The organism is Bacillus sp. 5w2 (genome assembly GCF_054353775.1).
In genome coordinates this window covers 1-56,382 of the sequence record NZ_JBTIWT010000029.1, presented here as the reverse complement: position 1 = coordinate 56,382, position 56,382 = coordinate 1, and the positions used below count along the sequence as shown (strand labels likewise).

Sequence of the window (56,382 nt, the reverse complement as noted above, 5' to 3'; positions counted from 1 at the left end):
TTATAACACTAAAAATAAATCCTACACCCATCAACCAGAAAGAAACTGCTAGAATTTCCTTTCCGTCGAAATTTTGAAAAAATTTAGCGTACTTGTCCCACTCCAAAACAAAGCCAATAATGACCGTACTAATCCCACCAAGAAACAACGTCGTAAAAAATAGTCGTACCCACTTGCGGCTATTCACAACACATCCCCCATTATCCTTATATTTCTAATTAAATTGTATCAATGACAATTTCAAAAAGCTAGCCATGTTCATGTATAAATTCCTTAAAGATATTTATATTAAAAAGAGAGAACTGTGCTGAAAGGAGTTCCAACTTATGAAACGGATGCTGCTCGTTTTGACTTCTTCTTTTCTATTTCTTGTACTTGTAGCATGTGCACAAGGAAAAGAAGCAAAGTCCGAACTTGATTATGATCAAACGAAGAAAATGATTGTTGATATTTTAAAAACCGACCAAGGTAAGAAGGCCATTCAAGATGTATTAACTGATGAAAAAATGAAACAAGCACTCATACTAGATGAAACAGTAGTAAAGAAAACGATTGAAGATGCAATGGTATCCGACAAAGGGCAACAATTCTGGGAAAAGCTCTTTAAAGACCCTGAGTTCTCATCGAAATTCGCTAAAAGTATGGGGAAAGAACAAACAACCTTAATGAAAACATTACTGAAAGACCCTGAATACCAATCCGGTGTTATAGAAATTATGAAAAACCCTGAAGTAGAAAAAATGATGTTACAAACAATGAAGAGCAAAGAATACCGTCAATATTTACAACAAGTACTCACAGAAACTGCTGAAAGCCCACTCTTCCAAGCTAAGATGATTGATATTATTAGTAAAGGTGTACAAAAAGCGGAAAAAAGTGGATCTGATAAAAAAGAAGCAGGCGGTGAAGGTGGTTCCCAAGACGGTAAAAAGGAACAGCAATAAAAATAATAACGATAATAATGAGTGGACAATATATATGTATCGTCCACTCATTATTATTTTATTTTTGTGCAACAGCTGTTTTATCAATTACTGTCTCAGCTATCGTGCGATAAATAAGCCCCGTTGTATGTGTATCTTCATATACTGAGGGCGCAAAGTCTTCTTTATTCCAATCAGGTTGTTGAAGCGGGATTCGGCCAAGTACTTCTGTTTGAAGTTCTGTAGCTAATTTATCTCCTCCACCTCTTCCAAACACATATTCTTTTTCACCAGTTGTTTTACTTTCAAAATACGCCATATTTTCAACAACACCAAGAATACTATGTTCTGTACGTAGAGCCATGGCTCCAGCACGTGCTGCTACAAATGCCGCCGTTGGATGCGGCGTCGTTACAATAATCTCTTTACAAGCCGGCAACATCGAATGTAAGTCTAGCGCAACATCACCTGTACCCGGTGGTAAATCTAAAACTAAATAGTCTAAATCGCCCCACTCTACTTCTGTAAAGAAGTGATTTAACATTTTCCCAAGCATAGGCCCTCTCCAAATAACCGGTGCATTATCTTCTACAAAGAACCCCATTGAGATTACCTTTACACCTAGACGCTCCACTGGAATAATTTTATCGCCTCTTACAACAGGACGTTTTTCTATCCCCATCATATCCGGTACGCTAAAACCATAAATATCGGCATCAATAATACCAACCTTTTTTCCTAGACGAGCTAGAGCAATAGCAAGGTTAACAGAAACTGTTGATTTTCCGACTCCACCTTTTCCACTCGCCACTGCTAAAAATGTCGTTTTTGAATTTGGTGACAATAAAGATTCATTTTGCTCTTCTTCCTGTTCTGGTGCAAACTGAGCTAATTCTTCTTCTGTAAATTCCGCAAAGCGAAGCCCTACTGTTGCTGCTCCTAGTTCTTTTACTAACTTTACAATTCCAGATTGCAATTGCATTTGTTCCGCTGTACCGGTTTTTACGATTGCAATTTTAACACTTACATGTTCCTTCTCAGGCTTAACTGTTACCTCTTTAATTGCACCTGTTTCTTTTAACGTTTTATGTAAAAACGGATCTACAATCCCTTCTAACGCTTCCACTACTTGCTCTTTCGTTACCATAGTTAGCCCAGCCCCCTGTATGAAAAATAACGTAATGTTAATTAAATTTTTCTCTCTTTATTTTCGAAATAAATGCGTTTACATTTCCAGTATAACATATTTTCGGAAAACTTCGTTAACGAGAGAAACTCAAAAAATCCTCCTTATTCTGGAGGATTTCCTTTTTCCGTGAAATAACGTAATATACCACGATATACTGCAGCCGCTACCTTTTGCTGATATTTCTCCGAATTTAACATATACCTTTCATTTACATTCGATAAAAAGCCAGCTTCAATCAGAGCACCTGGTGTTTTCGCATACTTTAATAAATACACATGAGAAATTGTTTTAGCGGAACGATTCGTATTCTCTAAACTTGTTCTCAATTCAGCTTGTATAAATTTCGCAGCACGTTCATTTTCAACCGAAGATCGGTAGTAGAACGTTTGTGCGCCTTTCGATCCACTACTAGTTAAAGCATTTAAATGAATACTCGCAAAAAAGTCTACATCAGGTTTATTAATAATCTCTACACGCTTTTTTAAATCCTCTGCTTTACGTCTACTATATGATTTTGTATCTTTCTGAGCTAAATCATAATCTCCCTCACGTGTTAAAATAACTAGTGCACCTTGTTCTTGTAAATAATCTTGTACCTTCTTTGTAATCTCCAGCGTAATATCTTTTTCTATAATATCTTTTCCACCAACAGCCCCTCCGTCTGGCCCACCATGCCCAGCATCTAATACAATCACTTTCCCTGATAAGGGTAAATTCCAAGCTCGCCACGATTTTGTAATTTGAAATTCTTGTTTGACTAAAAAAAACAAAACAACCGCAGCGAGTGCAAAAGAGATAATTCGGATTCTCTTCATACCTTTCCTCCTCCAGCTAGTCCCTCTAATTACTTATATGGGACAAGAGGAAAGTTTATGCTTGTCTTAATGAAGCTTTAATCGATATCTTCTTTCACCTTTTTCATATCCCTCCTGCCACCATAAGCCGATAAACTGCTGGCAAGATTCAAAAAGTAATTCCTCATCTTGTAACTTAATTTCCCGCATAGTCATGCTCGTTAAAAATTGAAATAGTGTTTCCGTTAATTGTTGCTCTTCTTCTAAGGCTCTATATTTCACATCAAAGAACGATTCGCCATAATAACCAAATTTACTATATCTCGCTCCTAATAAATACGATTCTATCCCTAATTCAATACAGTAATCTTCATACTGACGATGAAGTTCCTGCATCTGAAAGGCATCCCGAATATTTGAGCGCAATGTTTTTAATGATAATTCTCGCAGCATCTTCCGTTCATATTTCAACTGCTTTTCTTTTTGTTTTTCTTGTAAGCTGACAATGACATTCATAGTACTTATAAACCTCCCTAATACGTATTAGTCTAAACTTCTAAAGAAGAAGCATACGCGAGAGAATAGCACTAAAATATTCCAAACTACAAAAATTACAAAAGAGGAATGAAACATAAAAAAACCCCAACCAAAATGGTTGGGGTTTGTAGTTCGCAAAAATTAACGTTTTGAGAACTGAGGTGCACGACGTGCGCCTTTAAGACCGTATTTTTTACGCTCTTTCATACGTGCGTCACGAGTTAATAGACCTGCACGTTTTAGTGTTAGACGGTATTCTGGATCAGCTTTTAATAAAGCGCGAGAAATACCGTGACGAATAGCACCAGCTTGACCAGTGTATCCACCACCATTTACGTTTACAAGTACATCGTAGTTACCTAAAGTTTCTGTTGCAACTAGAGGTTGTTTCACTACTTCACGTAATGCAGCAAATGGGATATAGTTTTCAAAATCACGACCGTTAATGATAACGCGTCCTTCGCCTGGAACTAGGCGTACGCGCGCTACTGAACTCTTACGACGTCCAGTGCCATAGTATTGAACCTGTGCCAAAGTAAGCCCTCCTTTAATTAATTATCCGCGAAGTTCGTAAACTTCTGGTTTTTGTGCTTGGTGTGGATGCTCTGCTCCAGCATACACGTTTAATTTCTTAGATACTTGACGTCCTAAACGTCCTTTTGGAAGCATCCCTTTAATTGCAAGCTCTAACATTTGTACAGGGTAGTTTGTACGCATTTCTAGAGCTGTTCTTTGCTTAAGTCCACCTGGGTGGTTAGTGTGACGGTAGTAAATTTTATCGTTTAATTTATTACCTGTTAAATGAATTTTCTCAGCGTTAATAATAATTACATGATCACCCGTGTCAACGTGTGGTGTAAATGTAGGTTTGTTTTTACCACGTAAAATGGATGCTACTTCAGTAGATAGGCGACCTAAAGTTTGACCTTCAGCATCAACCACATACCATTTACGCTCAACTTCGTTAGCTTTTGCCATAAAAGTCGTACGCATGTGTTTCCCTCCTCGTTATCTTTTCCATAGAAAAAATCTATTGTTTATCTTAAACACGATTTCCTTCCGGGGCTAATCGTGGTTTTAGAAACAATACCATATGTTATGATATACTTTTGAGTTTCTAATGTCAAGCAAATGTTACACCAGGATTAGTTGTTATAGTTTACCTGCCATAAGTAAAGTCCATGACCTGGAGCCATCTTTCCAGCAAACTGACGATTTTGTTTCGCTAAAATCTCTGGAATGCTATCAGGATCAAGCTTTCCTTGCCCTACGCTAAGTAACGTACCAACAATAATTCTGACCATATTATATAAAAATCCATTACCTACAAAACGAAAAATTAATTCATCGTCTTGCTCAATTAACTCAATTTCATAAATTGTTCGCACTTTATCTTTTTTGTCAGTTTTTGCCGAACAAAAAGAAGTGAAATCATGCGTTCCAATAAAATAAGGAATCGCTTTTTTTATAGAGCTTATTTCGAGCGGATATGGATATTGATATACGTAATTTCTACGGAATACATCCGCAGTCTTCGATAATAATACACGATAACGATATTCTTTTCTCTCAACACCGTAACGTGCATGAAATTCTTCTGTTTTTTTCTCCACCTGTCCGATAACAATATCATCTGGCAACATTGTATTTAAAGCATTACCCCATTGCCACTCTTCAAGAGACAAAGGTGTATCAAAGTGTATTACTTGTCCTTTTGCATGAACGGTGGAATCCGTTCTGCCCGATGCCTGAACACGAACAAGTTCTCCTTTATGCAATTTCTGCAATGCTTTCTCTATCTCTTGTTGAACAGTACGATGCTGCGGCTGAATTTGATAACCACAAAAATGCATGCCATCATATGCAACCGTACATTTTATTCTTTCCATCTTTCCATTCTCCATTACAATCGCACCCATGCCAAAATACAAGCTAAACAAAGTAAGCTTATAATCGTTACTGTATCACTTGTTTTCCAGCGTAGTTGCCTAAATTTAGTACGTCCTTCACCACTTTTATATCCACGTGCTTCCATCGCAATCGCTAAATCCTCTGCACGCTTAAATGCACTGATAAATAGCGGAACGAGTAGCGAGATAATAGCTTTCATCCTATCTTTTATCGGTCCCCCAGCGAAATCAATACCGCGTGATGCTTGTGCTTTCATAATTTTACTCGTTTCATCCATTAATGTTGGGATAAATCGAAGAGAAATTGACATCATTAGTGCGATTTCATGCACAGGGACTTTTATACGCTTCAATGGCTTTAATAACGTCTCCAAACCATCTGTAATTTCAATAGGTGTCGTCGTTAACGTTAATAATGTCGTCATTAAAATAATAACGAAGAATCGTATAGAAATGTATATCCCTTGCTCTAATCCTTTTTCATGTATCGAAAACCAACCAAGCTGGAATAGTACATCCCCCTCTTTATTTGTAAAAATATGCAGGAAAAATGTAAAAAGAAAAATCCATAAAATTGGTTTTAAGCCCGAAAGTACATAACGAATCGGCACTTTTGCAAAAAATAAAGCAATGAGTGCATATAAAAATAAAAATCCATATGAAATCGCATTATTTGCCAAGAAAACAACAAATACATATAAAAAGACAATCAGCAGCTTCGTACGTGGATCAAGTTGATGAATAAGAGAATTCCCTGGAATATACCTTCCAATAATCAACTGCTGCATGATTCATGACCACCTTTTCGTAACACCTGCAAAACTTCATGAGTAAGATCCTCTAAAGATAAGGTAGCCTTTGGGATTGAAATGCCAAACTTCTCTTCAATTGCACGTTTATACTTTAAAGACATAGGAAGATCCACACCAATTTTCTCTAGTTCATCAGCATGTGAAAATACTTCCTCTGCACTTCCTTGCAAAAAGACCGTTCCTTTATGCATGACTACAATCTGCTCCGCATACTTAGCAGCATCCTCCATATTATGCGTTACTAGAATAACTGTAAGACTTTTCTCCTTATGTAGCTTATAAAACATCTCCATAAGTTCATTCTGCCCTTTTGGATCTAATCCTGCTGTAGGTTCATCTAATACAAGCACTTCTGGTTCCATCGCCAATACGCCCGCTATCGCAACACGCCTCATTTGCCCACCACTTAACTCAAATGGTGAACGTGTTAACAGTTCTGGTTCTAACCCCACAAGTTCAATTGCCTCTCTTGCCTTTTGCTTCGCTTCTTCTACAGATATCCCAAAATTAGTAGGGCCGAAACAAATATCTTTCTCCACAGTCTCTTCAAACAACTGATGTTCTGGGAATTGAAAGACAACCCCTACCTTTTTACGTAGTGGCTTTAGCTTTTTTTCTTTCTTTCCTGCCGAAATGAAATGTTCACCAATTTGAACTGTGCCATTTGTCGGCTGCAATAAACCATTTAAATGTTGAATCATCGTCGACTTACCTGAACCAGTATGACCGATAATGGCATAATAGCCCCCACTTGGAAACGACACGTCTACATCATAAAGTGCGCGTCTTTCAAATGGAGTTTTATATTGATAACGATGTTCTACTTTTTGGAATGTAATCTCCAAAGTTCGTTCACCAAGCTTTCCATTGTAAGATGCGTATTTTGCAAGAGAATTTCATTTCTTTTTAATAATTCTGCTATTTTCACAGAAAATGGTACATCTAATCCAATTTCTTGGAGCATATGAGAGGACTTGAAAATTTGCTCTGGAATCCCTTCCTCTAATATCTCTCCCTTATTTAAAATAATGACACGGTCTGATTGTGCCGCTTCTTCTAAATCGTGCGTAATTGATAACACGGTAATACCTTTTTGATTAACAAGTTGTCTAACCGTTTCTACTACTTCACGTCTCCCTTGAGGATCTAACATTGACGTTGCTTCATCTAATATCAAAATAGATGGCTGAAGTGCTAAAACGCCTGCTATTGCCACTCGCTGCTTTTGCCCACCAGATAACGAATGAGGTTCATCATTAAGAAAATCTTCCATACGGACAAGTTTGAGGGCCTGATCTAATCTTTCTATCATTTGCTCTCTTGGCATTCCGATATTCTCTAAGCCAAAAACAACATCGTCTTGCACTGTCGTTCCAACAAATTGATTGTCTGGATTTTGAAATACCATCCCAATTTGTTTTCGAACATCCCATACCGTTTCCTCTGATAAAACCATTGTATCATTTACTGTAATAGTCCCTGCTTCTGGCAAAAACAAACCATTCAATAATTTTGCAAGTGTAGACTTCCCTGAACCGTTTTGTCCAATAACAGATACCCATTCTCCCTCATACAAGGAAAATGAAACATCTTTTAATGCATAATTGGCTGCCCCAGGATATTGAAATGATATATTTTCTGTCCGAAGTTTCTCTTTTTTCAATACAAGGCACCCTTTCCTTTGCCAAGTTAGCCTATTTTTATATTTAAAAAAAAGGGCCATGACCAGTTTCTTGAAAAGAACTGTCCTGCCCTTTTAATTATCATTATACTAACTCGATAATTACCATTGGTGCTGCGTCTCCGCGACGTGGACCAATTTTTGCAATACGAGTGTATCCGCCTTGGCGCTCAGCATAGCGTGGAGCTACATCAGCGAATAATTTTTGAAGTGCATCTTGACCAGTCTCAGCGTTAGCTACTTCATTGCGAATGAAAGCTGCTGCTTGACGACGAGCATGAAGATCTCCGCGTTTACCTAAAGTGATCATTTTTTCCACTACAGAACGAAGTTCTTTTGCACGAGTTTCTGTCGTTTGGATGCGCTCGTTGATAATTAAATCAGTAGCTAAATCACGTAACATAGCTTTACGTTGCGCACTTGTACGGCCTAATTTTCTGTATGCCATTCGTAGTTCCCTCCTTTGTTGATGGGTTTAAATCCTCAGTCGTCTTTACGTAAACCTAAACCTAATTCCTCAAGTTTATGTTTAACTTCTTCTAAGGATTTACGTCCTAAGTTACGAACTTTCATCATATCTTCTTCTGTTTTGTTCGCAAGCTCTTGTACAGTATTAATTCCTGCACGTTTTAGGCAATTATAAGAACGAACAGAAAGATCTAGTTCTTCGATAGTCATCTCAAGAACTTTCTCTTTTTGATCTTCTTCCTTCTCGACCATAATCTCAGCATTTTGTGCTTCATCAGTTAAACCAACAAAGATATTTAAATGCTCAGTTAAGATTTTGGCACCTAAAGAGATAGCTTCTTTTGGCCCGATGCTTCCATCCGTCCATACATCAAGCGTAAGCTTATCATAATTAGCCACTTGTCCGACACGTGTCTTTTCCACTTGGTAAGTTACACGTGATACTGGAGTATAAATAGAATCAATAGGAATTACTCCTATTGGTTGATCTTCGCTTTTATTTGCATCAGCTGGCGTATACCCACGGCCACGCTTTGCAGTTAAACGCATGCGGAAATGCGCATTTTTTGCTAACGTTGCAATGTGTAAATCTGGATTTAAGATTTCTACATCACTATCGTGAGTAATATCAGCAGCTGTGACAATACCTTCGCCCTGTACATCAATTTCCAACGTCTTCTCTTCTTCAGAGTAGATTTTAAGAGCTAACTTTTTCAAGTTTAAGATGATCGTCGTAACGTCTTCTACTACGCCCTCAACTGTTGAAAATTCATGTAATACGCCATCGATTTGGATGGCAGTAACAGCGGCACCAGGGAGTGAGGATAAAAGAATACGACGTAAGGAGTTACCCAAAGTAGTACCATATCCACGCTCAAGCGGTTCAATTACGAATTTACCATATTTAGCATCTTCGTTAAGTTCAACCGTTTCGATTTTCGGCTTTTCGATTTCAATCATTAACTAAACCCTCCTTCAAAACGTCGAAACCCCGGTTAAACAAAGGGATACCCCCTGTCTAACCGAAAGTCCCCCTTAGGCAGTTCCCGATTGTGCACAACAAGCGATGTTTCTGTACGAAATTTCTCGATAATGCATCATATCCATTATAGACAAAAGGGAAAATTCTATACAGAAAAATTACACACGACGACGTTTTGGTGGACGACATCCATTATGAGGAACTGGAGTAACATCTCTAATTGCTGTTACTTCTAGACCTGCAGCTTGAAGAGCACGAATTGCAGCTTCACGACCAGCACCAGGACCTTTAACAGTAACCTCTAAAGTTTTTAAACCGTGCTCCATTGCAACTTTAGCAGCAGCTTCAGCAGCCATTTGCGCAGCGAATGGAGTAGACTTACGAGATCCACGGAAACCAAGTGCACCAGCACTAGACCAAGAAAGTGCGTTACCATGAGTATCTGTAAGTGTTACGATTGTGTTGTTGAAAGTAGAACGAATATGAGCTATACCAGCTTCAATATTCTTTTTCACACGTTTTTTACGAGTGTTTGTTTTACGTGCCATTGTTAGTTCAACCTCCTTTACTTATTATTTCTTTTTATTTGCTACTGTACGACGTGGACCTTTACGTGTACGAGCATTGTTTTTAGAGTTTTGACCACGAACTGGTAAACCACGACGGTGACGAAGACCACGGTAAGAACCGATCTCCATTAGACGTTTAATGTTAAGAGATACTTCACGACGAAGGTCTCCCTCAACTTTAATACGATCGATGATATCACGGATACGTCCTAGTTCGTCTTCCGTTAAATCACGAACTCGTGTTTCTGAAGAAATACCAGCTTCAGTAAGAATTTTTTCAGCAGTTGTGCGACCAATGCCGAATACGTAAGTTAAAGAAATAACAACGCGTTTGTCTCGAGGAATATCTACACCTGCGATACGTGCCATTCTGAATGCACCTCCTTCTGATTAACCTTGTTTTTGTTTATGTTTAGGGTTTTCACAAATAACCATTACTTTTCCACGTCTACGAATAACTTTACATTTTTCGCAGATTGGTTTAACTGACGGTCTTACTTTCATGTCTCGAACCTCCTTAAAGATTACGGAGTGCTATATTATTTAAAACGGTACGTAATACGACCACGATTTAAATCGTACGGAGATAATTCTACCGTAACTTTGTCTCCTGGTAAAATACGAATGAAGTTCATACGGATTTTACCAGAAACGTGAGCCAATACGACATGCCCATTCTCTAATTCTACTTTGAACATAGCATTTGGCAACGTTTCAAGAACGGTACCTTCGACTTCAATTACATCATCTTTAGCCATTCAATAGTTCTCCCTTCTTCAAATCAGTAACATTTTACACTGCTCTGAAATCCCGGAGAGCCAGCTACTTATAAAGTGGTAAGGATTTCGTATCCTGCTTCTGTAAGAGCAATCGTGTGCTCAAAGTGGGCACACCATTTACCATCTACCGTTACCACTGTCCAGTCATCAGATAGTGTTTTTACATATCGTCTTCCTTGATTCACCATCGGCTCAACACAGATGACCATTCCCGGCTTTAATCTAGGGCCTCTATTTGGTGGACCATAGTGCGGGATTTGAGGGTCCTCATGTAAGTCTTGCCCGATTCCGTGACCAACATACTCCCTAACGATCGAGAACCCATTCTCTTCAGCATGGGTTTGAACCGCATGTGAGATATTTGATAATCTTTCGCCTGGTTTTACTTGTTCTAGACCAAGATACAACGATTTTTCTGTGACATCAAGTAGCTTTTGAACAGATTCAGAAATGTTTCCAACTGGATACGTCCATGCAGAATCTCCATGGTACCCATTGTATTTCGCACCAATATCGATACTGATGATATCGCCCTCTTCGAGCTTGCGCTTCCCTGGAATTCCGTGTACAAGCTCTTCATTTACAGAAGCACATATGCTCCCCGGAAATCCGTTGTATCCTTTAAAAGATGGCGTAGCACCATATTTTCGAATCGTCTTTTCCGCTATTTGATCGAGCTCTTTCGTTGTAATTCCTGGAGTAATATGCTGTTTCAACTCTTGATGAGTTAAAGCAACGATCCTGCCAGCTTCTCGCATGATTTCTATCTCGCGAGGAGTTTTGCAGATGATCATTACGCTAAGCCTCCGATGAGAACATCGATATCAGCAAATACTTTATTGATATCTTGCTCACCATTAATGCTTTGTAAGTAACCAAGCTCCTCGTAGAAATCAAGCAAAGGTTTTGTTTGCTTAATATTTACATCTAAACGATTTGCCACAGTTTCTTCATTGTCATCAGAGCGTTGATATAATTCGCCACCACATTTATCGCACACATCAGCTTTTGCTGGTGGATTGAATTCTAAGTGGTAAGTCGCACCGCACTCTTTACAAATGCGACGGCCTGTAAGGCGTTTTAATAACAACCCTGAATCCACATTAATGTTTAAAACATAGTCGATTTTTTTACCAAGATCTTTCATAATCTCTTCAAGAGCTGATGCTTGTGCAACAGTTCGTGGGAAACCGTCTAGTAAGAAACCTCTTACGCAGTCTTCTTGACTTAAACGTTCACGAACGATTCCGATTGTAACTTCATCTGGAACAAGCGCACCTTTATCAATAAAAGATTTTGCTTGTAGACCCATTTCAGTTTCAGCCTTCATAGCTGCACGGAACATATCTCCTGTTGAAATGTGAGGGATGTTATACTTGGCAACAATCTGTTCGGCTTGTGTACCTTTACCAGCACCAGGAAGCCCCATTAAAATTAAGTTCATCCTTGTTCCCCCTCAGAGTACATGAGCATGTAGGGAAGACAAACCTTCCCACTTACTCACTGCTTGATAAACCCTTTGTAATGGCGTTTTACCAGTTGGCTTTCTAGCTGCTTCATTGTTTCTAAAGCAACGCCGACAACGATTAACATACTCGTTCCACCAATCTGTGCAGATGGAGGAAGATTTCCCAGTTTCGTAAAGATAACTGGTAAGATTGCAATCGCTGCTAGGAAAATTGATCCTACAAAGGTTAAACGATACAAGATTTTTGTTAGATATTGTTCCGTATTCTTACCCGGACGAATACCTGGAACATATCCACCTTGTTTGTTTAGATTCTCTGACATTTGCTCTGGATTAACCTGAACAAACGCATAGAAATATGTGAAGGCTACAATGAGCGCAACATATATGATCATTCCCACTGGGTGAGAATAGTTAAAGTTTGCAATGATCCACTGCGATACATCATGCTTCGGGAAGAACTGTGCAATAGTTGGAGGCGTAATTAAGAATGAAACAGCAAAAATGACTGGAATAACACCCGCACTATTTACCTTAAGCGGTAAATGTGTGTTTTGTGCTCCAGCATGATTCCCATTCCCTCCTGTTACACGCTTCGCATATTGAATTGGGATCTTTCTAACAGCCTGTTGAATGAAAATAACACCAACAATAACCGCTAGCACAGCTAGTAAGATCAACGCAACTTTAACGATACTCATGAACAATTGATCTCCGATATTTTGAAACTGTTGTTGATACACTTGAGATATAACACTTGGGATCGCTGCGGCAATACCGCCAAAGATAAGGATGGAAATACCATTACCTACACCTTTAGCTGTAATCTGTTCACCTAACCACATTAAAAATGCAGTACCAGCAGTCAGTACCGTAGCAATGTATAAATAAGTGCTCCAACCAGGATTCAAAATTAATTGTCCACCTACCATACCGTTAAAACCGATTGACATACCAAACCCCTGAATAAACGCAAGAACAATTGTAAAGTAACGCGTGAATTGCGTTAGTTTACGACGGCCCATTTCACCTTGCTTCGACCATTCCGAAAATTTAGGAACAACATCCATCTGCAATAATTGCACGATGATGGATGCTGTAATATACGGCATGATTCCCATCGCGAAGATGGAGAAGTTTTTCAAGGCGCCACCGCCAAATGTATTTAGGATACCTAAGGCATTTAATTGATCTTGTGCTTTCAGTACGTCTCCATTTGTAAATGGCACTGGGATAAACGTGCCAATCCTGAATACGATTAACATCGCTAAAGTGAATAATATTTTACGTCTTATCTCAGCAACGCGCATAAAGTTGGAGATTGTACGAAACATTAGATCACCTCAACTGATCCGCCAGCTGCTTCAATTGCTTCTTTAGCACTTGAAGAGAACTTGTGCGCTTTAACAGTTAATTTTTTCTCTACTGCTCCGCTTGCAAGAATTTTAACACCGTCGTTTAACTTGCTGATAACGCCAGTTTCCAGCAATAATTCAGGTGTTACTTCTGTACCATCTTCAAAACGATTTAACGTTGATAAGTTTACAATAGTAAACTCTTTACGGTTAATGTTTGTGAAGCCGCGTTTTGGTAAACGACGGAATAATGGAGTTTGACCACCTTCGAAGCCAAGACGAACACCGCCACCAGAACGTGCGTTTTGTCCTTTATGACCTTTACCAGCAGTTTTACCGTTACCAGAACCGATACCACGACCGACACGGTTACGTACTTTACGAGAACCTTCTGCAGGTTTTAATTCATGAAGTTTCATTCCCAGGCACCTCCTTATATTAATGAGTTATCCTTAAGCTTCTTTTACAGTTATAAGGTGAGAAACTTTGTTGATCATACCAAGAATAGCAGGAGTTTCTTCCTTAACTACAGTTGAATTCAACTTTTTAAGACCTAAAGCTTCTACCGTCGCACGTTGATCTTGTGGACGACCAATTACACTACGAGTGAGGGTAATTTCTAACTTTTTCGCCATTTGTTTTCCCTCCTTAACCTAGTAGCTCTTCTACAGATTTACCGCGTAATTTTGCAACATCTTCAGCGCGCTTAAGTTCGCTTAATCCGTTCACAGTAGCGCGAATCATGTTGATTGGTGTGTTAGAACCAAGAGATTTCGAAAGAATATCTTGTACACCAGCTAATTCAAGTACCGCACGAACAGGTCCACCTGCAATAACACCAGTACCTTCAGCAGCAGGTTTTAAGAATACTTCACCAGCTCCAAAATGACCGTTGATTGTGTGTGGAATTGTTGTACCAACTAATGGTACAGCGATTAAGTTTTTCTTAGCGTCTTCGATAGCTTTGCGGATTGCGTCTGGTACCTCTTGTGCTTTACCAGTACCGAATCCAACATGACCGTTTTTATCGCCAACTACAACTAGTGCAGCAAAGCGGAAACGACGACCACCCTTAACAACTTTCGCGACACGATTTATCGTAACTACACGTTCTTCAAGTTCTAATTTACTTGGGTCAATGCGATGCATCAATTTTCCCTCCTTTGACCATTAAAATTGTAATCCAGCCTCACGAGCAGCTTCAGCTAGAGCTTTAACACGGCCATGGTATAAGTAACCACCGCGATCAAATACTACTTCTTTAACGCCTTTCTCTACAGCACGCTTAGCAACTGATTCTCCTACTTTCGTAGCAGCTTCAGTATTGCTAGTACCGTTAAGAGCAAGGTCTTTATCAAGAGTAGATGCACTTACTAACGTTACACCATTCACATCATCAATAACTTGAGCGTAAATATGTTGATTAGAACGGAACACGTTTAAACGTGGACGTTCTGCAGTACCAGTAAGTTTAGCACGTACACGTGCATGTCTTTTCTTACGAGTCGCATTTTTATCAGCTTTAGTGATCATTCTTGTCACTCCTTTCTCTCACCTAACGGGTTTACTTAGCAGTTTTACCTTCTTTACGACGAACAACTTCGCCTTCGTAACGAATACCTTTACCTTTATATGGCTCAGGAGCACGTACAGCACGGATGTTAGCAGCAAATTCGCCAACACGTTGCTTGTCGATACCTTTGATTACGATTTTAGTTGGTACAGGTACTTCAACTTCAAGACCTGCTTCCGGAGTCATTTCTACTGGATGAGAATAACCTACGCTTAATACAAGTTTATCTCCTTGTTTTTGAGCACGGTAACCAACACCGACTAATTCAAGTCCGCGTGCGAAACCTGTAGTTACACCTTCAACCATGTTTCCGATTAAAGCACGAGTTGTACCGTGTAATGCACGGTGTTCCTTCTGTTCAGATGGACGCTCAACTGTTAGTGTATTTTCTTCAATTTTGATAGACATATCAGCATTGAATTTACGAGTTAATTCACCTTTTGGGCCTTTTACTGTTACAGTATTGTCTTCTGCAATTGTAATAGTAACACCTGCAGGGATTTCAAGAATCTTTTTACCAATACGAGACATGTGGTCACACCTCCGTTCGTTTTAAATATATATTACCAAACGTATGCTACTACTTCTCCACCAGTTTGTAATTGACGAGCGTCTTTGTCTGTCATTACTCCCTTAGATGTAGAAACAAGAGCGATACCTAATCCGTTAAGTACACGTGGTACTTCATCAGCTTTAGCGTAAACGCGTAAGCCAGGTTTACTGATACGTTTTAATCCAGTGATTACACGTTCATTGTTTGCACCATATTTCAGGAAAATACGAAGGATACCTTGTTTGTTATCCTCGATGTATTCTACATCACGAATGAAACCTTCACGTTTTAAAAGTTCAGCGATCTCTTTTTTGATTTTAGAAGCAGGAACCTCTAATTTCTCATGACGTACCATGTTCGCATTACGGATGCGAGTAAGCATGTCTGCAATTGGATCTGTCATCACCATGTGTTTTACCTCCTTCCCATTTGTGGGTTTTACCAACTAGCTTTTTTAACACCAGGAATTTGACCTTTATATGCAAGTTCACGGAAACAAATACGGCAAAGCTTAAATTTGCGGTATACAGAATGCGGACGACCGCAGCGTTCGCAACGTGTATACTCTTGTACTTTAAACTTAGGAGTACGCTTTTGTTTCGCTATCATAGATTTTTTAGCCACGTTTTCGCCTCCTCTACTTAGCGTTGGTTTCCATTATTTTTGGAATGGCATACCGAATTGTGTTAAAAGTTCACGAGCTTCTTCATCAGTTTTCGCTGTAGTAACGATTACGATGTCCATACCGCGGACTTTGCTTACTTTATCATAATCGATCTCAGGGAAGATAAGTTGCTCTTTAACACCTAATGTGTAGTTCCCACGACCATCAAATGATTTCTTAGAAACACCACGGAAATCACGTACACGTGGTAAAGAAACCGATACTAATTTGTCGAAAAACTCATACATCTGCTCGCCGCGTAAAGTTACTTTCGCACCGATTGGCATACCTTCACGAAGACGGAAACCAGCGATTGATTTTTTAGCACGAGTTACAACAGGTTTTTGACCTGCGATTTGTGTTAATTCTTCTACTGCATTGTCTAAAGCTTTTGAGTTAGATACCGCGTCACCAACACCAGTGTTGATTACGATCTTTTCGATTTTCGGTACTTCCATCACAGATTTATAGTTAAACTTGCTCACTAGAGCAGGAGTAATTTCCTTTTGGAACTTCTCTTTAAGGCGATTCAATGAAGTGACCTCCTTTCTTAAGAAAATTATTTATCTAATAATTCACCAGATTTTTTTGCAATACGAACTTTTTTACCATCTTCTACTTTGAAGCCTACGCGAGTAGGTTCACCTGTTTTCGGATCTAAAACCATAACGTTAGAAACGTGAATAGGTGCTTCTTTAGTAATAATTCCACCTTGTGGATTTAATTGAGATGGCTTAGAGTGTTTTTTAACGATGTTAACACCCTCAACGATAACACGGTTTTGCTTTGGGAAAGCCACAAGGATAACGCCTTGTTTTCCTTTGTCTTTTCCAGTGATTACCTGTACTTTATCACCTTTTTTTACATGCATCTTAATTCTGCACCTCCTTAGCAAGGCAATACCTTAAATTATAGAACTTCTGGAGCTAAAGAAACGATCTTCATGAAGTTGCTATCACGTAATTCACGAGCTACTGGTCCGAAGATACGAGTACCACGTGGGCTCTTATCGTCTTTAATGATAACCGCTGCGTTTTCATCAAATTTGATGTAAGAACCGTCCGGACGACGAGCTCCGCTCTTCGTACGTACTACTACTGCTTTAACAACGTCACCTTTTTTAACAACGCCACCTGGTGTTGCTTGTTTTACCGTAGCAACGATAATATCACCAATGTTAGCATATTTACGACCAGAGCCGCCTAATACTTTAATTGTTAAAAGTTCACGTGCACCAGAGTTGTCAGCAACTTTCAAACGAGATTCTTGTTGGATCATGTTATGAAACCTCCCTTCGGACTAAAAATTCCGATTCGTCTATTTAGATAATAACCGCTTCTTCAACGATTTCAACTAAACGGAAACGCTTAGTAGCAGAAAGCGGGCGAGTTTCCATGATTTTAACGATATCGCCAAGTTTCGCTTGGTTTTGCTCATCATGGGCTTTGTACTTCTTAGAATACTTAACACGTTTTCCGTACAAGGAATGAGTTTTGTAAGTTTCAACTAAAACTGTAATCGTTTTGTCCATTTTGTCAGACACAACACGACCAGTATAAACTTTGCGTTGGTTACGTTCGCTCACTATGCAAACCTCCCCTCAATTTATCGATTAATTCCGATCTCTCTTTCACGAACTACAGTTTTCATACGAGCGATTGCTTTACGCACTTCACGAATGCGAGTTGGATTCTCTAATTGTCCTGTAGCAAGTTGGAAGCGAAGATTGAACAATTCTTCCTTTAAAGCTTTAACTTTTGTTTCGATTTCGGCAGTGGTTAATTCACGAATATCATTAGTTTTCATTAGATTCACCACCATTTTCTTCACGTTTTACGAATTTACATTTCACAGGTAACTTGTGAGCTGCAAGACGTAATGCTTCGCGTGCTACCTCTTCAGATACACCCGCGATTTCGAACATAATTTTCCCAGGTTTTACTACTGCTACCCAGCCTTCTGGTGCCCCTTTACCGGAACCCATACGTACTTCTAGAGGTTTTGCAGTGTAAGGCTTAGAAGGGAAAATTTTAATCCATACTTTACCGCCACGTTTCATGTAACGAGTCATTGCACGACGAGCAGCTTCGATTTGACGGTTTGTAATCCATGAAGCAGCTTGTGCTTGTAAACCGAATTCACCGAAAGCAATTTCAGTTCCACCTTTTGCACGACCACGCATTTTACCACGATGCTCTCTACGATATTTTACGCGTTTTGGCATTAACATATTATTTTCCTCCTTCCTCAGAAGCTTTCTTTTTTGTAGGAAGGACTTCTCCACGGTAGATCCATACTTTTACGCCTAATTTACCGTATGTTGTATCAGCTTCAACTGCTGCATAGTCAATATCAGCGCGAAGTGTATGAAGTGGAACAGTTCCTTCACTGTAAGATTCTGCACGAGCGATATCAGCTCCGCCAAGACGACCAGAAACCTGTGTTTTAATACCTTTAGCACCTGCACGCATAGCACGTTGAATAACTTGCTTTTGTGCACGACGGAATGATACACGGTTTTCTAATTGACGAGCAATGTTTTCGCCTACTAATTTAGCGTTAAGATCAGCTCTCTTAACTTCTAAAATATTGATGTGTACACGCTTGCCTGTTAATTGGTTAAGAGCTTTACGAAGTGCTTCAACTTCAGTACCACCTTTACCAATTACCATACCAGGTTTTGCAGTGTGAATTGTAACATTTACACGATTTGCTGCACGTTCGATTTCTACTTTAGCAACAGCAGAATCTTTTAAGCGTACAGTAATGTACTCACGGATTTTGATGTCTTCATGTAATAATGTAGCGTAATCTTTCTCTGCGAACCAACGAGATTCCCAATCACGGATAACGCCGACACGAAGACCAATTGGATTAACCTTTTGACCCATCGATTATCCCTCCTTCTTTTCTGATACCACAACTGTAATGTGGCTTGTGCGTTTGTTAATTTGGCTTGCACGACCCATTGCACGTGGACGGAAACGTTTCAACGTTGGACCTTCGTCAACGAAAACTTTTTCAACAACTAGGTTGTTAATATCCATCTCATAATTGTGCTCTGCATTTGCGATTGCAGATTTTAAAACTTTCTCTACAACTGGAGAAGCAGTTTTTGGTGTGTGGTTAAGGATAGCAATCGCTTCACCCACTTGCTTACCTCGGATTAAGTCTACTACTAAACGAACTTTACGAGGAGCAATACGAACTGTTCTCGCTACTGCTTTAGCTTGCATTGAAGTGCCTCCTCTCATTATCTTCTAGTTTTCTTATCGTCAGCAAGGTGACCTTTATACGTACGAGTTGGTGCGAATTCACCTAACTTATGGCCAACCATATCCTCAGTGATGTACACAGGTACGTGTTTACGACCATCATATACAGCGATTGTGTGTCCGATGAACTGAGGGAAGATTGTTGAACGGCGAGACCAAGTTTTAACAACTTGTTTTTGCTCAGATGCAACTAATTTTTCCATTTTGCTCATTAAGTGATCATCGACAAATGGTCCTTTTTTTAAGCTACGAGCCATTTTGGTGCCTCCCTTCGTGATTGGCGTACGGTTCTGGAAATGAACCGTACTACAATCCCATTATTTTTTACGACGACGAACGATGAATTTGTCAGACGCTTTGTTTTTCTTACGAGTCTTGAATCCAAGAGTTGGTTTACCCCATGGAGACATTGGAGACTTACGTCCGATTGGAGAACGTCCTTCACCACCACCGTGTGGGTGATCAACCGGGTTCATTACAGAACCACGAACTGTTGGGCGTTTACCTAACCAGCGAGAGCGACCTGCTTTACCGATTTTGATAAGTTCGTGTTGTTCGTTACCAACTTGACCGATTGAAGCGCGACAAGCAGATAATACAAGACGTACTTCACCAGAAGTTAAACGTACAAGTACGTATTTTCCTTCTTTACCAAGTACTTGAGCAGATGTACCAGCAGAACGAACTAATTGTCCGCCACGACCAGGCTTAAGCTCGATGTTATGAACAACAGTACCTACTGGAATGTTGATTAATGGTAATGCGTTACCGATTTTAATGTCAGCTTCAGGGCCAGACATAACTTCCATACCTACTTCTAAAGTTTTAGGAGCAAGAATGTAACGTTTTTCACCGTCAACGTAGTTAATTAATGCGATATTCGCAGAGCGGTTTGGATCGTATTCGATCGTAGCAACGCGTCCTGGAATTCCATCTTTGTTACGCTTAAAGTCGATGATACGGTATTGACGCTTATGTCCGCCACCTTGATGACGTACAGTAATTTTACCTTGGTTATTACGACCAGCCTTCTTGCTTAAAGGAGCAAGTAATGACTTTTCGGGTCTGTCAGTCGTGATTTCAGCGAAATCATTCGTAGTCATGTTACGACGACCGTTAGTAGTTGGATTATACTTTTTAATTCCCATCTCAATTTCCCTCCTTCTTTAGTAAGAATTAAACGCCTTGGAAGATTTCGATTTCTTTGCTGTCAGCAGTTAGCTTAACGATTGCTTTACGACGACGGCTAGTAAAACCAGCGTGACGACCAACGCGTTTTGCTTTCGGCTTGTAGTTCATGATGTTCACTTTTTCTACTTTAACACCAAAGATCGCTTCAAGAGCATCTTTAACTTCTGTTTTATTAGATTTAACGTCCACATCGAACGTGTATTTTTTTTCAGCCATCATTTCCATAGAACGTTCAGTGATAACTGGGCGCTTAATGATATCACGAGGATCTCTCATTATGCAAGCACCTCCTCTACTTTTTCCACTGCCGCTTTTGTCATGATTAGCTTATCATGATGAAGCACGTCTAAAACGTTTACGCCATCAGCAGTGATTACTGTTACTCCAGGGATATTGCGAGCAGATAACTCTACAGATTCGTTTGCATCAGCAGTTACGATAAGAGCTTTCTTCTCAACAGTTAATCCTTTAAGTACTGCTAGCATGTCTTTTGTTTTTGGTGCATTTAACACTAGGTCTTCAAGAACTACAATGTTGTTCTCAACTACTTTAGTAGCTAATGCAGATTTGATTGCTAAACGACGAACTTTCTTAGGAAGTTTGTACGCATAGCTTCTTGGTGTAGGTCCGAATACCGTACCACCACCACGCCATTGAGGAGAGCGGATAGACCCTTGACGAGCACGTCCAGTTCCTTTTTGACGCCATGGTTTACGACCACCACCACGAACTTCAGAACGAGTTTTTACTTTGTGTGTACCTTGACGTAAAGATGCACGTTGCATCATTACAGCTTCGAAAAGTACAGCTTCATTTGGTTCGATACCGAAAATAGCTTCAGCTAATTCGATTTCACCAACCTGTGAACCAGTTTGGTTATATACAGTAACTTTTGGCATTGGAATTCCTCCTTCCTATTGTGAATTATTTGCTAACCTTCACAGCGCCTTGAACAACTACAAGAGATTTCTTAGCACCTGGAACGTTACCTTTTACTAGTAATAAGTTGCGCTCAGTGTCAACTTGAACGATTTCTAAGTTTTGGATAGTAACTTGGTCTCCACCCATACGTCCAGCAAGTTTTTTACCTTTGAATACACGGTTTGGAGCAACTGGCCCCATTGAACCTGGACGACGGTGATAGCGAGAACCATGAGACATAGGTCCGCGAGATTGTCCGTGGCGTTTGATAACACCTTGGAAACCTTTACCTTTAGAAATTCCTGTTACGTCAACGATTTCACCTGCAGCGAAAACTTCAACTTTTACCTCTTGACCAACCTCTAATCCGTCCACGTCTGCATCGCGGATTTCGCGAATGAAGCGCTTAGGAGTTGTAGATGCTTTAGCAGTGTGGCCTTGTTCAGGTTTGTTAGTTAACTTTTCACGTTTATCTTCGAATCCTAACTGGATTGCATTGTAGCCATCAGTTTCAGTTGTTTTCTTTTGAAGAACAACGTTTGGATTAGCAGCGATTACCGTTACTGGGATTAACTCACCGTTCTCAGCAAATACTTGAGTCATACCGATCTTTCTTCCTAAGATTCCTTTGGTCATGAGTTACACCTCCTACATTTTTAAGTTATATAAATTATAGTTTGATTTCGATATCTACACCAGACGGTAAGTCTAAACGCATTAATGAATCTACTGTTTGTGGAGTAGGACTCACGATATCGATTAAACGTTTGTGTGTGCGCATTTCGAATTGCTCACGAGAATCTTTGTACTTATGAACAGCACGAAGAATTGTGTAAATAGTCTTCTCAGTTGGTAATGGGATCGGACCAGAAACTGTTGCCCCAGAACGCTTAGCTGTTTCTACAATTTTCTCAGCTGATTGATCAAGAATACGGTGATCATAAGCTTTTAAACGGATACGAATTTTTTCTTTTGCCATTATTTTCCCTCCTTCGTTCGCCTATTTCTAAAATAGACCTTCTCCATGGAAATTTCCCCACACCATGCCATGGCAAAGCGGCCGGGTGTGTCAGCAACCTTCCACTTCATCGCAGTCAAAGACCAACATTGTCTATTATACAATGTTATTCGTCTAGATGCAAGCATCTTTTTGTTTGCATCTGCTTTTCTCTACTTTTGCTATTATACATGGCACTTTAAAGAATTTCAAGTTTTCATCTCACAGAATTCATTTTACAGTTTCTGGATTTTAGTTTATTGATTTTGTATTACTATAGAAGAAACTCGTCAAAATATAAAAATATCATTTCATTCATTATATAAATACAAACAAAAAACCCAAGGGAAAATCCCTTGGGTTTTTTTATATCAGTTAAGATTACTCAACGATAGTAGCAACTACACCGTAACCTACTGTACGTCCACCTTCACGAATAGAGAATTTAGTTCCCTCTTCGATAGCGATTGGAGCGATAAGTTCGATAGTCATTTCGATGTTGTCACCAGGCATTACCATTTCAGTACCTTCTGGTAATTGGATGATACCAGTTACGTCAGTTGTACGGAAGTAGAACTGAGGACGGTAGTTAGCGAAGAATGGAGTGTGACGTCCACCTTCTTCTTTAGATAATACGAAAACTTCAGCTTTGAATTTAGCGTGAGCTTTTACAGAGCCAGTTTTAGCAAGAACTTGTCCACGTTGGATATCTTCACGAGCAACCCCACGAAGAAGAGCACCGATGTTGTCTCCAGCTTGAGCTTGGTCAAGAAGCTTACGGAACATTTCTACACCAGTTACAGTTGTAGAAGCATTTTCTTCAGCAAGACCGATGATTTCTACTACGTCACCAACTTTAACGATACCGCGCTCTACACGACCAGTTGCAACTGTACCACGACCTGTGATAGAGAATACATCCTCGATAGGCATTAAGAATGGTTTGTCAGTTTCACGTTCTGGAGTTGGGATGTAAGCATCAACTTCAGTCATTAATTCAATGATTTTTGCTTCCCAATCAGCTTCTCCTTGAAGAGCTTTAAGAGCAGAACCTTTGATTACAGGAATGTCGTCGCCTGGGAATCCGTATTCAGATAATAGGTCGCGAACTTCCATTTCTACTAATTCTAATAGTTCTTCGTCGTCTACCATGTCGCATTTGTTTAAGAATACAACGATGTAAGGAACACCTACTTGACGAGAAAGAAGGATGTGCTCACGTGTTTGAGGCATTGGGCCATCAGCAGCAGATACTACTAAGATACCGCCGTCCATTTGAGCAGCACCAGTGATCATGTTTTTAACATAGTCAGCGTGACCTGGGCAGTCAACGTGTGCATAGTGACGAGTTTCAGTTTCGTACTCAACGTGTGCAGTTGAGATTGTGATTCCGCGCTCTCTTTCTTCTGGAGCAGCGTCGATTTGATCGTATCCGCGTGCTTCAGCACCACCAGCTTTTGCAAGAACTGTAGTGATCGCAGCAGTTAATGTAGTTTTACCATGGTCAACGTGGCCGATTGTACCGATGTTAACATGGGGTTTAGAACGTTCGAATTTAGCTTTAGCCATTCTAAATTCCTCCTTAGTTTATATAGGTTATTTTATATTTAGACTAGAAAGCGAAACTTAAGTCTCACTTTCTAAGCTTACATAAGTAGTTATACTTGAACAATCGATAAAAATCAATTATTCACCTTTATTTTTTTTAATAATTTCTTCAGAAACAGACTTCGGTACTTCTTCATAATGATCAAATGTCATTGAGAATGTTCCGCGTCCTTGAGTGTTAGAGCGTAATGCTGTCGCATAACCGAACATTTCAGAAAGTGGAACCATAGCGCGAACAACTTGAGCGTTACCGCGAGCTTCCATACCTTCTACACGTCCACGACGAGACGTTACGTCGCCCATAATGTCACCCATGTACTCTTCAGGAATTACAACTTCAACTTTCATCATTGGCTCAAGAATTACTGGGCTACATTTAGAAACCGCAGCTTTAAGCGCCATAGATGCAGCGATTTTGAAAGCCATCTCAGATGAATCGACATCATGGTAAGATCCGTCAACTAACGCAGCTTTGATGTCAACTAGTGGATAACCAGCTAGTACACCATTTTTAAGTGAGTCTTCAAGACCCGCTCCAACAGCTGGGATGTATTCACGTGGAACTACACCACCGACGATTTTGTTTTGGAATTCAAAACCTTTACCTTCTTCATTAGGTTCAAACTCAATCCAAACGTGACCGAATTGTCCACGACCACCAGATTGACGAGCGAACTTACCTTCAACTTTCGCAGCAGCGCGGAAAGTCTCACGGTATGCTACCTGAGGAGCACCAACGTTTGCTTCCACTTTGAATTCACGACGCATACGGTCAACGATGATATCAAGGTGAAGTTCACCCATACCAGCGATGATTGTTTGGCCAGTTTCTTGGTCAGTGTGAGCACGGAATGTTGGATCTTCTTCAGAAAGCTTAGATAATGCTGTACCCATTTTATCTTGGTCAGCTTTAGATTTTGGTTCGATAGCTACAGAGATAACTGGCTCTGGGAATTCCATAGACTCAAGGATAACAAGGCTCTTCTCGTCACAAAGAGTATCACCAGTAGTAGTATCTTTTAAACCTACAGCAGCAGCGATGTCACCAGCGTAAACTGTTGAAATCTCTTCACGGCTGTTAGCGTGCATTTGTAGGATACGACCTACACGCTCACGCTTACCTTTAGTTGAGTTTTTCACGTATGATCCAGAGTTTAACACACCAGAATACACACGGAAGAACGTTAACTTACCAACATAAGGGTCAGTCATGATTTTGAATGCTAAAGCTGCGAATGGTTCTTCATCGCTAGACTTACGTTCGATTTCTTCATCTGTATCCGGAAGAGTACCTTTAATAGCAGGTACGTCTAATGGAGATGGTAGGTAGTCGATAACTGCGTCTAACAGAATTTGAACACCTTTATTTTTGAATGCAGAACCACAGATTACTGGGAAGAATTCTACAGAAGTTGTAGCCTTACGGATACCAGCTTTAAGCTCTTCTACAGTGATTTCTTCACCTTCTAGGTACTTCATCATCATTTCTTCATCAAGCTCAGCTACCGCTTCAATAAGTTTTCCACGGTATTCTGCAGCTAATTCTTTGTGCTCTTCAGGAATTTCAACACGCTCGATGTCTGTTCCTAAATCGTTACCGTACATGTAAGCACATTCTTCAACAAGGTCAATGATACCATTGAACTCATCTTCAGCACCGATTGGTAACTGAATTGGGTGTGCGTTTGCTTGTAAACGATCGTGGATTGTTCCTACAGAGTATAAGAAATCTGCACCAATCTTATCCATTTTGTTAACGAATACGATACGAGGTACACCGTAAGTAGTAGCCTGACGCCAAACAGTTTCTGTTTGTGGTTCTACACCAGATTGTGCATCAAGTACTGCTACCGCACCATCAAGTACGCGTAAAGAACGTTCTACTTCTACTGTGAAGTCTACGTGTCCTGGAGTGTCAATGATGTTTACACGGTGACCTTTCCATTGAGCTGTAGTTGCAGCAGAAGTAATTGTGATACCACGCTCTTGCTCTTGCTCCATCCAGTCCATCTGAGATGCACCTTCATGAGTTTCACCGATTTTATGAATACGTCCTGTGTAATACAGAATACGCTCAGTTGCTGTTGTTTTACCAGCATCGATGTGAGCCATGATACCAATATTACGAGTGTTTTCTAAAGAGAACTCTCTTGTCATTTGGTGTCTTGCTCCTTCCATATATGGATTGGATTTTTTTATTTTAAGTAGCAAAAAAGCCACTTTATATTGTTACACATGTCAGTATGTCCAGTACCCTCATTATGTAAAACGAGCGCCCAACGAAAGGGAGAGGCATTCTCCCTCTCCACACTTCCATAAGCGACAAATAAAGCGGTTTATGCTTACATTTATTTTACGTTGAATCCTACCAACGGTAATGAGCAAATGCTTTGTTAGCTTCTGCCATTTTATGAGTGTCTTCACGTTTCTTAACAGATGCACCAGCGTTGTTAGCTGCATCTAAGATTTCGTAAGCTAGACGCTCTTCCATAGTTTTTTCACCACGAAGACGAGCATAGTTTACTAACCAGCGAAGACCTAAAGTTGTACGGCGTTCTGGACGAACCTCAACTGGAACTTGGTAGTTAGCACCACCAACACGACGAGCGCGTACTTCAAGAACAGGCATGATGTTCTTAAGAGCTTGCTCGAATACTTCCATTGGTTCTTTATCTGAACGTTCACGAACGATATCGAAAGCGTTATAAAGAATTGTTTGAGATTTACCTTTTTTACCGTCAACCATCATTTTGTTGATAAGGCGTGTTACTAGCTTAGAATTGTACATTGGATCTGGTAACACGTCACGTTTCGCAACAGGTCCTTTACGAGGCATATTGAGTTCCTCCTTTCATTTCAAAGTTATTATTTTTTAGCAGGTTTTGGTCGCTTAGTACCATATTTAGAACGTCCTTGCATACGTTTGTCAACACCAGCTGTGTCAAGCGCACCACGAACGATGTGGTAACGTACCCCCGGTAAATCCTTTACACGACCACCGCGAATTAATACTACGCTATGCTCTTGTAGGTTATGACCGATACCTGGGATGTAAGCTGTAACCTCGATACCGTTTGTTAAACGTACACGAGCGTATTTACGTAACGCTGAGTTAGGTTTCTTTGGAGTCATTGTACCAACACGAGTACATACACCACGTTTTTGAGGTGCAGAGATATCAGTTGATTTTTTCTTTAAAGAGTTGAACCCTTTGTTTAACGCAGGTGATTTAGATTTCCATACTTTATCAGTACGACCATTTCTCACTAATTGGTTAATAGTAGGCATTTGATTATCCTCCCTTCGCATGTTTGTATGACCACATATCCAGGTGGTTCATTATTAGTTGAAAACAAAGTTTTTGCAAGGGAGAGCAAATGCTCTCTCCTCACAAAAACAGTTTTAACTTATTATTCCTATTGCTGAAGCTCCCACTTGAATCCCCGAAACTTTTCCAAGCTTACGAACTGATTCAACTTTGGTTATGGGTATGTTATGTTGTAAGGCAGTACGAATGATTATATGGGTTAACCGCATATCAGCATCTTCCGCAATAACAACTTCTTTAACTATACCATTTTTGATTGCCTCCAATGTGCGTTTATGACCAACGACTACATTTTCAGCATTTGACACTTTTTGATAAGACATATAAATATCCTCCAAAGCATCGTTCAGGAGCAACCTTGCTTATAGTAACATTTTGACTCATACAATGTCAACTAGGATTAACTGTTTTTATACAAAATTTATGACGGAAAATTTTACTGTTCCACATAAACTTCATCGTTTTCTACATTCATGTCACCTTGTGTTGTTTTTACAAGATCCACTTTGCGATAACGATTCATACCTGTTCCAGCAGGAACAAGTTTACCAATAATAACATTTTCTTTCAATCCTAGAAGTTCATCGCGTTTACCCTTAATTGCTGCATCAGTTAAGACACGAGTTGTTTCTTGGAACGACGCTGCAGATAAGAATGAATCAGTTTCAAGTGAAGCTTTTGTAATACCAAGTAGAACAGGTCTAGCCGTTGCTGGTTGTTTACCTTGCAGTAACACCTTCGCATTCGCATCAGTAAACTGATGGATATCTAGTAATGTTCCTGGTAATACATCTGTTTCACCCGCATCACTTACACGAACTTTACGTAACATTTGACGTACCATTACTTCTACGTGTTTGTCACCAATTTCTACCCCTTGCATACGGTATACTTTTTGAACTTCACGTAATAAGTATTCTTGAACCGCCGTAATGTCCGTTACTTTTAGTAATTCTTTCGGATCAATAGAACCCTCTGTTAACTCTTTACCGTGGCTAATTGGCTGTCCTGGAGTTACTTTCAGACGTGCACCGTAAGGAATAGCATACGTACGAGCTTCAACTTCACCCTGTACAACTACTTCTTGGCGATCTTTAACATCGTTGATCGCTGCGATAACACCATCGATTTCACTGATAACTGCCTGACCTTTCGGGTTACGAGCTTCGAAGATCTCTTGGATACGAGGTAAACCTTGAGTGATATCATCTCCGGCAACCCCACCTGTATGGAACGTACGCATCGTTAACTGTGTACCTGGCTCACCGATAGATTGAGCTGCGATAATACCTACCGCTTCTCCTACTTCTACGTCTGTACCAGTAGCTAAGTTACGACCGTAACATTTCTTACATACACCGTGGCGAGTGTTACACGTGAACGCTGAACGAATGTTTACAGTTTCAACACCCGAATTTTCAACAATATGAGCGATATCTTCAGTAATTAATTGATTTTCAGCAACTAATACTTCACCTGTTTCAGGATGTTTTACAGTTTTTCTTGCAAAACGTCCAACAAGACGATCATATAATGACTCAATAACTTCATTACCCTCTTTAATCGCACCAATTAATAAACCACGATCTGTTCCACAATCATCTTCACGAACAATTACATCTTGTGCAACGTCAACAAGACGACGTGTTAAGTAACCAGAATCGGCAGTTTTAAGTGCTGTATCGGCAAGACCTTTACGTGCACCATGCGTAGAGATGAAGTACTCAAGTACTGTTAAACCTTCACGGAAACTTGATTTGATTGGAAGTTCGATGATACGACCAGATGGATTGGCCATCAGACCACGCATACCAGCAAGCTGAGTAAAGTTCGATGCGTTACCACGGGCACCGGAATCACTCATCATGAAGATTGGGTTGCGTTTATTCAAGGATTTCATCAGTTTTCCTTGGATAACATCTTTTGCATTACTCCAAATAGAGATAACGCGATCGTAACGCTCTTCTTCCGTGATTAAACCGCGACGGAATTGTTTAATTACATTATCTACTTTTGCTTGTGCTTCGTGGAGAATTTCATCTTTTTCACCTAATACAAGAATGTCAGATACCCCAACTGTAATACCAGCTTTTGTAGAGTATTTGAATCCTAAGTTTTTCATACGGTCAAGCATGCGAGACGTTTCTGTAATTTTGAAACGTTTAAACACTTCCGCAATGATGTTACCAAGGATTTTCTTGCTGAATGGCGCCACTTCTTCGCGACTAGCAATAATTTCTTTAATGTTTGCACCTTTTTCAACGAAATATTCCGCTGGTGTTTCTTTTTCAAGGTTTGAGTTTGTTGGTTCATTAATATAAGGGAACGACTCTGGTAAGATTTCGTTAAATATTAATTTACCAACTGTTGTTAATAGAAGCTTACCCTTTTGCTCTTCAGTAAACGTTACATTATTTACTGAACTTGCAGCAACTGCCACACGTGTGTGCAGATGTACATATCCATTTTGGTATGCAAGTATTGCTTCGTTTGCATCTTTGAAGACCATACCTTCACCGATTGCACCCTCACGCTCAAGTGTTAAGTAGTAGTTACCTAATACCATATCCTGAGATGGAGTAACAACTGGTTTTCCGTCTTTTGGATTCAAGATGTTTTGTGCCGCTAACATAAGAATACGAGCTTCTGCTTGTGCCTCTGATGATAACGGAACGTGAACCGCCATTTGGTCACCGTCAAAGTCCGCGTTGTATGCAGTACATACAAGTGGGTGAAGACGGATTGCGCGACCTTCTACTAATGTAGGTTCAAACGCCTGGATACCAAGACGGTGAAGTGTTGGTGCGCGGTTTAGAAGTACTGGATGTTCTTTAATCACAGATTCTAAAACGTCCCAAACTTCAGGTTGTACACGCTCGATTTTACGTTTCGCACTCTTAATGTTGTGTGCTAATCCTTTTTCAACTAACTCTTTCATTACGAAAGGTTTGAACAGTTCAAGCGCCATTTCTTTCGGTAATCCACATTGATACATCTTTAAGTTCGGTCCTACAACGATTACAGAACGGCCAGAGTAGTCAACACGTTTACCTAATAAGTTTTGACGGAAACGTCCTTGTTTACCTTTAAGCATGTGAGATAGTGATTTTAATGGACGGTTACCTGGTCCAGTTACTGGACGGCCACGACGACCATTATCGATTAATGCGTCTACAGCTTCTTGTAACATACGTTTTTCGTTTTGAACGATGATGCTTGGTGCACCTAAGTCCAATAGACGTTTTAAACGGTTGTTACGGTTAATTACACGACGGTATAAGTCGTTTAAGTCAGAAGTAGCAAAACGTCCACCATCTAACTGTACCATTGGGCGTAGTTCTGGTGGGATTACTGGTAGAACATCTAAGATCATCCAAGATGGCTCATTTCCAGAGTTACGGAATGCTTCTAATACTTCTAGACGTTTAATAGCACGAGTACGGCGTTGTCCTTGTGCTGTTTTTAATTCTTCTTTTAAGAAGTCTACTTCTTTATCTAAATCGATGTCTTGTAATAGCTTTTTAATAGCTTCTGCACCCATAGCAGCTTGGAATGTGCTACCATATCGATCACGATATGCACGGTATTCTTTTTCAGAAAGTAATTGCTTCTTATCAAGTGGTGTATCTCCACTTTCTGTTACAACATAAGAAGCGAAATAAATTACTTCTTCAAGCGCGCGAGGGGACATGTCTAAGACAAGTCCCATGCGGCTCGGGATACCTTTGAAATACCAAATATGAGATACAGGAGCAGCTAATTCGATATGACCCATACGCTCACGACGTACTTTTGCACGCGTTACTTCAACGCCACATCGATCACAAACTACACCTTTATAACGTACACGTTTGTATTTTCCGCAATGACATTCCCAGTCCTTTTGTGGTCCGAAAATACGCTCACAGAACAAGCCGTCTTTTTCAGGCTTTAACGTACGATAGTTAATTGTTTCTGGTTTCTTAACTTCACCGTATGACCAAGAACGAATCTTGTCAGGTGAAGCAAGTCCAATCTTCATATATTCAAAGTTATTTACATCTATCAAGGGGCCTACCTCCCTTTTAGTCTACAGGTTATCCCAATTATTCCTTAGTTGTCTCAACTTCGACATTCAATTTATCTGCTGATTGATGATCATCGTCATCTTCCGTATCACGCATTTCAATTTCTGTATCGTCGCTAGACATCATTTTAACGTCCATACCTAAACTTTGCAGCTCTTTAATCAATACTTTGAATGATTCAGGAACGCCTGGTTCTGGAACATTTTCGCCTTTAACAATTGCTTCATACGTCTTAACACGTCCAACAACATCATCAGACTTCACTGTTAAGATTTCTTGAAGAGTATAAGCAGCACCGTAAGCTTCAAGTGCCCAAACCTCCATCTCACCGAAACGCTGTCCACCGAACTGAGCTTTACCTCCAAGAGGCTGCTGCGTTACAAGTGAGTATGGTCCAGTAGAACGAGCATGAAGTTTATCGTCAACCATGTGCGCAAGTTTGATCATATACATGACACCAACAGATACGCGGTTATCGAATGGTTCACCAGTACGTCCGTCATACAGGATTGTTTTCGCGTCATTTGCCATACCAGCTTCTTCAATCGTGCCCCAAACATCTTCCTCACGAGCACCATCGAATACTGGTGTTGCAATGTGAATACCAAGGTATCTTGCTGCCATACCAAGATGAAGCTCTAATACCTGACCGATATTCATACGAGATGGTACCCCTAATGGGTTTAACATGATATCGATTGGCGTACCGTCTGGTAAGTAAGGCATATCTTCTTCTGGTAAAATACGAGAGATAACACCTTTGTTACCGTGACGTCCGGCCATCTTGTCACCTTCAGAGATTTTACGTTTTTGAACGATATATGCACGTACAAGTTGATTCACACCTGGTGGCAATTCATCGCCATCTTCACGGTTGAATACTTTTACGTCTAAGATAATACCGCCACCACCGTGTGGTACACGTAGTGATGTATCGCGTACTTCACGTGCTTTTTCTCCAAAGATAGCATGTAATAGACGTTCTTCAGCTGTTAATTCTGTAACACCTTTAGGCGTTACTTTACCAACAAGTAAATCTCCATCTTTTACTTCCGCACCAACGCGAATGATACCGCGCTCGTCAAGGTTGCGTAATGCATCTTCCCCAACGTTTGGAATGTCACGTGTAATTTCTTCTGGTCCAAGCTTCGTATCACGAGCTTCTGACTCATATTCTTCAATATGAATAGAAGTGTACACATCATCTTTTACAAGGCGCTCACTCATAATGATCGCATCCTCGTAGTTATAACCGTCCCAAGTCATAAAGCCAACAAGCACGTTACGTCCAAGTGCTAGTTCACCTAATTCCATAGAAGGACCATCCGCAAGGATCTCACCTTTTACAACTTCATTTCCAACACTTACGATTGGACGTTGGTTGTAGCAAGTTCCTTGGTTAGAACGAATGAATTTTTGCATTTTGTAGCGATCTAAGTCGCCTTTTACTGTTTGACCGTCAACTTCTACATAGCGACGTACCCAAACTTCACGTGCTTCTACGCGTTCAACAACACCAGGGTGTTTACAGATTACTGCAGCACCTGAGTCTTTTGCTGATACGTACTCCATACCTGTACCTACAATCGGAGATTCCGGATTCATTAACGGAACCGCCTGACGTTGCATGTTCGCTCCCATAAGTGCGCGGTTAGAGTCATCGTTTTCTAAGAACGGAATACAAGCTGTCGCTGCCGACACTACTTGTTTTGGAGATACATCCATGTAGTCGATGCGTTCTTTATTTGTGACAATGTTTTCACCACGGAAACGAGCTACGATATCTTCGCTAAGGAATTCTCCTTCTTCAGATAATTTCATATTCGCTTGGGCTACAACATAATTATCTTCTTCATCTGCCGTTAAGTAATCAACCTGCCCTGTTACAAGACCAGATTCTGGGTCAACACGACGGTATGGTGTTTCAATGAAACCAAACTCATTTACTTTCGCGAACGATGATAATGAGTTAATCAAACCGATGTTTGGTCCCTCTGGTGTTTCAATCGGACACATACGACCATAGTGAGAGTAGTGAACGTCACGCACTTCAAAGCCTGCGCGCTCACGCGTTAAACCACCAGGTCCTAATGCAGATAGTCTTCGTTTGTGAGTTAACTCTGCTAATGGGTTTGTTTGGTCCATGAACTGAGATAACTGAGAACTTCCGAAGAACTCTTTAATAGATGCAATAACAGGACGAATATTAATTAGTGCCTGTGGTGTAATTGCATTTGTATCTTGGATCGACATTCTCTCACGAACAACACGTTCCATACGAGAAAGACCGATACGGAATTGATTTTGTAATAGTTCTCCAACAGAACGCAGACGACGGTTTCCTAAGTGGTCGATATCATCTGTATCCCCTACTTTGTATAGTAGGTTGAAGAAGTAACTGATAGAAGCAAGGATATCACCTGGTGTGATGTGTTTTACATCACGAGTAATATTTGCATTACCAATTACATTAATTACGCGTTCGCCTTCTGACTCAGGAGCATAAATCTTAATAGATTGCAGCTCAACATCGCCTTCTACCACTCCACCCATTGGTTTCGCTGTTTTGAATCCAATGTTTTTCTCTAAGTAAGGTAAAATGCGATCAAGTGTACGACGATCTAAGATTGTTCCTTCCGCCGCTAAAATTTCACCAGTTTCTGGATCCACTAATGTTTCAGCTAAACGTTGATTAAACAATCTGTTTTTAATGTGTAACTTCTTGTTGATCTTATAGCGACCTACATTTGCTAAATCGTAGCGCTTTGGATCGAAGAAACGAGACACAAGTAAGCTCTTTGCATTTTCTACTGTTGGTGGTTCACCAGGACGTAGACGCTCATAAATTTCAAGCAATGCTTTTTCTGTGCTATCTGTGTTGTCTTTTTCTAATGTGTTGCTTAAGTATTCGTTATCACCTAAAAGCTCGGTGATTTCTTGATCAGAGCCAAACCCTAATGCGCGTAACAAAACAGTTACAGGAAGTTTACGCGTACGGTCAATACGCACATATACAACATCCTTAGCATCTGTCTCATACTCTAACCAAGCTCCGCGGTTTGGAATTACAGTAGCAGTAAAACCACGTTTTCCGTTTTTATCCACTTTGCCACTATAGTATACGCTTGGAGAGCGAACTAACTGGGAAACGATAACACGTTCTGCACCGTTAATTACGAATGTTCCAGTCTCTGTCATGAGTGGGAAATCTCCCATGAACACATCTTGTTCTTTTACTTCACCAGTTTCCTTGTTGATTAGACGCACTTTTACACGAAGTGGTGCTGCATACGTCACATCACGCTCTTTGCATTCGTCTACAGAGTATTTAGGTTCACCTAAGCTGTAGTCGATAAATTCAAGCGATAGATTTCCCGTAAAGTCTTCAATCGGAGAAATGTCTTGGAACATTTCTCGCAAACCCTCATCAAGAAACCACTGATAAGAAGAGGTTTGAATTTCGATAAGATTTGGTAACTCTAATACTTCACTAATACGGGCATAACTTCTTCGTTGGCGGTGGCGTCCGTATTGAACTAGTTGACCTGTCAACTGCTTCACCCCTCAAATCATGAGTATTATAAATGCACAAAAAAATTTGTGCAAAATCACAAATAAATACAACTACTGCTATTAGCGTAGTTTTTTTCTCTTAAAGATAAATACGTTGAGTCTTTCTACCTGCTCAAAAAAGAAAAATGGCTTCTATAAGAAAACCATCATTCTGTTTCATAATCTGCTGATTTTACTATCTTTTCCAAGAGAAACAAAAATATACATCTTTCTCAACGCAGAAAATCATATATTGGCATTGTATAATGTTAACATAGCCAAAAATAACCGTCAACGTTTTTTTGATTTTATGATATAATATCCTTTTTTCTTTTCTACAACTTCGACTTCAGAAAATACTTCCTCTAGTTTCTTCAGCGCAGATGGTGCACCTTGCTTCTTTTGAATAACAATCCACAACTCTCCACCCGGAACTAAATACTCTACAGCCTTTTCTAAAATCTCATGCACGATATCTTTACCAGCACGAATTGGAGGATTAGATAGAATAGCAGCATACATACCATCTACATTTTCATAGACGCTACTTTGAAAAATGTGTACATTTCCAATTCTATTGTTAGCGGCATTTTCTTTCGCAAGCTCAAGCGCCCTTTCATTCACATCCACCATGTGAACTTTACGGTCTTGAAACTCTTTCGCCAACGATAAACCAATTGGTCCATATCCACAACCTACGTCTAATATATCACCTTTAATATCTGGCACTTGAAACGCTTCAATTAAAAGACGAGAACCAAAGTCCACTTCGTTTTTCGAGAACACCCCACGGTCAGATAAGAAAGTAAATTGAGATCCACGAAGTGTAAATTCCCATCGCTTACGATCACTTTTACTAGAAGGGTCGTTAGAAAAATAATGGTCTGCCATATGGCCACCTCTTTTCTTTACAGTTAAAAAAAAAGCTCGCATGAGAGCGAGCTTTTTTAAAGCATCAAAAGTTAATTACTTAACTTCTACAGCAGCGCCAACTTCTTCAAGTTTAGCTTTCATTTCTTCAGCTTCCTCTTTAGAAACGCCTTCTTTGATTGCTTTTGGAGTGTTGTCAACTAATTCTTTAGCTTCTTTTAAGCCAAGACCAGTGATTTCACGTACAGCTTTGATAACTTTGATTTTTTGAGCGCCAGCACTTGCAAGTACTACGTCAAATTCAGTTTTCTCAGCAGCAGCTTCACCAGCGCCACCAGCTACAGCTACAGGAGCAGCAGCAGTTACGCCGAATTCTTCCTCGATAGCTTTTACTAAGTCGTTAAGTTCTAATACAGTCATAGATTTAACTGCTTCAATGATTTGTTCTTTAGTCATTGTAAATATCCTCCCTTAAATAGGTTTGTATTGTTTTATAGATAACAAGTAATTATCTTTTAAAAAATTAAGCGCCTTGCTCTTCCTTTTGATCTGCAACTGCTTTAGTAGCAAGTGCAAGGTTACGGATTGGAGCTTGAAGAACGCTAAGAAGCATAGAAAGTAAGCCTTCACGTGACGGAAGAGTAGCGATAGCTTTAACCTCATCAAGTGTCACAAGTTTACCTTCGATTACACCAGCTTTAATTTCTAAAGCTTCATGTTTTGTAGCGAAGTCGTTTAATACTTTCGCAGGAGCAACTACATCCTCGTTACTGAACGCGATTGCGTTTGGTCCTGTTAAGAATTCGTTTAACTCAGCCATTTCAGCAGACTCTGCAGCACGACGAGTTAAAGAGTTTTTGTAAACTTTGAACTCAACGCCAGCTTCACGTAAGTTTTTACGTAATTCTGTTACTTCAGAAACTGTTAAACCACGGTAGTCAACAACGATTGTAGATTTACTTTCACGAAGTTTGTCCGCGATTTCAGTTACAACTTGTTGTTTAGTTTCGATTACTTTGCTCATGTTATTACACCTCCTGTAGATTATATAGAAGATGTACCGAAAGTGCACTAAAAACCTCCATGCCCAACTTGTAGACATGGAGGCATATAGTCACAGAAAAAAATTCCGTTTCGTATATTAACACCTAGGTAGGAAATTAAGTCTATTGACACCTACTGTCTACGGTACACTAATTAAATTCACAACATAAATGATTATATAAAAACTTCTTTATGAAGTCAACTTCCAAAATTTACGCTAATGTAGAAACGTCTACACGTACGCCAGGTCCCATTGTAGAAGCAACTGTTACGTTCTTCATGTAAGTACCTTTTGCAGCAGCAGGCTTAACTTTTTGTAAAGTGTCAGCAATTGTTCTGAAGTTTTCTACTAATTTAGCATCTTCGAAAGATACTTTACCGATTGGAACGTGGATGTTACCAGCTTTATCAACGCGGTATTCAACTTTACCAGCTTTGATTTCGTTAACAGCTTTAGTTACATCGAAAGTAACTGTTCCAGTTTTAGGGTTTGGCATTAAACCTTTAGGTCCTAATACGCGACCAAGTTTACCAACTTCACCCATCATGTCAGGAGTTGCTACTACTACATCGAAATCGAACCAACCTTGTTGGATTTTACCGATGTAATCAGCATCGCCTACGAAGTCAGCTCCAGCAGCTTCAGCTTCTTTAGCTTTTTCACCTTTAGCGAATACTAATACACGTTGTACTTTACCAGTACCGTGTGGAAGAACAACTGCACCACGGATTTGTTGGTCAGCTTTCTTAGGGTCAACACCTAAACGGAATGCAGCTTCTACAGTTGCATCAAATTTAGCTGTGTTTGTTTTCTTTACTAATTCTACTGCTTCTGTTGCAGAGTAAGCAGCTGCACGATCAACAAGCTTTGCAGCTTCTACGTACTTTTTACCTCTTTTAGCCATTTTTATTTCCTCCTCGAATGTGGTTTTAGCGGAATAACCTCCCACGTTTACGCTTATTTTCAGGTATAACCTGAGGATGCGCGCCATCCATTTATTTAAAAACGATAATCATTTACGATAATAAAGGTTGCGAATTGGAATTCCAGACCCGCAACCTTTTTTTAAAAACAAATCGAATTAGTCTTCGATAACGATGCCCATACTGCGTGCAGTACCTTCAACCATACGCATTGCAGCTTCTACGCTAGCAGCGTTTAGGTCAGGCATTTTAGTTTCAGCGATTTCGCGTACTTTATCACGCTTAACAGTTGCCACTTTATTACGGTTTGGTTCACCAGAACCAGACTCAATACCAGCTACTTTCTTAAGAAGAACAGCAGCAGGAGGAGTTTTAGTAATGAAAGTGAATGAACGGTCCTCAAATACCGTAATTTCAACAGGGATGATAAGACCAGCTTGATCAGCTGTACGAGCGTTAAACTCTTTACAGAAGCCCATGATGTTAACACCTGCTTGTCCTAATGCTGGACCAACTGGTGGAGCTGGGTTAGCTTTACCTGCAGGAATTTGAAGCTTTACCATTTTAATTACCTTTTTAGCCACGAGACACACCTCCTTAAGTCCGTGATGTGGTCAATTGGACAGTGATTTGCCCTCCCACGTCATATTTTATCTGTAAGGATAAAATCTTTCAAAAAACGTCTCCGATAACGAAGACGTACTGACTTAAAAGATATTATCACTTTTTACAATTCATTTCAAGTTTCATTTTATAATTTTTCAATTTGATGGAAGTCAAGTTCAACTGGAGTCTCGCGACCAAACATGTCCACAAGCACACTAACCTTTTTCTTCTCCACATCAATTTCTTCGATAGCACCTGTATAATCTGCGAATGGTCCCTCGTTTACACGTACTGTTTCATGAAGTTCAAAGTCGAAATCAACCACTTCGTTGTCCATTCCCATATGTTTCATAATGGTAACAACTTCCTCTTCTAATAGAGGTGATGGTTTAGATCCAGAACCAGAAGAACCAACGAACCCAGTTACACCTGGTGTGTTACGTACAACATACCAAGAGTCATCAGTCATGATTAATTCTACTAATACATAACCTGGGAATACTTTTCTTTTCATTAATTTTTCTTTACCGTTTTTCATTTCTACTTCTACTTCTTCCGGGACAACAACACGGAAAATTTTATCTTGCATACCCATTGATTCTACACGTTTCTCTAGGTTTGCTTTTACTTTATTTTCATATCCAGAATAAGTATGGACAACATACCAACTTTTTTCCATTCATTTAGGACGAGCGTCCTTCCCTCCCTGACGTACATTTTTTTGCGCAAATGAAAAAACCCGTTCACCGGGCTTTTACACAGTTCTTATAAATAACATTATATCATGGATAAGTGCTTCTTATTCAAGAATTAACCAAGAATTAACCGAATTAAAGAAGAAATGCCCATATCAACCACTGCGAAGAAAATCGCAAAGAAGACAACTGTAGCGATAACAGTCGCTGTTGAACGGAGTAATTCATCTTTTTTAGGCCAACTTACTTTTTTCATTTCGCGACCTACATCGCCGAAAAAGTTCGTTAAACGCATCTACGGGACCTCCAGTGTATTATTTCAATTATTTATTTTGTTTCCTTGTGAACTGTATGCTGATTGCATGTTTTACAAAATTTCTTTATTTCAAGTCGCTCTACTGAGCTCGTATCTTTCATCGTAGAGTAGTTTCGATTTTTACACTCTTCACATGAGAGTACAACTTTTTTCCTCATTAGTTACACCAACCTTGTAACATTATGTCCCTAAAAATGTATCATACAACAAAAGACAATGTCAATGACATGCCTTTTGTACTCTCTACAAAAAGAAAACAGGTGATTTTTACACCTGTAGCATTTGTTATGAATTTAAAGTGGTACTCTCTCTCATTTCCATATATCGTTCCAATTTCCTCTTCACTCTCTGTAAAGCGTTATCAATAGATTTCACATGTCTATTTAACTGTTCCGAAATCTCTTGATAAGAACGACCATCTAGATATAAAGATAGCACTTTTCTTTCTAAATCGCTTAATAATTCAGATATTTTAGACTCTATGTCTGTATATTCTTCCTGACTTATAATCATTTCTTCAGGGTCCGTTACCTTCGCTTCCGAAATAACATCTAATAATGTCCGATCAGATTCCTCATCATAAATCGGCTTATCTAAAGACACATATGAATTTAATGGAATATGTTTTTGCCTTGTTGCTGTTTTAATAGCGGTAATAATTTGCCGAGTGATACACAGTTCAGCAAATGCTTTGAATGAAGATAGCTTGTCCTCTTTATAATCACGAATCGCTTTAAACAATCCAATCATACCTTCTTGAACAATATCTTCTCGATCGGCACCCACTAAGAAATAAGATCTTGATTTCGCGCGAACAAAGTTCTTATATTTGTGAATCAAATATTCTAGAGCGTCAGTATTACCTTTTCGAACTAACTCAACGATTGCCTCATCCTCTAAATCACGAAATGTAACGTCGCCTACACTTACGAAGCCTGCTTCCACCTTGATCCCTCCGACCGCTATTTATTTAGCAATATTATACAGTAAAAAGATAAAGAGCGTCAATGCTTCAACGCTCTCCTCTTCTTAATTTTTCTAATTTTTCTGTAATATCTTTACTAAATATCTTTCGCATGGCGGGTTGCTTTTCTTTTGTGTCTTGTGTACGCCTTCTTACTTGTTGCTCCATCGCTTGTACTTCCAACTCTAATTCACGTGCAGATTTCCGAAGAGCACCTTGCGCAAATATAACCCATTGTTCCGTATAATCAGAAGTCGCAACATATATTTGCGTATTTATATTTCTAAGCTCAATCGCTAGTTGCTCTATCTTTTCATCTGCAGTTTGATTCTTCCTCGTGAATATGACTTCCACACGCGATTGTTTCATCTTTTTTTCAATACCTTGGACCGTATAAGCATCAAAGACTATCATTACCTTTGTACCTGTGTAACCTTGGTAATCCGCCATCTTATCAATCAGTGCATCTCTTGATGATTGCAAATCTACATCCCGTAGTTTCTTCAAATCTCCCCAAGCTCCGATAATGTTGTAACCGTCAACGATTAAAATATCGTTCATTTTTTATTTACCAATTTCGTGACGCTTACGATATACCTCATACATTAACAAACTTGCGGCTACTGAAGCATTTAAGGATGTAACTTTACCGACCATCGGTAAAGTAATTAGGAAATCACATTTTTCACCAATAATACGACTCATACCTTTTCCTTCACTTCCAATTACTAATCCAATTGGCATTTTACCATCTAAATTACGGTAATCCGTTTTCCCTTTTGCATCTGTACCAGCAATCCAAAGTCCACGTTCTTTTAATTCATCGATTGTACGAGATAAATTCGTTACACGTGCAACAGGAATATATTCAATTGCTCCAGTCGATGCTTTCGCAACTGATGCTGTAAGTCCCACAGCTCTTCTCTTCGGAATAATAATTCCATGAGCCCCTGTTGCATCCGCAGTACGCATAATAGAACCTAGGTTATGCGGGTCTTCAATTTCATCTAAAATTAAGAAGAACGGATCTTCGTTACGCTTCTCTGCTACTTTAAATAGATCTTCTAGCTCAGCATATTGATATGCAGCCACTTGAGCAATTACACCTTGATGGTTTCCCTCAACTAATTGATCTAACTTCTTTTTTGGTGCATGTTGTAAAATAACCTTATTTTCTTTCGCTAGTGCTAGTACAATTTGTACTTGTCCTTTGGCAGCACCTTCTGCGATCCAAATTTTATTAATATCTCTTCCTGATCGTAACGCTTCAATTACAGGGTTACGTCCGATAATATATTCACTACTCATGATGATGTGCCCCCTTCCTTTTCTTCTAAAACAGCAATTGCCTTATACACAATTTCGTCTAATCTTTCACGATTATTTAATAAGTGATGATAGCCAATTAATGCTTCAAAGGCTGTACTATATCGATATGTTTGTACATCAGTATTTTTCGGAACAGTACCTGAATTTGCATTACGCCCTCTTCTTAGTACCGCTTCTTCTTCCTCTGTTAAAAACGCTGTCTCTAATAAATGATAAACAACTTTCGCCTGTGCTTTTGCCGAAACAAAGCTTGTCCCTAATCGATGTAATTGATTGGGACGAACTTTCCCTTTTTGAAGTAGGTGATAGCGGATATATTGTTCATATACCGCATCACCCATATATGCTAACGCTAAGCTGTTTAATTGCTTTGCATCAATCATTCTTATCCTCTTTTCCATCTTGTACCTTGAGCGGTATCTTCTAAAATAATATTACGGTCTTTTAAATCATCGCGAATTTGATCTGATAATGCAAAATCACGATTTTTACGAGCTTCAATGCGCTTTTGAATAAGTGCCTCAATTTCTTCATCAAGCAACTCTTCTTGCGCTAATTCTAACCCTAAAATATCAAATAATGTTTCAAGTTGCTTTACGTATGCTTCAATTACAACTGTAGACGTATGTTCTTCCAGTAAATATTGATTTGCATGATTTGCTACATTATATAACTCAGTGATTGCATTAGCAGTGTTGAAGTCATCATTCATCGCTTCTTCAAATGCAGTCTGGAATTTTTCCAGTTCCGCTAACCATTTCTCATTATGGTCTGTTAAATCAGTACTACTTTCCATACGGTGTTTTAAGTTACCGTAAGCCGTTTTAATTCTTTCCAGTCCGTTATTTGTACTTTGCAATAACTCTTCACTGAAATTAATTGGGTGACGGTAATGTACCGATAGCATAAAGAATCTAATTAGCTGTGGATCATATTGCTTAATGATATCGTGAACTAAAATGAAGTTCCCCAGTGACTTAGACATCTTCTCATTATTAATATTAATATATCCATTGTGCATCCAATAACGTGCAAATGTTTTTCCTGTTAACGCCTCAGACTGCGCAATTTCATTCTCATGATGAGGAAATGCTAAGTCTTGACCACCAGCATGAATATCGATTGTATCTCCTAAGTATTTACGCGCCATGGCCGAGCATTCAATATGCCAACCTGGACGACCTTTCCCCCAAGGGCTTTCCCAGAAGATTTCTCCTTCTTTGGCAGCTTTCCATAAAGCAAAATCAAGAGGGTCTTGTTTCTTTTCTCCTACTTCAATACGCGCACCGTGACGTAAGTCTGCGATTGGTTGATGCGATAATTTACCGTACCCTTCGAATTCCTTCGTTCTAAAGTACACATCACCTTCTGATTCATATGCATATCCTTTATTCACAAGTTCTTGAATAAATTCAATAATGATATCCATATTTTCCGTTACACGCGGATGAACCGTTGCATGTTTGCAACCTAGTGCCGTTACATCTTCAAAGTACGCTTCAACGAAACGGTCAGCAATTGTCGGCACATCTTCACCTAATTCATTTGCTGCTTTAATTAATTTATCATCTACGTCAGTAAAGTTAGATACATACTGCACATCATACCCTTTATATTCTAAATAACGGCGTACCGTATCAAATACCATAGGTGGTCTTGCATTCCCAATGTGAATATAGTTATAAACTGTAGGTCCGCACACATACATCTTTACCTTATTTTCTTCTAATGGAGTAAACTCTTCCTTTTGACGCGTTAACGTATTATAAATGTGAATAGTCATTTTTATCCTTCCTTTCTACCTTTACTTCAAGTTGTTTTTTCAATTTATCAAGTTCTACTTCCATGACCTTTAACTTATCAAAAATCGGGTCTGGAAGGTCAGAATGATTTAATTCTTGACCGATCTTTACTCCATTTTGAATAACGACTCGGCCAGGTATACCTACAACTGTAGAATGTGCAGGGACTTCCTTTAATACGACAGACCCTGCTCCAATTTTAGAATTCTCTCCAACTGTAATAGAACCTAGTACTTTAGCACCTGTTGCAATTAATACATTATCCTGAATTGTAGGGTGCCTCTTCCCCTTTTCTTTACCCGTACCACCTAATGTAACACCTTGATAGATCGTTACATTATCACCAATTTCGCACGTTTCTCCAATTACAACCCCCATTCCATGGTCTATGAAAAAACGACGACCAATTGTTGCTCCTGGATGAATCTCAATACCAGTAAAGAAACGACTAACTTGTGAGATCCAACGTGCAATAAAGAAGAAATTCTTTTTATAAAAAGCATGTGCAATTCGATGGGCCCAAACTGCATGTAATCCAGAGTAAGTCAAAATGACTTCGAAATAACTTCTTGCCGCTGGATCCTGTTCAAAAACGACTTCAATATCTTCCCGAAGCCTCTTAAACATCGACGTTCCCTCCCCTTTATGGGCTGCTTTTTCGAGTGAACTAACTCCCTTAACTCCCTACTTATCCCCCTAAATCTTTATGCACGGGGATAAAACTTATACTCATACCCATTTTACGGTATAAAAAAAGACGCCTCTGTCATATTGACAGAGACGCCTTATAAGCGCGGTTCCACTCTGTTTAGGCTAAAGAAAGCCTCAAACTCATCTATGATAACGGTGTACACCGCTTCTGCTTACTTTACGCCCTAAGACGTTTCACAAAACAATTCGCTGTTCAGCAGAAGACTCGAAGGGGCATTTCAAAAATCCGCTTATAAACCACTTCCAGCCTAAAGGTGGTTCTCTCTGTAAAAAGCCTGATTTTCTACTTCTCCTTCTCGTCGCTTTTCCTTATTAGGTTTTAAGTATACTTATTATATTTCTAAACCTAGAAAATGTTAACCAATTACTTTTTGAAGACGATTTAAAACTTTTTCTTTTCCAAGAAGTGCAATAGCATTAGGAAGCTCTGGGCCATGTGTTTGACCCGTAGTTGCAACACGGATTGGCATAAATAAGTTTTTACCTTTATGACCTGTTTCCTTTTGAACTGCTTTAATAGCCGCCTTAATTGCTGCTGGTTCCATCGCTTCTAGTGCTTCTACTTGACCAGCAAATGCACGAAGTACTTCTGGTACTTGTTCACCTTTTAATACTTCTTGTCCTTCTTCTTCATAATCAACATGATCTTTGAAGAACATTTCAGAAAGCTCTACAATTTCAGCTCCAAAACTCATTTGTTCATGATATAACGCAATTACATCACGAATCCAAGCTTGTTCTTGTTCACTTACAGTTTCACCTATACGTCCAGCTTTCACTAGATGCGGTAAGCTTAATTCTACCACCGTATCTAAATCTTGCTTTTTCATATATTGGTTGTTCATCCATTTTAGTTTTTGAGAATCAAATAATGCAGGTGATTTTGATAAACGAGCTGCATCGAACATTTTGATAAACTCTTCTTGAGAGAAGATTTCTTCTTCTCCTACTGGCGACCAACCTAGTAGTGCAATAAAGTTAAAGATTGCTTCTGGAAGATATCCAAGTTCTTTATATTGCTCAATAAATTGAATAATAGATTCATCACGCTTACTTAATTTTTTACGGCTTTCATTTACAATTAAAGTCATATGACCGAATTGCGGAATATCCCAACCGAAAGCTTCATAAATCATCATTTGTTTTGGCGTGTTTGAAATATGATCATCACCACGAAGTACGTGTGTAATTTCCATTAAGTGATCATCTACTGCTACCGCAAAGTTATAAGTTGGAATTCCATCTTTTTTCACGATAACGAAATCACCGAAATCATTTGAATGGAATGCAACTTCATCTTTTACAATATCTTTAAATGTGTAATCACGGTCAGCTGGTACACGGAAACGAATACTCGGAATACGTCCCTCAGCTTCAAATTCTTTCACTTGCGCTTCAGTTAAATCACGGTGGTTACCTGCGTAACGAGGTGTTTCACCACGAGCGATTTGCCCTTCACGTTCTGCTTCTAGCTCTTCTTCTGTCATATAACATTTGTAAGCTAAACCACGCTCTAATAAATCTTCATATAATTTTTTATACATATCTAAACGCTCTGTTTGACGATATGGTCCAAATTCACCACCAACATCAACACCTTCATCCCAGTCCATACCGAGCCATTTCAAGTATTTTAATTGGCTTTCTTCTCCACCAACAACATTACGTTTTACATCAGTATCTTCAATACGAATAATAAACTTACCATCTTGATGACGAGCAAATAAATAATTAAATAATGCCGTACGCGCATTTCCGATATGTAAGTGTCCTGTTGGACTTGGCGCATAGCGCACTCTCACTTGCTTTTCCATAGTTGGTACACCTTCCAATCTTAATGTCAACACATTCTATAATTGTACACCAAAAAAATGTGATTATCCATCTTACGAATTAAAAACCGTTATTTTTTCTGTAATAAAACTACTGCTTGAGAAGCGATTCCTTCTTCTCTACCTGTAAATCCTAATTTTTCTGTTGTTGTTGCCTTTACATTGATATTATCAATAGACGTTTCTAATAGTTCACTAATACGTTTACGCATACTTTCAATATGTGGTGCCATCTTTGGCTTTTGAGCAATAATTGTACAATCTAGATTCCCTAACTCGTAACCTTGTTCACATACAAATTCCCAAACCTTTTGCAGCAATACAGCTGAATCCGCATCTTTAAAGGCAGGGTCTGTATCAGGGAAATGCTTTCCAATATCTCCTGCTGCAATGGCACCTAAACATGCGTCCGCGATCGTATGTAACAATACGTCCGCATCAGAGTGACCGATTAATCCTTTCTCATGAGGAATTGTAATTCCACCAATAATTAACGGTCTACCTTCCGCGAATTCATGTACATCAAAACCTTGTCCAATTCGAAACATTTTTTACATCCTCCTCGAGCTAAACTACTGAGCTTTATGATTCTATATTATATCGCTTATCCTTATAAAGAAAAGCCCGGCCGTTGCCGAGCTTTTCTTCGCTATAATCATTGCTATTATTTCTTTTGAACATGAAGAAAGCTTTCAGCAATTAGTAAATCCTCTGGAGTCGTCACTTTAATATTATAGTAACTCCCCTCTACTACACCTACTTGCTTCCCGATACGTTCTACGAGACTTGCATCATCTGTACCAAGGAAACAACTCTGTTTCGCACTTCTATGAGCTTCTAACAAAAGAGAAACAGAAAACCCTTGCGGTGTTTGTACAGCTTTAAGCTGAGATCTTTCTACCGTTTCGACAACAACACCCTGCTCTACTTTCTTAACGGTATCTTTCACTGGCACCGCACAAATGGAAGCCCCATATTTTTCTGCTGCAGTTAATACATCTTGAATCACTTTATTCGTTACAAATGGGCGCGCACCGTCATGCACAAGAACATACTCAACATCACTCGTATGCTGAATCGCATTATATACACTATCTTGTCTTTCAGCTCCACCCTGAATAAATTGTACTGGCTTTTCAATCGGATATTTCTGCATTAGCTCTTCAAAATATGGGCGCTCTTCTTCGTTAATTGCCATGATAATATTTTTACATGCTTTATCCTTTTCAAAAGCACGTAACGTATGCACAATAATCGGTACTTCATTAATAAGTAAGAACAACTTATTTTTGCCAGCACCCATTCGCTTTCCTTGACCAGCTGCTGGAATAATTAATGTATACATATTAATAATCCTCTACTTATAATGCTTTTTCTAATAATTTACGTTTGGCGAAAATCATACGACCAGCTGATGTTTGTAACACACTCGTAACAAGTACATCGAGTTGCGAACCTACGTATTCTCTACCATCTTCTACTACAATCATCGTGCCATCATCTAAATATGCAACACCTTGATTTTGTTCTTTTCCATCTTTTACAACATAAACGCTTAGTTCTTCACCTGGGAGTACAACAGGTTTAATCGCATTAGCTAAATCGTTAATGTTTAACACCGTTACCCCTTGTAATTCAGAAACTTTGTTTAAGTTGAAATCGTTCGTTACTACCGTTCCACCAGTGATTTTCGCCAACTTTACAAGTTTGCTATCCACTTCTTGAATATCATCGAAATCGCCTTCATAAATTTCTACCGGAATCGGCATCTCTTTTTGAATACGATTTAAAATATCTAATCCTCTGCGTCCACGATTACGCTTTAAAGCATCAGAAGAATCGGCAATATGCTGAAGTTCTTCTAACACGAATTGTGGAATCACAATTGTTCCTTCTAAAAACTTTGTTTGGCAAATATCAGCAATACGTCCATCGATAATTACACTCGTATCGAGAATTTTCCAATGAGTTGTAGATTCTTCTACCTCAGTTTCAGTTTCTTCATTCTCACTATTATTATTTTTCTTCTTCCCACGTTGTGGTAATGTAAATAATCCTAGCAATTCATTCCTCTTTTTAAACCCTACTTGGAATCCTAAATATCCAAGTAAAAGAGTAAAGAACACTTGCAACACTGTACTGATAACTGGAATTGTAAATTCACGAATTGGTATTAAAATTAAATATGCAACAATAAGACCAGAGATTAACCCTAATGTACCAAATAAAACATCTGCTACAGGCGCCTTTACAAGAGCCTCTTCAATATGCTTAATAAGTTGAACGATATAATCTACAAGCCAAAATGTTGTTAAAAATAAAATAATTGCACCAATAATTGCACGAACATACGATCCTTCTAATAAAGGAACAGCACCGATGTCCAATACATTAATAACTTTTGGGATTAAGTAAATCCCTAACGCTCCTCCAATTACTAGAAAGAAGAGCTGTACAATCCGTTTTAACATCCAACCACCTCCTACTCATTATTAACCATTGTTTCGCTAATCAAAACGCCGAATGCAAAAGCGGACGTGTTTTTTTATAAATAGTTTTATTTACCAATATACCATATCATATACCAAAAATGTTCTAGTGTCGTTATATTATGGAATCAATGTAATATTCTTAATTGTGTCTACTCATATAGAGATGCTCTTGGATTCTTTTTAGGCCTTCTCGTATTTTCTTCGCCCTGACTTCTCCAATTCCTTCCACATCATCCAATTCATTAATAGTTGCTCGACAAACACCTTGCAAGGTCTTAAATCGATTAATTAAATTTTCAATGATAAGTGGCGGAACGCGCGAAATTTTGCTTGTGATTCGGTATCCTCTCGGCGTCACACTTTCTTCTAAACTCATTTGTCCTGGGTAGCCAAGTAATTTAACTAAATCACTATCCTCTAGAAGTTGTGTATTCGCAAGATCTTGTAACTTTTTCAAAATTTGATGATGGTCTTGTGTTTTTTCTTGATAATAATCTTTAATTAATAACGCTGCCTCTGCCTCTAAATCAGCTAGTAGTTCTGTAAGTTGTAAACGAATTAACCTACCTTCTGTTCCTAGCTCATGAATATAGCTCAATATTTCATTTTTAATACGAAGTACCATTTCAACACTATGTAACACATGAACCACCTCGGACATTGTAACGACCTCTTCAAATTCTAGAATGCCCAAATTCGTAATACCATCATTCCATACAGCCTTATATTTTTCTAACGTTTGAATAGCTTGGTTTGCCTTTGTTAAAATAACACCTATATCCTTTAGTGTATAACGTAAATTCCCTTGATATAGTGTAATTACGTTACGTCTTTGTGAAATAGCCACAACGAGACTACCTGTTTGCTTTGCTACACGCTCTGCCGTCCGGTGGCGCATACCTGTTTCAATAGAATCAATAGATGCCTCTGGAACTAACTGTGCATTTGCAATTAAAATTTTACTTCCAGTTTCATTTAAAATAAGTGCCCCATCCATTTTTGCTAATTCGTATAAACTCGCAGGAGAGAATGCACAATTAATGTGAAATCCTCCATCAACAATACTTTTAATTTGTTCATTATATCCAAGAACAATTAGTCCCCCTGTTTGTGCGCGAAGTACATTATCTATCCCTTCGCGCAGTGGTGTCCCCGGGGCTACAAGTTGTAAAATATTAATCATACTTTTGACACGTTGCTTGTTTTCTTCCATAGCCTAGCCTCCTAATGTCAAACGAAGCGCTTCTCCTAAATTGGATACACCTACTACCTCAATCCCATCCGGAATTGTCCATCCTCCCAAATTTTTTCTAGGAATAATAGCGCGTTGAAATCCTAATTTAGCTGCTTCTTGTACACGTTGTTCAATTCTTGATACTCTTCTTATTTCTCCAGTTAATCCTACTTCTCCTATTACTGCATCGGTTGGTGCCGTAGATTTATCTCTAAAACTTGAAGCTATACTTAAAGCAACAGCCAAATCAATTGCTGGTTCATCTAATTTCAAACCACCTGCTACTTTTAAATATGCATCTTGATTTTGTAATAATAAACCTGTTCTTTTTTCTAGCACTGCCATAATAAGCGATACACGGTTATGGTCAATTCCCGTTGCCATTCTTCGAGGGTTTCCAAAACTAGTAGGGGAGATTAATGCTTGTATTTCTACTAAAACTGGTCTTGTTCCTTCCATTGAGGCAACTACTGTTGATCCTGCGACCCCAACTGGTCTTTCCTCAAGAAAAATTTCAGAAGGGTTTAAGACTTCCGCAAGTCCAAGCTCTTTCATTTCAAAAATACCCATTTCATTCGTGGAACCAAAACGATTTTTAACAGCTCGTAGAATACGATATGTATGGTGTCGATCTCCTTCAAAGTAGAGAACTGCATCGACCATATGTTCTAACATACGAGGTCCTGCAATTGCCCCTTCTTTTGTCACGTGTCCGACGATAAAAATAGGGATTCCTTTTGTTTTGGCAAGTTTCATTAATTCTGCTGTACATTCACGTACTTGCGCTACACTTCCAGGTGCTGACGTCACCTCAGGTAAATGTATCGTTTGAATAGAGTCAATAACAACAAAAGCTGGATTCATCTCTTCAATATGTGCTGCAATTCGCTGTAAGTCAGTCTCTGCTACAACAAATAGATTACTACCCTTTACATCCAAACGATCTGCACGAAGTTTAATCTGCTTTGCTGACTCCTCACCTGATATGTACAGTACATCATATGAAGCGTCTGCTAATTGTGATGAAATCTGTAATAACAACGTTGATTTCCCAATCCCAGGATCCCCACCAATAAGTACTAAGGATCCATCTACAATCCCGCCACCAAGGACACGGTTAAACTCCTGAAATTTTGTTTCAATACGCGCCTCAGACTTTGTTTCTACTTCTGTAAGACGTCTTGGTTTTGTTACTTCTGATTGAATTGCATTTGCATAATTAAGGCGCCTTGATGATACAACCGGCTCCATCTCTTCAACAAGCGTATTCCATTGACCACATCCTGGACATTTACCCATATATTTTGGTGACTGATAACCACATTCTTGACATGTGAATTTTGTTTTCTTTTTAGCCATATCGTTTTATATTTCACTTCACTTTCATCTATCAACATTTATCCTTCTCGTACAAGAAAGAGGGCTATCTCATAGCCCTCTTAGTTTGTCTATACTTATTTTACCTTTTCAGCACTATGAATGACAAATGATTCCCCTTCTACATCAAAGATAACTTTTTGTCCTTTCTCAATAGCACCTTTTAAAAGTTCTTCCGATAGTCTATCTTCTACATGCTTTTGAATTGCCCTACGAAGCGGACGAGCACCGTACTCACGATCAAACCCTTTATCAGCAATCGCTGAAATCGCTCCTTCTGTTAAGTGCAATTCAATCTCTTGCTCTTTTAAGCGATTCACTAACTGATTCACCATAAGTGTTACAATCTCTTGAATATGTTTTTTCTCAAGCATATGGAACACGATAATTTCATCAATACGGTTTAAGAATTCTGGACGAAATGCCTTTTTCAATTCATCCATTACTTTACCTTTCATATCTGAATAATCGCGGCTCTCATCTTGTACGTTAAATCCAAGATGTTTATTACGTTTTAACGCGTCTGCACCAACGTTAGATGTCATAATAACAATTGTATTACGGAAATCAACTGTACGCCCTTTAGAATCCGTTAAGCGACCATCTTCTAATACTTGTAGTAAAATGTTAAACACATCAGGATGAGCTTTCTCTACTTCATCTAATAGGACAACTGAATATGGCTTACGGCGAACCTTCTCAGTTAATTGACCGCCTTCTTCATATCCAACATATCCTGGAGGAGATCCAACTAAACGAGAGGTAGAATGCTTCTCCATGTACTCAGACATATCGATGCGAATCATTGCATCCTCATCACCGAACATAGATTCTGCTAATGCTCTTGCTAGCTCCGTTTTACCTACACCTGTTGGTCCTAAGAAAATAAAGGAACCAATCGGACGTTTCGGATCTTTCAATCCTGCTCTAGCACGACGAACAGCTTTCGCTACAGCTACTACCGCTTCATCTTGACCAATAACACGATCGTGAAGAATGGATTCTAAGTTTAATAATTTATCAGTCTCTGTTTGTGCAAGTTTAGAAACCGGGATACGAGTCCACGTAGAAACGACATTTGCAATATCTTCTACTGTCACTTCCGAGTTTTCTTTTCCTTGTTGCTCTTTCCATTGACGCTTCGTATCTTCTAACTTCTCACGTAAGCGTTGTTCCATATCACGTAAGGAAGCAGCTTTTTCAAATTCTTGACTTTGTACAGCTGCATCTTTTTCTTTTCTAATTTCCTCAAGCTTCACTTCAAGCTCTTTTAGATTTGGTGGTGTTGTATAAGAGCGTAAGCGAACCTTTGAAGCAGCTTCATCAATTAAATCAATTGCTTTATCTGGTAAGAAACGATCTGTAATATAACGGTCTGAAAGCTTTACAGCTGCATCAATTGCATCATCTGTAATAGATACACGGTGATGTGCCTCGTAACGATCACGTAAACCTTTCAAGATTTGAGTTGATTCGTCTAAACTTGGCTCATCAACGTGAATTGGTTGGAAACGTCTCTCTAAAGCCGCGTCTTTTTCAATATATTTGCGATATTCATCTAACGTTGTCGCCCCAATACATTGTAACTCCCCGCGAGCTAAAGATGGTTTTAAAATATTCGATGCATCAATAGCACCTTCTGCTCCACCTGCACCAATTAATGTATGAAGTTCATCAATAAATAGAATAATATTTCCTGCTTGACGGATTTCATCCATAACTTTCTTCAAACGATCTTCAAATTCACCACGATACTTCGTTCCAGCTACCACTGTACCCATATCTAGTGTCATAACACGCTTATCTCTTAAAGTTTCAGGAACTTCATTATTTACAATTTGTTGTGCTAATCCTTCTGCAATTGCCGTTTTACCTACACCAGGCTCTCCAATTAATACAGGATTGTTTTTTGTTCTACGGCTTAAAACTTCAATTACACGTTGAATTTCTTTACCACGCCCAATAACAGGGTCTAAACGATTTTCACGTGCAACAACTGTTAAATCACGTGCTAAACTATCAAGTGTTGGTGTATTTGCATTTGTTGAAGAACCACCTTGGTGACCTGAACTTGCTTCATTACTTCCAAGAAGTTGCAATACTTGTTGTCTTGCCTTATTTAAGCTAACACCTAAGTTATTTAAAACACGTGCTGCTACACCTTCACCTTCACGGATTAAACCAAGTAAGATATGTTCTGTTCCAACGTAAGAATGACCTAATTTACGAGCTTCATCCATAGACAACTCAATAACCTTTTTCGCACGCGGTGTATAATGTACCGTTTGAGAAGCTTCTGTTCCGCGTCCAATTAACGCTTCTACCTCTTTTTGAACTTTCTCTGGACTTAACCCAAGAGCAATTAACGCTTTTGCTGCAATTCCTTCACCTTCGCGTACAAGCCCAAGTAAAATATGTTCTGTTCCAATATTATTATGCCCAATACGAATTGCTTCCTCTTGAGATAAAGCTAATACTTTCTGTGCTCTTTCTGTAAATCTTCCAAACATCATAGAAATCGCCTCCTACTTGCGCTTAGTTTTTTTCAATACGTAATCGCTCACGGATTAAGGTTGCTCTTCGATAATCTCTTTCTTCTGGTCCTAAAGGTCCTCCTGCATATTGTTGTAAAATGCCTGGTTGTGTAAGAACCATTAGCTCAGTCAAAATATTTCTCGATACACCTTTTATATATCCTAAATCAATACCCAGTCGTACATCTGATAAGCAGGTGGCCGCTTCCGCAGATTGAATTAACCGACTGTTTGCTAGTATGCCATAAGAGCGATAAACTTTATCTTCAAGCTCAATACTTGAATTTTGTACAATTAATTCTCTAGCCATTTTTTCTTGTTGTATGATTTGTTGAATGACACTCTTTAAATCTGCAATAATATCTTCTTCAGATTTTCCTAGCGTCATTTGATTTGACACCTGAAATATATTACCTAACGCTTCGCTACCTTCACCGTATATTCCTCTTACTACTAACCCTAATTTTTGAATTACTTGTATAATACGGCTAATTCTTTTCGTTAAAACGAGTCCCGGTAAGTGAATCATTACGGAAGCCCTTAATCCTGTACCGACGTTAGTAGGACAACTCGTAATATATCCAAGTGATTCATCAAAAGCATATTCAACCTCTTCCTCTATCCAATTATCTATTTGATTGGCACTTTGAAGAGCCTCTGATAACTGCAACCCTGAAAATAAGCACTGAATCCGAATATGGTCTTCTTCATTAAGCATGACACTAATATGTTCATTTTCTGACAATAGGCATGCTCCATATTCTGTACCTGCAAGGTTGGGGCTAATTAAATGCTTTTCAACTAATACTCTCCTTTGAAGAGGCGTTAATTCATTCATTTTTAATAGTTCAAACTCTCCAAAAGGTTCTACCGTTTTATTTATAAATTCCTTTTTAAATAATTCATGAATCTGTTTAGCTTCTTCTTCATTTTGCATAGTAGAGAATTGATATTTTTTAAAATTACGAGCCAAACGAATTCGACTACTTAAAACAATATCAGAATCAGGGCCATCCCCCTTCATCCATGGACTAATCGCTTCATTCATAATTTTGTCCAGTGACATAGAACTATTCCCCCTCTCTATGCTCACTAAGCTGATTTTCAAGACCTCGAATTTTATCCCTTACCTCAGCAGCTTTCTCAAACTCCTCTTTCTGTACGTATTGTTTCAGAATGAGTTTTAGTTCATCTAATTCTTTCTTTAAGTGAATATTTCCTTCTATACGTTCCGGAATTTTTCCACAATGATCTGTATGCCCGCCGTGAAGACGTTTTAATAATGGCTTTAAATGTTCCTTAAATGTATCGTAACAAGAGGCACATCCAAAGCGTCCCACCTTTGTAAATTGCTCGTATGTCATCTTACAATCTGGACACCTTAATATACTTTTATTTGAAAATCCATTTTTGCCTTCTTCAAACATTGTTGATTCACCGTGTAATAACCCAGCAAATAAATCATGGAATGAAAAGCTAGACTGCGATGATTGAAAGAAAGACGTATAGCCACTTTGTTCTGCACATTGCTCACAAAGATGAACTTCCGTCTTCTTTTCGTTGATTACTTTTGTATAATGTAAAGTTGCTGGTCTTATATTACAGTTTTGACAAGTCATCACTATCCCCACCTTTACAACAGGAACGATCTATCTCATAGTACTTTTCATACATTACTAGATTGTTCACTTTCCTTTATTCGTTTAAATAAAAGTGCGTGTTCTTTTTTCAAAACTTCTACAATATTTAACTGCCTTATCTTTTAGTTATCATTCTTTTACAAAAGCTGTATTTATTTATATTTCAGTGTTCTTAACATTGCGCATAATATTCGAGCCCTAAGTTCATCTCGAGAAGGAACATCCATTGATAATACAGAGCGATCTAGTACACTTAACATAAGTTTAGCTTCACGATTTGTTATGATTCCCTCTTCTATTAAACGTATAATCATACTCTCTGCATTTCCTTGCGCAACGCTATGATCAATCATATGAAGCATTTGATCAATAATGTCTATATCGTCATGCAGTTTGACTTTTATAATGCGAATGTAACCTCCTCCACCACGTTTACTTTCTACTACAAATCCTCTTTCTAACGTAAAACGGGTATTGATTACATAATTGATTTGAGATGGTACGCACTCGAATTGATCCGCAATCTCATTTCTTTTGATTTCAATCACATTATTATTACTTAAGTCAATAACTTGCTTTAGATATTGCTCAATGATATCAGATATATTTCTCATTTATCCGCCACCTTTATTGACTTTGACTATCTTTGACTTTAATTATATACGTATTAATAAAATTTGCAACTCTTTTGCTTATTCACTATCCTAGCCACATTCCCCTGTATTTAATCAAAATAATAATAATTTAAACACATTTTTTACTTACTATGGATTATAAAAGAAAACACGAAAAAACACGAGTCATTTGACTCGTGTT

The 56,382-nt window shown here is 39.0% G+C and carries 72 protein-coding genes and 2 other annotated features (1 of these 74 only partly in view); of the genes, 1 reads left to right on the top strand and 71 read right to left on the bottom strand.

Annotated features, from left to right (window positions below):
* A protein-coding gene (kbaA, locus tag ACXY7N_RS29020) for a KinB signaling pathway activation protein KbaA (protein ID WP_016089664.1) crosses the window boundary here: on the bottom strand, positions 1-187 show its 5' portion. It extends 425 nt beyond the left edge of the window; the window shows 187 of its 612 coding nt (coding positions 1-187); its start codon is at positions 185-187; the stop codon falls past the left edge of the window.
* 139 nt (positions 188-326) lie between these two features.
* On the opposite strand from kbaA, the gene gerD reads away from it, so the two are divergent.
* On the top strand, positions 327-944 hold the full coding sequence (gerD, locus tag ACXY7N_RS29015; protein WP_016089665.1) for a spore germination protein GerD: 618 nt from the start codon (positions 327-329) through the stop codon (positions 942-944).
* Between the two features lie 58 nt (positions 945-1,002).
* Here gerD and ACXY7N_RS29010 read toward each other — a convergent pair whose 3' ends face one another.
* The 70 genes from ACXY7N_RS29010 to ctsR form a co-directional block, all read right to left on the bottom strand.
* The gene (locus ACXY7N_RS29010) at positions 1,003-2,070 is read right to left on the bottom strand and encodes an Mrp/NBP35 family ATP-binding protein (RefSeq protein WP_016089666.1); all 1,068 of its coding nucleotides are present in this window, start codon (positions 2,068-2,070) and stop codon (positions 1,003-1,005) included.
* A gap of 143 nt (positions 2,071-2,213) precedes the next feature.
* On the bottom strand, positions 2,214-2,927 hold the full coding sequence (gene cwlD, locus ACXY7N_RS29005) for an N-acetylmuramoyl-L-alanine amidase CwlD (RefSeq protein ID WP_000822446.1): 714 nt from the start codon (positions 2,925-2,927) through the stop codon (positions 2,214-2,216).
* Positions 2,928-2,993: 66 nt separating this feature from the next.
* Positions 2,994-3,422 carry a YbaK family protein gene (locus ACXY7N_RS29000; RefSeq protein WP_001101006.1) on the bottom strand — a complete coding sequence of 143 codons (429 nt, stop codon included), beginning with the start codon at positions 3,420-3,422 and terminating at the stop codon, positions 2,994-2,996.
* Positions 3,423-3,584: 162 nt separating this feature from the next.
* The gene (gene rpsI, locus ACXY7N_RS28995) at positions 3,585-3,977 is read right to left on the bottom strand and encodes a 30S ribosomal protein S9 (RefSeq protein WP_000079986.1); all 393 of its coding nucleotides are present in this window, start codon (positions 3,975-3,977) and stop codon (positions 3,585-3,587) included.
* A 21-nt stretch (positions 3,978-3,998) separates the two neighbouring features.
* The gene (rplM, locus tag ACXY7N_RS28990; RefSeq protein ID WP_001260795.1) at positions 3,999-4,436 is read right to left on the bottom strand and encodes a 50S ribosomal protein L13; all 438 of its coding nucleotides are present in this window, start codon (positions 4,434-4,436) and stop codon (positions 3,999-4,001) included.
* Between the two features lie 152 nt (positions 4,437-4,588).
* Positions 4,589-5,332 carry a tRNA pseudouridine(38-40) synthase TruA gene (truA, locus tag ACXY7N_RS28985; protein WP_016089667.1) on the bottom strand — a complete coding sequence of 248 codons (744 nt, stop codon included), beginning with the start codon at positions 5,330-5,332 and terminating at the stop codon, positions 4,589-4,591.
* 14 nt (positions 5,333-5,346) lie between these two features.
* Complete coding sequence (locus ACXY7N_RS28980; RefSeq protein WP_016089668.1) at positions 5,347-6,141, bottom strand: energy-coupling factor transporter transmembrane component T family protein; 795 nt, start codon at positions 6,139-6,141, stop codon at positions 5,347-5,349.
* Positions 6,129-7,010: an energy-coupling factor ABC transporter ATP-binding protein gene (locus ACXY7N_RS28975; protein ID WP_016089669.1), complete on the bottom strand. Its 882-nt coding sequence runs from the start codon at positions 7,008-7,010 to the stop codon at positions 6,129-6,131. The genes ACXY7N_RS28980 and ACXY7N_RS28975 overlap by 13 nt, the downstream gene beginning before the upstream one ends.
* A complete protein-coding gene (locus ACXY7N_RS28970) occupies positions 6,986-7,828 on the bottom strand; it encodes an energy-coupling factor ABC transporter ATP-binding protein (RefSeq protein ID WP_016089670.1) in 843 nt (280 codons plus the stop codon). The genes ACXY7N_RS28975 and ACXY7N_RS28970 overlap by 25 nt, the downstream gene beginning before the upstream one ends.
* 103 nt (positions 7,829-7,931) lie before the next feature.
* Positions 7,932-8,294 carry a 50S ribosomal protein L17 gene (gene rplQ / locus ACXY7N_RS28965; RefSeq protein ID WP_000331490.1) on the bottom strand — a complete coding sequence of 121 codons (363 nt, stop codon included), beginning with the start codon at positions 8,292-8,294 and terminating at the stop codon, positions 7,932-7,934.
* Between the two features lie 35 nt (positions 8,295-8,329).
* Positions 8,330-9,274, bottom strand: a complete 945-nt coding sequence (locus ACXY7N_RS28960) for a DNA-directed RNA polymerase subunit alpha (protein ID WP_000569644.1) — start codon at positions 9,272-9,274, stop codon at positions 8,330-8,332.
* A gap of 180 nt (positions 9,275-9,454) precedes the next feature.
* Positions 9,455-9,844, bottom strand: a complete 390-nt coding sequence (gene rpsK / locus ACXY7N_RS28955; RefSeq protein WP_000101797.1) for a 30S ribosomal protein S11 — start codon at positions 9,842-9,844, stop codon at positions 9,455-9,457.
* A 24-nt stretch (positions 9,845-9,868) separates the two neighbouring features.
* Complete coding sequence (gene rpsM, locus ACXY7N_RS28950; protein ID WP_000090790.1) at positions 9,869-10,234, bottom strand: 30S ribosomal protein S13; 366 nt, start codon at positions 10,232-10,234, stop codon at positions 9,869-9,871.
* A gap of 21 nt (positions 10,235-10,255) precedes the next feature.
* Positions 10,256-10,369 (bottom strand): 50S ribosomal protein L36, encoded by a 114-nt coding sequence (rpmJ, locus tag ACXY7N_RS28945; RefSeq protein ID WP_000868344.1) that lies wholly within the window; start codon positions 10,367-10,369, stop codon positions 10,256-10,258.
* A gap of 35 nt (positions 10,370-10,404) precedes the next feature.
* Positions 10,405-10,623, bottom strand: coding sequence for a translation initiation factor IF-1 (gene infA / locus ACXY7N_RS28940; protein ID WP_001029884.1), 219 nt, complete (start codon positions 10,621-10,623; stop codon positions 10,405-10,407).
* A gap of 68 nt (positions 10,624-10,691) precedes the next feature.
* Positions 10,692-11,438 carry a type I methionyl aminopeptidase gene (gene map, locus ACXY7N_RS28935; protein WP_000582542.1) on the bottom strand — a complete coding sequence of 249 codons (747 nt, stop codon included), beginning with the start codon at positions 11,436-11,438 and terminating at the stop codon, positions 10,692-10,694.
* Entirely contained in the window at positions 11,438-12,088 is a 651-nt protein-coding gene (locus tag ACXY7N_RS28930; protein ID WP_001048996.1) for an adenylate kinase, read from the bottom strand. Before ACXY7N_RS28930 ends, map begins: the two co-directional genes overlap by 1 nt.
* A gap of 56 nt (positions 12,089-12,144) precedes the next feature.
* Positions 12,145-13,446: a preprotein translocase subunit SecY gene (gene secY / locus ACXY7N_RS28925; protein ID WP_000490118.1), complete on the bottom strand. Its 1,302-nt coding sequence runs from the start codon at positions 13,444-13,446 to the stop codon at positions 12,145-12,147.
* Positions 13,446-13,886, bottom strand: a complete 441-nt coding sequence (rplO, locus tag ACXY7N_RS28920; RefSeq protein ID WP_000766083.1) for a 50S ribosomal protein L15 — start codon at positions 13,884-13,886, stop codon at positions 13,446-13,448. Before rplO ends, secY begins: the two co-directional genes overlap by 1 nt.
* Positions 13,887-13,919: 33 nt before the next feature.
* Complete coding sequence (gene rpmD / locus ACXY7N_RS28915; protein WP_001085231.1) at positions 13,920-14,102, bottom strand: 50S ribosomal protein L30; 183 nt, start codon at positions 14,100-14,102, stop codon at positions 13,920-13,922.
* Between the two features lie 13 nt (positions 14,103-14,115).
* Positions 14,116-14,616 carry a 30S ribosomal protein S5 gene (gene rpsE, locus ACXY7N_RS28910; RefSeq protein ID WP_000554646.1) on the bottom strand — a complete coding sequence of 167 codons (501 nt, stop codon included), beginning with the start codon at positions 14,614-14,616 and terminating at the stop codon, positions 14,116-14,118.
* A gap of 21 nt (positions 14,617-14,637) precedes the next feature.
* Positions 14,638-15,000 (bottom strand): 50S ribosomal protein L18, encoded by a 363-nt coding sequence (rplR, locus tag ACXY7N_RS28905; RefSeq protein WP_000628818.1) that lies wholly within the window; start codon positions 14,998-15,000, stop codon positions 14,638-14,640.
* A gap of 31 nt (positions 15,001-15,031) precedes the next feature.
* A complete protein-coding gene (rplF, locus tag ACXY7N_RS28900) occupies positions 15,032-15,571 on the bottom strand; it encodes a 50S ribosomal protein L6 (protein WP_000086553.1) in 540 nt (179 codons plus the stop codon).
* 32 nt (positions 15,572-15,603) lie between these two features.
* Positions 15,604-16,002, bottom strand: coding sequence for a 30S ribosomal protein S8 (gene rpsH / locus ACXY7N_RS28895; RefSeq protein ID WP_000245511.1), 399 nt, complete (start codon positions 16,000-16,002; stop codon positions 15,604-15,606).
* A gap of 29 nt (positions 16,003-16,031) precedes the next feature.
* Complete coding sequence (gene rpsN, locus ACXY7N_RS28890) at positions 16,032-16,217, bottom strand: 30S ribosomal protein S14 (RefSeq protein ID WP_001085700.1); 186 nt, start codon at positions 16,215-16,217, stop codon at positions 16,032-16,034.
* A gap of 33 nt (positions 16,218-16,250) precedes the next feature.
* Complete coding sequence (gene rplE / locus ACXY7N_RS28885) at positions 16,251-16,790, bottom strand: 50S ribosomal protein L5 (RefSeq protein ID WP_001080829.1); 540 nt, start codon at positions 16,788-16,790, stop codon at positions 16,251-16,253.
* A 26-nt stretch (positions 16,791-16,816) separates the two neighbouring features.
* The gene (rplX, locus tag ACXY7N_RS28880) at positions 16,817-17,128 is read right to left on the bottom strand and encodes a 50S ribosomal protein L24 (protein ID WP_000558201.1); all 312 of its coding nucleotides are present in this window, start codon (positions 17,126-17,128) and stop codon (positions 16,817-16,819) included.
* A 38-nt stretch (positions 17,129-17,166) separates the two neighbouring features.
* The gene (gene rplN, locus ACXY7N_RS28875; protein WP_000615912.1) at positions 17,167-17,535 is read right to left on the bottom strand and encodes a 50S ribosomal protein L14; all 369 of its coding nucleotides are present in this window, start codon (positions 17,533-17,535) and stop codon (positions 17,167-17,169) included.
* A gap of 43 nt (positions 17,536-17,578) precedes the next feature.
* A complete protein-coding gene (rpsQ, locus tag ACXY7N_RS28870; protein WP_000004106.1) occupies positions 17,579-17,842 on the bottom strand; it encodes a 30S ribosomal protein S17 in 264 nt (87 codons plus the stop codon).
* A 20-nt stretch (positions 17,843-17,862) separates the two neighbouring features.
* The gene (gene rpmC / locus ACXY7N_RS28865) at positions 17,863-18,063 is read right to left on the bottom strand and encodes a 50S ribosomal protein L29 (protein ID WP_000855718.1); all 201 of its coding nucleotides are present in this window, start codon (positions 18,061-18,063) and stop codon (positions 17,863-17,865) included.
* A complete protein-coding gene (rplP, locus tag ACXY7N_RS28860; protein ID WP_000928969.1) occupies positions 18,053-18,487 on the bottom strand; it encodes a 50S ribosomal protein L16 in 435 nt (144 codons plus the stop codon). The genes rpmC and rplP overlap by 11 nt, the downstream gene beginning before the upstream one ends.
* A gap of 1 nt (position 18,488) precedes the next feature.
* Positions 18,489-19,148, bottom strand: a complete 660-nt coding sequence (rpsC, locus tag ACXY7N_RS28855) for a 30S ribosomal protein S3 (RefSeq protein WP_000529958.1) — start codon at positions 19,146-19,148, stop codon at positions 18,489-18,491.
* Positions 19,149-19,151: 3 nt separating this feature from the next.
* Positions 19,152-19,493, bottom strand: coding sequence for a 50S ribosomal protein L22 (rplV, locus tag ACXY7N_RS28850; RefSeq protein ID WP_001148024.1), 342 nt, complete (start codon positions 19,491-19,493; stop codon positions 19,152-19,154).
* 17 nt (positions 19,494-19,510) lie between these two features.
* A complete protein-coding gene (rpsS, locus tag ACXY7N_RS28845; protein WP_000124454.1) occupies positions 19,511-19,789 on the bottom strand; it encodes a 30S ribosomal protein S19 in 279 nt (92 codons plus the stop codon).
* Between the two features lie 60 nt (positions 19,790-19,849).
* A complete protein-coding gene (rplB, locus tag ACXY7N_RS28840; RefSeq protein WP_000511584.1) occupies positions 19,850-20,680 on the bottom strand; it encodes a 50S ribosomal protein L2 in 831 nt (276 codons plus the stop codon).
* Positions 20,681-20,708: 28 nt separating this feature from the next.
* A complete protein-coding gene (gene rplW / locus ACXY7N_RS28835; RefSeq protein ID WP_001205558.1) occupies positions 20,709-20,999 on the bottom strand; it encodes a 50S ribosomal protein L23 in 291 nt (96 codons plus the stop codon).
* Complete coding sequence (gene rplD, locus ACXY7N_RS28830; RefSeq protein WP_001127258.1) at positions 20,999-21,622, bottom strand: 50S ribosomal protein L4; 624 nt, start codon at positions 21,620-21,622, stop codon at positions 20,999-21,001. The genes rplW and rplD overlap by 1 nt, the downstream gene beginning before the upstream one ends.
* A gap of 25 nt (positions 21,623-21,647) precedes the next feature.
* Entirely contained in the window at positions 21,648-22,280 is a 633-nt protein-coding gene (gene rplC / locus ACXY7N_RS28825) for a 50S ribosomal protein L3 (protein WP_000160209.1), read from the bottom strand.
* 34 nt (positions 22,281-22,314) lie between these two features.
* On the bottom strand, positions 22,315-22,623 hold the full coding sequence (gene rpsJ, locus ACXY7N_RS28820; protein WP_001040595.1) for a 30S ribosomal protein S10: 309 nt from the start codon (positions 22,621-22,623) through the stop codon (positions 22,315-22,317).
* Between the two features lie 399 nt (positions 22,624-23,022).
* Positions 23,023-24,210: an elongation factor Tu gene (gene tuf, locus ACXY7N_RS28815; RefSeq protein ID WP_001029617.1), complete on the bottom strand. Its 1,188-nt coding sequence runs from the start codon at positions 24,208-24,210 to the stop codon at positions 23,023-23,025.
* A 117-nt stretch (positions 24,211-24,327) separates the two neighbouring features.
* A complete protein-coding gene (gene fusA / locus ACXY7N_RS28810) occupies positions 24,328-26,406 on the bottom strand; it encodes an elongation factor G (protein WP_000196381.1) in 2,079 nt (692 codons plus the stop codon).
* Positions 26,407-26,614: 208 nt separating this feature from the next.
* Complete coding sequence (gene rpsG, locus ACXY7N_RS28805; protein WP_001137492.1) at positions 26,615-27,085, bottom strand: 30S ribosomal protein S7; 471 nt, start codon at positions 27,083-27,085, stop codon at positions 26,615-26,617.
* 29 nt (positions 27,086-27,114) lie between these two features.
* Positions 27,115-27,537, bottom strand: a complete 423-nt coding sequence (gene rpsL, locus ACXY7N_RS28800) for a 30S ribosomal protein S12 (protein ID WP_001142341.1) — start codon at positions 27,535-27,537, stop codon at positions 27,115-27,117.
* Positions 27,538-27,651: 114 nt separating this feature from the next.
* Complete coding sequence (locus tag ACXY7N_RS28795; protein ID WP_097949121.1) at positions 27,652-27,900, bottom strand: ribosomal L7Ae/L30e/S12e/Gadd45 family protein; 249 nt, start codon at positions 27,898-27,900, stop codon at positions 27,652-27,654.
* Between the two features lie 113 nt (positions 27,901-28,013).
* A complete protein-coding gene (gene rpoC / locus ACXY7N_RS28790) occupies positions 28,014-31,625 on the bottom strand; it encodes a DNA-directed RNA polymerase subunit beta' (RefSeq protein ID WP_016089672.1) in 3,612 nt (1,203 codons plus the stop codon).
* Positions 31,626-31,662: 37 nt separating this feature from the next.
* On the bottom strand, positions 31,663-35,196 hold the full coding sequence (rpoB, locus tag ACXY7N_RS28785) for a DNA-directed RNA polymerase subunit beta (protein ID WP_016089673.1): 3,534 nt from the start codon (positions 35,194-35,196) through the stop codon (positions 31,663-31,665).
* A gap of 291 nt (positions 35,197-35,487) precedes the next feature.
* Complete coding sequence (locus ACXY7N_RS28780) at positions 35,488-36,087, bottom strand: class I SAM-dependent methyltransferase (RefSeq protein ID WP_000763283.1); 600 nt, start codon at positions 36,085-36,087, stop codon at positions 35,488-35,490.
* 75 nt (positions 36,088-36,162) lie between these two features.
* On the bottom strand, positions 36,163-36,522 hold the full coding sequence (rplL, locus tag ACXY7N_RS28775; protein WP_000159737.1) for a 50S ribosomal protein L7/L12: 360 nt from the start codon (positions 36,520-36,522) through the stop codon (positions 36,163-36,165).
* Between the two features lie 67 nt (positions 36,523-36,589).
* The gene (gene rplJ, locus ACXY7N_RS28770) at positions 36,590-37,090 is read right to left on the bottom strand and encodes a 50S ribosomal protein L10 (protein WP_000048719.1); all 501 of its coding nucleotides are present in this window, start codon (positions 37,088-37,090) and stop codon (positions 36,590-36,592) included.
* Between the two features lie 39 nt (positions 37,091-37,129).
* Positions 37,130-37,273: a sequence feature (ribosomal protein L10 leader region), on the bottom strand.
* 49 nt (positions 37,274-37,322) lie between these two features.
* Positions 37,323-38,015 carry a 50S ribosomal protein L1 gene (gene rplA / locus ACXY7N_RS28765; protein ID WP_002020168.1) on the bottom strand — a complete coding sequence of 231 codons (693 nt, stop codon included), beginning with the start codon at positions 38,013-38,015 and terminating at the stop codon, positions 37,323-37,325.
* A gap of 177 nt (positions 38,016-38,192) precedes the next feature.
* Positions 38,193-38,618: a 50S ribosomal protein L11 gene (gene rplK, locus ACXY7N_RS28760; RefSeq protein ID WP_001085872.1), complete on the bottom strand. Its 426-nt coding sequence runs from the start codon at positions 38,616-38,618 to the stop codon at positions 38,193-38,195.
* Positions 38,619-38,785: 167 nt separating this feature from the next.
* Positions 38,786-39,319, bottom strand: coding sequence for a transcription termination/antitermination protein NusG (nusG, locus tag ACXY7N_RS28755; protein ID WP_000415794.1), 534 nt, complete (start codon positions 39,317-39,319; stop codon positions 38,786-38,788).
* 131 nt (positions 39,320-39,450) lie between these two features.
* Positions 39,451-39,630 (bottom strand): preprotein translocase subunit SecE, encoded by a 180-nt coding sequence (gene secE, locus ACXY7N_RS28750; RefSeq protein WP_001241321.1) that lies wholly within the window; start codon positions 39,628-39,630, stop codon positions 39,451-39,453.
* Between the two features lie 32 nt (positions 39,631-39,662).
* Positions 39,663-39,809 (bottom strand): 50S ribosomal protein L33, encoded by a 147-nt coding sequence (rpmG, locus tag ACXY7N_RS28745; RefSeq protein ID WP_002070160.1) that lies wholly within the window; start codon positions 39,807-39,809, stop codon positions 39,663-39,665.
* 127 nt (positions 39,810-39,936) lie between these two features.
* Entirely contained in the window at positions 39,937-40,596 is a 660-nt protein-coding gene (locus ACXY7N_RS28740; protein ID WP_000387198.1) for an RNA polymerase factor sigma-70, read from the bottom strand.
* A gap of 67 nt (positions 40,597-40,663) precedes the next feature.
* Positions 40,664-41,176, bottom strand: coding sequence for an NYN domain-containing protein (locus ACXY7N_RS28735; RefSeq protein ID WP_000997888.1), 513 nt, complete (start codon positions 41,174-41,176; stop codon positions 40,664-40,666).
* 3 nt (positions 41,177-41,179) lie between these two features.
* On the bottom strand, positions 41,180-41,923 hold the full coding sequence (gene rlmB / locus ACXY7N_RS28730; RefSeq protein WP_000093762.1) for a 23S rRNA (guanosine(2251)-2'-O)-methyltransferase RlmB: 744 nt from the start codon (positions 41,921-41,923) through the stop codon (positions 41,180-41,182).
* Positions 41,920-42,327, bottom strand: coding sequence for a Mini-ribonuclease 3 (locus ACXY7N_RS28725; protein WP_000564263.1), 408 nt, complete (start codon positions 42,325-42,327; stop codon positions 41,920-41,922). The genes rlmB and ACXY7N_RS28725 overlap by 4 nt, the downstream gene beginning before the upstream one ends.
* Positions 42,328-42,329: 2 nt before the next feature.
* Positions 42,330-43,727 carry a cysteine--tRNA ligase gene (gene cysS / locus ACXY7N_RS28720; RefSeq protein ID WP_016089674.1) on the bottom strand — a complete coding sequence of 466 codons (1,398 nt, stop codon included), beginning with the start codon at positions 43,725-43,727 and terminating at the stop codon, positions 42,330-42,332.
* Positions 43,708-44,373, bottom strand: coding sequence for a serine O-acetyltransferase (gene cysE / locus ACXY7N_RS28715; protein WP_000476500.1), 666 nt, complete (start codon positions 44,371-44,373; stop codon positions 43,708-43,710). Before cysE ends, cysS begins: the two co-directional genes overlap by 20 nt.
* 146 nt (positions 44,374-44,519) lie before the next feature.
* Positions 44,520-44,766 (bottom strand) — a binding site (T-box leader).
* Between the two features lie 47 nt (positions 44,767-44,813).
* Entirely contained in the window at positions 44,814-46,271 is a 1,458-nt protein-coding gene (gltX, locus tag ACXY7N_RS28710; protein WP_488592830.1) for a glutamate--tRNA ligase, read from the bottom strand.
* An 89-nt stretch (positions 46,272-46,360) separates the two neighbouring features.
* On the bottom strand, positions 46,361-46,837 hold the full coding sequence (gene ispF, locus ACXY7N_RS28705; RefSeq protein ID WP_002159614.1) for a 2-C-methyl-D-erythritol 2,4-cyclodiphosphate synthase: 477 nt from the start codon (positions 46,835-46,837) through the stop codon (positions 46,361-46,363).
* A gap of 116 nt (positions 46,838-46,953) precedes the next feature.
* A complete protein-coding gene (gene ispD / locus ACXY7N_RS28700) occupies positions 46,954-47,634 on the bottom strand; it encodes a 2-C-methyl-D-erythritol 4-phosphate cytidylyltransferase (RefSeq protein WP_016089676.1) in 681 nt (226 codons plus the stop codon).
* A gap of 16 nt (positions 47,635-47,650) precedes the next feature.
* Positions 47,651-48,760, bottom strand: coding sequence for a PIN/TRAM domain-containing protein (locus ACXY7N_RS28695; RefSeq protein WP_016089677.1), 1,110 nt, complete (start codon positions 48,758-48,760; stop codon positions 47,651-47,653).
* A 160-nt stretch (positions 48,761-48,920) separates the two neighbouring features.
* Positions 48,921-49,994 (bottom strand): DNA integrity scanning diadenylate cyclase DisA, encoded by a 1,074-nt coding sequence (gene disA / locus ACXY7N_RS28690; protein ID WP_000392165.1) that lies wholly within the window; start codon positions 49,992-49,994, stop codon positions 48,921-48,923.
* A 3-nt stretch (positions 49,995-49,997) separates the two neighbouring features.
* A complete protein-coding gene (radA, locus tag ACXY7N_RS28685; protein WP_001085203.1) occupies positions 49,998-51,374 on the bottom strand; it encodes a DNA repair protein RadA in 1,377 nt (458 codons plus the stop codon).
* 95 nt (positions 51,375-51,469) lie between these two features.
* A complete protein-coding gene (gene clpC / locus ACXY7N_RS28680) occupies positions 51,470-53,905 on the bottom strand; it encodes an ATP-dependent protease ATP-binding subunit ClpC (protein ID WP_016089678.1) in 2,436 nt (811 codons plus the stop codon).
* Positions 53,906-53,927: 22 nt separating this feature from the next.
* Complete coding sequence (gene mcsB / locus ACXY7N_RS28675) at positions 53,928-54,992, bottom strand: protein-arginine kinase McsB (RefSeq protein ID WP_016089679.1); 1,065 nt, start codon at positions 54,990-54,992, stop codon at positions 53,928-53,930.
* A gap of 4 nt (positions 54,993-54,996) precedes the next feature.
* Positions 54,997-55,545 (bottom strand): protein-arginine kinase activator protein McsA, encoded by a 549-nt coding sequence (mcsA, locus tag ACXY7N_RS28670; protein WP_016089680.1) that lies wholly within the window; start codon positions 55,543-55,545, stop codon positions 54,997-54,999.
* Between the two features lie 173 nt (positions 55,546-55,718).
* Positions 55,719-56,180, bottom strand: a complete 462-nt coding sequence (gene ctsR, locus ACXY7N_RS28665; protein ID WP_016089681.1) for a transcriptional regulator CtsR — start codon at positions 56,178-56,180, stop codon at positions 55,719-55,721.
* Between the last annotated feature and the right edge of the window lie 202 nt (positions 56,181-56,382).

Bases quoted from the DNA above. Each gene is read 5' to 3' on its own strand.
- gerD (WP_016089665.1), top strand. From the start codon at position 327: ATGAAACGGATGCTGCTCGTTTTGACTTCTTCTTTTCTATTTCTTGTA.
- ACXY7N_RS29010 (WP_016089666.1), bottom strand. From the start codon at position 2,070: ATGGTAACGAAAGAGCAAGTAGTGGAAGCGTTAGAAGGGATTGTAGAT.
- cwlD (WP_000822446.1), bottom strand. From the start codon at position 2,927: ATGAAGAGAATCCGAATTATCTCTTTTGCACTCGCTGCGGTTGTTTTG.
- ACXY7N_RS29000 (WP_001101006.1), bottom strand. From the start codon at position 3,422: ATGAATGTCATTGTCAGCTTACAAGAAAAACAAAAAGAAAAGCAGTTG.
- rplM (WP_001260795.1), bottom strand. From the start codon at position 4,436: ATGCGTACGACTTTTATGGCAAAAGCTAACGAAGTTGAGCGTAAATGG.
- truA (WP_016089667.1), bottom strand. From the start codon at position 5,332: ATGGAAAGAATAAAATGTACGGTTGCATATGATGGCATGCATTTTTGT.
- ACXY7N_RS28980 (WP_016089668.1), bottom strand. From the start codon at position 6,141: ATGCAGCAGTTGATTATTGGAAGGTATATTCCAGGGAATTCTCTTATT.
- rplQ (WP_000331490.1), bottom strand. From the start codon at position 8,294: ATGGCATACAGAAAATTAGGCCGTACAAGTGCGCAACGTAAAGCTATG.
- ACXY7N_RS28960 (WP_000569644.1), bottom strand. From the start codon at position 9,274: ATGATTGAAATCGAAAAGCCGAAAATCGAAACGGTTGAACTTAACGAA.
- rpsK (WP_000101797.1), bottom strand. From the start codon at position 9,844: ATGGCACGTAAAACAAACACTCGTAAAAAACGTGTGAAAAAGAATATT.
- rpsM (WP_000090790.1), bottom strand. From the start codon at position 10,234: ATGGCACGTATCGCAGGTGTAGATATTCCTCGAGACAAACGCGTTGTT.
- rpmJ (WP_000868344.1), bottom strand. From the start codon at position 10,369: ATGAAAGTAAGACCGTCAGTTAAACCAATCTGCGAAAAATGTAAAGTT.
- infA (WP_001029884.1), bottom strand. From the start codon at position 10,623: ATGGCTAAAGATGATGTAATTGAAGTCGAAGGTACCGTTCTTGAAACG.
- map (WP_000582542.1), bottom strand. From the start codon at position 11,438: ATGATCATCTGCAAAACTCCTCGCGAGATAGAAATCATGCGAGAAGCT.
- ACXY7N_RS28930 (WP_001048996.1), bottom strand. From the start codon at position 12,088: ATGAACTTAATTTTAATGGGGCTTCCTGGTGCTGGTAAAGGTACACAA.
- secY (WP_000490118.1), bottom strand. From the start codon at position 13,446: ATGTTTCGTACAATCTCCAACTTTATGCGCGTTGCTGAGATAAGACGT.
- rplO (WP_000766083.1), bottom strand. From the start codon at position 13,886: ATGAAACTTCATGAATTAAAACCTGCAGAAGGTTCTCGTAAAGTACGT.
- rpmD (WP_001085231.1), bottom strand. From the start codon at position 14,102: ATGGCGAAAAAGTTAGAAATTACCCTCACTCGTAGTGTAATTGGTCGT.
- rpsE (WP_000554646.1), bottom strand. From the start codon at position 14,616: ATGCATCGCATTGACCCAAGTAAATTAGAACTTGAAGAACGTGTAGTT.
- rplR (WP_000628818.1), bottom strand. From the start codon at position 15,000: ATGATCACTAAAGCTGATAAAAATGCGACTCGTAAGAAAAGACATGCA.
- rplF (WP_000086553.1), bottom strand. From the start codon at position 15,571: ATGTCTCGTATTGGTAAAAAGATTCTTGAAATCCCTGCAGGTGTTACT.
- rpsH (WP_000245511.1), bottom strand. From the start codon at position 16,002: ATGGTGATGACAGATCCAATTGCAGACATGCTTACTCGCATCCGTAAT.
- rplX (WP_000558201.1), bottom strand. From the start codon at position 17,128: ATGCATGTAAAAAAAGGTGATAAAGTACAGGTAATCACTGGAAAAGAC.
- rplN (WP_000615912.1), bottom strand. From the start codon at position 17,535: ATGATCCAACAAGAATCTCGTTTGAAAGTTGCTGACAACTCTGGTGCA.
- rpmC (WP_000855718.1), bottom strand. From the start codon at position 18,063: ATGAAAACTAATGATATTCGTGAATTAACCACTGCCGAAATCGAAACA.
- rplP (WP_000928969.1), bottom strand. From the start codon at position 18,487: ATGTTAATGCCAAAACGCGTAAAATATCGTAGAGAGCATCGTGGTAAA.
- rpsC (WP_000529958.1), bottom strand. From the start codon at position 19,148: ATGGGTCAAAAGGTTAATCCAATTGGTCTTCGTGTCGGCGTTATCCGT.
- rplV (WP_001148024.1), bottom strand. From the start codon at position 19,493: ATGCAAGCTAAAGCAGTAGCGAGAACAGTTCGTATTGCTCCTCGTAAA.
- rpsS (WP_000124454.1), bottom strand. From the start codon at position 19,789: ATGGCTCGTAGCTTAAAAAAAGGACCATTTGTCGATGATCACTTAATG.
- rplB (WP_000511584.1), bottom strand. From the start codon at position 20,680: ATGGGAATTAAAAAGTATAATCCAACTACTAACGGTCGTCGTAACATG.
- rplW (WP_001205558.1), bottom strand. From the start codon at position 20,999: ATGAGAGATCCTCGTGATATCATTAAGCGCCCAGTTATCACTGAACGT.
- rplD (WP_001127258.1), bottom strand. From the start codon at position 21,622: ATGCCAAAAGTTACTGTATATAACCAAACTGGTTCACAGGTTGGTGAA.
- rplC (WP_000160209.1), bottom strand. From the start codon at position 22,280: ATGACCAAAGGAATCTTAGGAAGAAAGATCGGTATGACTCAAGTATTT.
- rpsJ (WP_001040595.1), bottom strand. From the start codon at position 22,623: ATGGCAAAAGAAAAAATTCGTATCCGTTTAAAAGCTTATGATCACCGT.
- tuf (WP_001029617.1), bottom strand. From the start codon at position 24,210: ATGGCTAAAGCTAAATTCGAACGTTCTAAACCCCATGTTAACATCGGT.
- fusA (WP_000196381.1), bottom strand. From the start codon at position 26,406: ATGACAAGAGAGTTCTCTTTAGAAAACACTCGTAATATTGGTATCATG.
- rpsG (WP_001137492.1), bottom strand. From the start codon at position 27,085: ATGCCTCGTAAAGGACCTGTTGCGAAACGTGACGTGTTACCAGATCCA.
- rpsL (WP_001142341.1), bottom strand. From the start codon at position 27,537: ATGCCTACTATTAACCAATTAGTGAGAAATGGTCGTACTGATAAAGTA.
- ACXY7N_RS28795 (WP_097949121.1), bottom strand. From the start codon at position 27,900: ATGTCTTATCAAAAAGTGTCAAATGCTGAAAATGTAGTCGTTGGTCAT.
- ACXY7N_RS28780 (WP_000763283.1), bottom strand. From the start codon at position 36,087: ATGGCAGACCATTATTTTTCTAACGACCCTTCTAGTAAAAGTGATCGT.
- rplL (WP_000159737.1), bottom strand. From the start codon at position 36,522: ATGACTAAAGAACAAATCATTGAAGCAGTTAAATCTATGACTGTATTA.
- rplJ (WP_000048719.1), bottom strand. From the start codon at position 37,090: ATGAGCAAAGTAATCGAAACTAAACAACAAGTTGTAACTGAAATCGCG.
- rplA (WP_002020168.1), bottom strand. From the start codon at position 38,015: ATGGCTAAAAGAGGTAAAAAGTACGTAGAAGCTGCAAAGCTTGTTGAT.
- nusG (WP_000415794.1), bottom strand. From the start codon at position 39,319: ATGGAAAAAAGTTGGTATGTTGTCCATACTTATTCTGGATATGAAAAT.
- secE (WP_001241321.1), bottom strand. From the start codon at position 39,630: ATGCGTTTAACGAACTTTTTCGGCGATGTAGGTCGCGAAATGAAAAAA.
- rpmG (WP_002070160.1), bottom strand. From the start codon at position 39,809: ATGAGGAAAAAAGTTGTACTCTCATGTGAAGAGTGTAAAAATCGAAAC.
- ACXY7N_RS28735 (WP_000997888.1), bottom strand. From the start codon at position 41,176: ATGAACGATATTTTAATCGTTGACGGTTACAACATTATCGGAGCTTGG.
- rlmB (WP_000093762.1), bottom strand. From the start codon at position 41,923: ATGAGTAGTGAATATATTATCGGACGTAACCCTGTAATTGAAGCGTTA.
- ACXY7N_RS28725 (WP_000564263.1), bottom strand. From the start codon at position 42,327: ATGATTGATGCAAAGCAATTAAACAGCTTAGCGTTAGCATATATGGGT.
- cysS (WP_016089674.1), bottom strand. From the start codon at position 43,727: ATGACTATTCACATTTATAATACGTTAACGCGTCAAAAGGAAGAGTTT.
- cysE (WP_000476500.1), bottom strand. From the start codon at position 44,373: ATGTTTAAGAGGCTTCGGGAAGATATTGAAGTCGTTTTTGAACAGGAT.
- gltX (WP_488592830.1), bottom strand. From the start codon at position 46,271: ATGGAAAAGCAAGTGAGAGTGCGCTATGCGCCAAGTCCAACAGGACAC.
- ispF (WP_002159614.1), bottom strand. From the start codon at position 46,837: ATGTTTCGAATTGGACAAGGTTTTGATGTACATGAATTCGCGGAAGGT.
- ispD (WP_016089676.1), bottom strand. From the start codon at position 47,634: ATGTATACATTAATTATTCCAGCAGCTGGTCAAGGAAAGCGAATGGGT.
- ACXY7N_RS28695 (WP_016089677.1), bottom strand. From the start codon at position 48,760: ATGTTAAAACGGATTGTACAGCTCTTCTTTCTAGTAATTGGAGGAGCG.
- disA (WP_000392165.1), bottom strand. From the start codon at position 49,994: ATGGAAGAAAACAAGCAACGTGTCAAAAGTATGATTAATATTTTACAA.
- radA (WP_001085203.1), bottom strand. From the start codon at position 51,374: ATGGCTAAAAAGAAAACAAAATTCACATGTCAAGAATGTGGTTATCAG.
- clpC (WP_016089678.1), bottom strand. From the start codon at position 53,905: ATGATGTTTGGAAGATTTACAGAAAGAGCACAGAAAGTATTAGCTTTA.
- mcsB (WP_016089679.1), bottom strand. From the start codon at position 54,992: ATGTCACTGGACAAAATTATGAATGAAGCGATTAGTCCATGGATGAAG.
- mcsA (WP_016089680.1), bottom strand. From the start codon at position 55,545: ATGACTTGTCAAAACTGTAATATAAGACCAGCAACTTTACATTATACA.
- ctsR (WP_016089681.1), bottom strand. From the start codon at position 56,180: ATGAGAAATATATCTGATATCATTGAGCAATATCTAAAGCAAGTTATT.